Source organism: Bdellovibrio reynosensis, assembly GCF_022814725.1.
Taxonomy (GTDB): Bacteria; Bdellovibrionota; Bdellovibrionia; order Bdellovibrionales; family Bdellovibrionaceae; genus Bdellovibrio; species Bdellovibrio reynosensis.
In genome coordinates this window covers 518,327-575,997 of sequence record NZ_CP093442.1, presented here as the reverse complement: position 1 = coordinate 575,997, position 57,671 = coordinate 518,327, and the positions used below count along the sequence as shown (strand labels likewise).

Genomic DNA, 57,671 nt, shown 5'->3' with positions numbered 1-57,671 from the left:
GGCAGAGGTGTCGCAATCGTAGGCCTTCCCGTGGATAGATATTCTTTTAATTTTAACGGGTTTAAATTTTCTGTCAGTTCACTTCTTACATAAGGCAAGATGAACACATCCATCTCTTTGATCGCATCAGGAAGTGCCCTGTAGCCCACGGGACCATGGAAAATGATATTTTTAAATGCACGAAGTTTTTCTACGTCACACACGACATTACCAATAATGTGTATTTTCACCGCAGGTGACTGGGTGGCAATAGTCTGGATAATGCTTTGATCACTTCTTTCATCTAAAAGTCCAAAGTAGCAGATGTTTAAATTCTCTGAAAACGCCTTTGAACCGATGTTGAAGTGTTCAAAATCAACACCGTGGGTAAGAAGAATGGTTTCTTTTTTACCGTTCGATTTATTATTTTTCAACGACTCTGATGTGGCAAACACGACATCGGCTTTCGAAAGCAATTTAGCTTCCATTGTTTGCACCATTTTATAATCTAGACCCGGCCATAATGAAAACTCATCGACACACACATAAATCTTTAACTTTTCCGCAAACTCCCCGACATAATCACATGCGTTCGGGACCGAAGTCACTGTGATGGGATTTTTAAAACCTTGTTCGCGCAAAACTTTATTAACGGCTCTTTTCACACTCCAAGTATTAAAACTTCTAATTAACTTCCACTGATTAAACGGAATCATTAATGGTGCAACGATCCAAAAATCCTGAGGCACAAGGCGGACTTCGCTGGGTTTTTTAGGCCCAAACCATCCTTTTAACTTTCCATAAATACGCTTAAGATCATAAACCGAAAATCTTGGCGAGCGCAGTCCGATGGTTTCAACCCAGATAATTTTATTTATGCCAAATAAAGGACGTAAAAGATGTTCTAAAGAATGTGGATGGCGGGCGAAGTCCTCGCCAAAAACAATAAGGTCCTGCCCTGTTAAAAGATCGTTTTTCAAGTTCACCGTTGCGCCTTTTTCCAGATGTCCACCGTGGATCTTTGTTTTAAGAAAAATAAAAAACCTTTGGCCGCTGCGAAGTTTACATTGCAATAGTAATAAGGCAGATAAAAAGGTCCCGCTTTTTTTCCGTTTTTATCCAGGACATAACCTATAAGGGCCATAAAATAAAACGCGGTCTGAAGCAAAAAGAAAATCTCATAAAACCAATGCGCCGGGGTCAACATCGCACTGAAGGAATAAATACTTGCTAACAACAACCACATAAAATAGCGCAACGTCTTGTGAATGAAAAACTGAAATCCAAACCAACTGGCAAAAGGCGATAAAAGTTTTTTGTACGCCATGATCACTTGGATCCCACCATAAACCATGCGCGACTTCACATTAAAGTCATCTTTCAAAGTGATCGAAGCTTGTTCCTCTGTGATGGCTTCTTTATCGTAAATAACTCTTTTACCCTGTTCGATAATATTAAAAGTAATCACAAGGTCATCGTTGATAAATTCAGTCGGGACAGTTTGGTAAAGACTTCTTTTAAGCGCAAAGATTTCGCCATCCGCTGTCGGAATGGAACCTAAGTGCGATTCTGCCTGCTTTAAAGCCGATTCATAGTGCCAATATAAATTGTCCCCCAACGAAGCTTTACGGTCCCCATGGGTTAAAACACTTTTACGTCCACACACCCCGCCAACGGATTCGTCAGCAAAATGTCGAACTAATTTTTTAATGGCGTCCGGGCGAAACATTGAATTGGCATCTGAAAATATTAGAACCTCGCCTTGAGCTAAAGCCACAGCACGGTTTAACGCGGCGGTTTTGCCTTTGCGAGGAGCTTCATAAAGTCCAATTACACCCTGTTCAGCGAATTCTTTTACAACAAGCGGTGTGCTGTCAGAAGATCCATCAGAGACAACAATGATTTCTAGTTTATCCTTGGGATAGTCTAACTTTAAATCGTTGCGAATTTTTTCGCGAATGATTTTTTCTTCGTTATAGGCGGCAATAATGAACGAAACAGAAGGATAGATTTCAGCGGTCTTATGCTTTTTAGGAAAAAGTCTTGCCAGACCTAGAACTATCAATCCAAATCCAGCGTAATGAAGGCAAATCGCTGCAAATAACATCCAAAACAAAAACTCTATAAGTATCATCGCAAAACGTCCCTATATGATTTAGCCACAGCCGCTAGCACAAAAAAATGCAGAATAAAAAGGTCTTTGTAGGACATCCCTACACCAAAACCTGAAACAAGAAACACAACGTAAGAGGCAAACAAATAATGTCGAACAGGCCCTGCGCATTTCGAAATTTCCCAGAAACACCAAATAAAAAAACCAGCAAAAGCTGCGAAACCTATCACACCTAGTTCCGCTAAAACATTTAAATAGGTGTTATGAATTTCTAAGGGTCTGACTTCAGACTGAAAGTGCGGATAGTTGGTATTTTGGTAAAAGAAATTCTTTGCCTGATGCATTCCCGCACCGAAGACCGGATGATCCGAAAAAACCTTTAACCCGTTATCGTAGGTCAAAAGTCGATCTAGATTTGATTTGTCTTTGATTTCTGTGAAGCGTTTTGCAACGTCGGTGGCTAAGAAAGCAAATAGTAACGAAACGAAAACCAACGGTGCAACAAGAAGCTTAAACCGGCTTTCTTTAGGGTGATGTGTAATTCTTCGACAGAATAAAACTCCCAGCCCTAGCAACAAGGCTATCAATCCCATTCTAGATTGAGTAATTATAGCACATGCTCCAAGAAACAATGCCGCCGTTAAAAACATCACTCCTTGCGTTGACTTGTGGCGCGAAAAAGCCTGCCAAGCCTGCAATAAGGCTAACGGCAGAGTCATTGAAAAGAAAGTGCATAGAAAATTAGGGTCCCCATGGCGAATATTCAGCAAAGGCCTTAAGTCAAATTCCCTTGCTTCATGCAACACAAGATAACGATAAAGAAAATAAACCCCCAGAATAGAATAAGACAGAACCAGCGAATTCAAAATCAGGTTTCGATACCGCGGCTTAGAAAGAACCAGATAAATTGCCGGACCAAGAAATAAAATTTTAAGTAGGGTTTTATATTCAGGGTCATTAAGAATCAGCAGCTCGCCGCCAGAAAATACCGATGCGAAAAGGGGGGATAGCGCATAAAGGCCAATTAAAAAAACCGGGATGCTTAGACTGTGCGTAAAAGAAAAAGTCTCTTCGCGATTCAACACCTGTTGTAAAACCGTTAAACTTAATGCAGAAACAAATAAAAGTAGTTCTAAACGAATGGACACTAACAACGGCACTTCAAGATGAAGAGTGGTAATAGCAAGCCCCATGTATAGGAGCACCGCCCATACAGGTTTAAAGACTGCGCTGTTATGCAGGCTTAAGGCTTTCAGATTCATCTTTGGTTTTTAAAATAAAATAAAAGAAATTCTAAAAGATACCCAAAGACCACTCCTGCAAGCAGCGCCACGACTACTAATGCTAGTGGCTTAGGCCACACAGGGCGATCACTGACAGCGGGTTCGGAAATAGTCTGAAAAAGGTTTTCCTTTTGTGCCTGATTTACCAGGTGCTCAAATTTTAACTTAACAAGTTTATCTTGGAAGTAAGCTTTTTCGCCGGCATTATTACCAGAGGCTTCGGCCTGCACCTTTGCTAACAATGCTTCATAGTCTTTTTGATCTTTTTCAATGACCAAGAAACGAAGGTTATTGAAAACGTACTTATTCAAGTCTAACGCTAATTCTTGATTCGACGACTTCACTTCGATGATATAGTTGTTTTCATCGCCCCCAGTGTATTGGATCTTGACCATACGTCTAAGAAAATTCATTTGCGAACCGAGCGACTTAAAGCCTTGAACGGCCGCTTTAGCAGGTTCATTTTCTTCAAGAAATTTTTTAAGCATTTCATCAGAAACTAAAGCACTTGAAATGCTAAGACCATCGCGAACCCAAATCCACCGGTTGCGGGATTCCTCAGTTGCGCCATCAGGACTTTCTAATTTCATACGAAAGACAACCGCGCGACTGGACGACTGGTATACCTTTGGCGTTACCAATGAATAAATCAAAGCTACTAGCACGAATGCCAAAGTCGTAAGTACTGTGGTTTTATGTTTCACAAAAAACTGCTTCATAATTTCAATCCTGTCATCTGCAAGGCTTTCATCATATCAATTCGATTTTCATTCTGATTGAACGCGTTCAGCGTCAGTTGTTGGCGCCTCTCTACGGATAAGCACGTAACATTTCTAATTGCCTCTAAAAGATTCTGGCGCTCAAATGTAAAAACACTTTCGCCGTGGGTAAGATCTAAACCTCTGCACCCAAAAGATGTGGATACTAAAGGTAATCCCGCAGCCATATATTCAATCATCTTCACATTCATTCCAGACCCTTCAGTGACTGGATTTAAACCAAAATCACTGGCGGCAAAATAAGGAATTAGATCTTCCACCCGTCCAAGAACTTTGAAATGATCCTCTTCTATTTTTTCTATGCTAACTGTTCCCGCAACAAGAACAAGGACATTTAACTCTTTCAATGCATTTCTATTTTCGGCGCAAAACCTTTTTAGAAACGCGAAGGCTTCACGGTTAGGTTCATAACTTGAACCGGTGAACAAAAATACTTTTTTATTTTCAGCATTCCATTGTTGGCGAACTTGAATACGTAAGGCCGGATCCGTTTGGTATTTAGCTAGGTTTACACCGTTACTAACAATGCTGCTTTTGCTTTTTATTTCTGGAGTTAGATTAAGAAAAACCTCTAAATCCTTTTCGCTACAAAAAAGAACTTTATCTGCTTGAGCTAGTGCTGAAAGCTCTACCCGCTTTACCCAAGATGCTACAAAGGGTGACTTCCAAAGCTCAAATTCAGCGTTATGGGTGTTCAACCATTTTTCTGCTTTTATTTTTTTGAACAGCGGATGAAGAAATGGAAAGTCCAGAACAACAAGTTCTGAATCAGACAAAAGTTTTCTTAATTCCATGGGAATCAAAACTTTTAAAATCCATGTCACCCAAAGAGGCGGCAGATTCAAGCGATAAAATAAAAATTGAACGAATCCAAACAAGGGATTCATGTTCACAAACTCAGTAACACCCGGTTCAACATCTTGCTGAAAACTTTGAGTTTGGTTTAAGTACTGCTCTTTACGGCCCGTCAAAGAATAGATTGAAACATCATAACCAAGCTTCGCCAACGCACGACAAAGATTCGCGCTTCGCAACTGCCCCCCCGACATTGGGGGAAATACTTGAATGGATGATACGAAAACCAGCTTTTTCATTGTGAAAGAGAGGTTTAGTAGAAATCCGAAACACTTGCAAAAAGGTTTGCAGGAAAAGTAAACATTCCTTGGCGAAACACGACGCCATAGAACAACTACAATTACAGGCTTTTTATTTCTAAATAACCAGTTCGTTTGGTAGGTTTGCCGCCTTATGAAAACTTCAAAAAAAGTGTTACATCTCGTCGAATACTTGTATCTAGGAGGCATCGAACGCCTTCTTGAACAGCTCGCATTAAACACGGGTGATGAAGCACAGTTGCACTTTTTTACTTACGAAACTGAAACCCTGGGTGGAATTGGCAAAGCGATCAGCGACAGAGACTTTCCTGTTTTTACTTTCAAAAAAAAATCTGGCCGCGATTGGAATTTAGTCCGCGAACTTATTCGTGTCGTAAAAGAACATCAGATCGACACTATTCACACGCACGATTTCGGCCCCATGGAGTATGCGACTTTATTAAAAGTGCGCTTTCCTCATCTTCGACTCATTCATACTCAGCATACAGTCCACCATTTTCTTGCACGTAAAAGCTATCGCTACTTTTTTCAGGCTGCGAGCTACCTTTACAAATGTATTATTTGTGTTTCTGGACACGTTAAAGATTCTATCATTGGGGGCTGTCCTGCAGTTAATAAAAAGGCGTTAAGGGTTATTCCAAACGGTGTTGATACGAATTTGTTTACTCCAGACAAATCTAAAACTATCACCTTTTCTCCTCTGAAATTAGTCAGTGTCTGCCGAATTTCTTATGAAAAAAATTTGGACTATCTGTTGAACACATGTCGTCTTTTAAAAGAACATCAGATCCCATTTGAATTTCATCACGCGGGCACATCCAAATTACCTTCGACAAAAGCAAACCTTGAAAAGTACGTCACGGACCACGGGCTTGAATCTGAAGTGACCTTCTATGGTTTCATGGAAGATCCGCGCGCTGTATTAGCAAAAGGTGATTTCTTTGTAAGCTCTTCACTGCAAGAAGGTCATCCGGTAGCGGTACTTGAGGCCATGGCGCTTGAAAAGATTTGCATTTGCAGTGATATCGCTCCTCACAAAGAAACAAGTCACGGTGTGATCGAACTTTTCAATTTAGCTAATGAACGTGCGCTGTTTGAACTCTTAAAAAACTTTTCGCAACAAAAACCGGATTTGAATATTTTAATGGGACAAACACGCGATGTCGTCTTAAAAAACTATTCTCTCAAAAAGATGGTGGATGAATATGTTGAACTTTACTTCTAAACCGAAAAATCCGATCGCGCTTAGTTTTGATATTGAAGACTGGTTTACCGTCAGAAATATGCGGGAACTTATTAATGAAAACGAATGGCACAACCAAGAAAATCGCCTGAATATCGGGGTGGATTTCATTCTAGAAGAGCTTGCAAAAAAGAATATTAAAGCCACGTTCTTCGTCTTAGGTTGGATTGCTGATAATTACCCAGAAGTCGTTAGAAGGATCAGTGATCAAGGGCATGAAATTGCTTGTCATGGGTACAATCACACTCCTATCGACTTGTTAACGCCAGAAAGTTTCAAAGAAGACTTAACCAAAGCCCTGACCCACCTTGAAAATGTGACGGGTAAGAAAATCAAAGGATTTCGTGCACCTAGCTTTTCTGTAACTCAAAAAACTTCATGGGCTTTGCCTATCATGAAAGAGTGTGGCTTAGAATACGACAGCAGTATTTTCGTCACTTCCCACCCTGATTATGGGATCCAAGACTTTCCGACAATACAAACAGAAGTGAATGGAATGACTGTTCTTCCGTTAAAAAAGAGTCCTCTATTATTAGGAGCAAATATTCCTGTCTGCGGAGGCGGATACTTTAGAATGCTGCCATATGCGCTGACGAAAGCGGCTCTTAGAAAAGATCTCGAAAAAGGTCCGGCCCTTATGTACTTCCATCCATGGGAGTTCGACCCAGGTCAACCACGAGTGAAACTGCCACCTTTAAAGCGCTTCCGTCATTATGTGGGTTTAAATAGCAATCGTGAAAAGTTCGTTCAATTATTGAATGATTTCGAATTCACAACGATGGAAAATCTGTTGAGATTAAACAGAACTCGCACAGTGGCAGAATACCGTTTCGCGAACACACCAGCTCTAGTTCCTGTCTAGAGCTTCCATCAGGACTTCATCATCTTTAGGAATATCGTGATAACTTTGAGTAAGGTAAGGGCTCTGCGGATCCCTTCTTTTCTCATTGGGAAAAAGTGCGATTGTGAAGGATTTATACAACGGTGCGCCTGAATCATGTGGTTTGAATTGTTTATTTAAACCTTTGTAAAAAGACGCGCACAAATCCTGGGCGCATAAATCAGAATCAAAATGAACAGTGGGGACCGGGCGCGGATTAAGTTCAATCACATAGGCCTCTCCGGTTTTTTGTTCAACTATAAAATCCAAAGATCCAAAACCTGTATAACTTAAATTCTTTGCCACAGTTAGAATGGCCTGGTGAATCTCTTGATTATCAACGCCCACAACAACACTAGATGGACCCGTAGCCCCAGGGTAGGTCTTATGCTTCAGCATCGGATTTGCGGCAAAAACAGCACCATTCTGGGCGCAAAACGGAGCTAAACCCACCTGACCTGAGATGTATTGTTGCAACGACAGACCGTTTTCATCGTCCTTGGGCACGACAAATAGAAGAGTTTTGATGACTCTTTTTATTTTTGTGACAAGCGATACCTTCTGCGTTGATGACAGTGATTTTATAAGTTGTTCTTCGTTATGGACCACTTCCACGCCCGAAGCGCCATAACCAAAGTCATACTTGACCACCAGAGGAAACCCTAAACGTGGTGCTGCGGTTAAAGCTTCCTGCAAATTTTTAACTTCGATATTTTTAGGGACGCGTACGCCCCATTTTGCACACTTTGCAACGAACTTGGATTTACTTAAAAGCACCGAGGGATCTGTATAACCAGGTAAAGAAGAAGTGATTTTCTTTCCTATCAATGGGAATTTCGCTAATGCTTGTAGCGCTAGAAGAGCATCTTCATCGCCGGGGACGACCAAGTCAGGACGTAACCGAAGGATCGATAGGATTATGCCCAGATAGACGACTTTTGAACGAGCATAAGTAAATGTCGGATAAAGCATTCTTCCATTTAGAAAACTTGTTTTAGCAAGATAGCTGTTTTTAGGCGCATAGGCATAGACATCAAATCCCGCGCGCTTCAACCCCCCAGGCAAGCGACTGATGCCAGTCCATTTTTCAGCAAGAGCTACAATCAGAATTTTTTTAACCATTGTAGGCCCTTCCTTTGAGAGGATTTAATTTGTGAACTATCTTAAATACAAACTTTTGCACGTATTCAACTTCTTGGGTCTTAATCAAATTTGTTTTTACCCCTGAAACAAACATCCCTAAGAAATAAAGACTGAAGGAAGCTGCAAGTATCCAGAATGGGTACCATTGATATTCCAAGAAAATATACTTGATCAAAGCTGACAGCACTGTTGATAAAGCCAGCGCCAAAGCCAGATCACGCCATACAAATAAGTTTCTAGCTTTGCTTTGAATAAATCTCGCTCCGATAATAAGTCCCGAGATATTTATAAATGCCACGGCGATGATTTTACCAACCAGTACGGCCATGGGCCCAAACCAATAAGCACCACCGATAATTAATATTAAGCCCATAACCACTCCAAAGACTTTAATCTTAAGAGCGGTGCCGGTATTGGAGGTGGCTCTAAATAAAGGCTCTGGATTTAAACAGGTTACGACCACGTACAGATTAAACAGCATAAAGAACGGAACACTGGCTAGATACTTATCCGAAAAGATGAAGACGATGATTTCTTTAGCAAAGAAGGTCATATAAACCGTGAACGGAATTACGATTAAAAAAAGAGTGCGATTCATCTGGCGCCACGTCTGTGCCGCTTTATCAAAGTCCTTTGATTTCACATTATCAACCAGATCAATATTCACTAATTCGTATAGCGAGGCCCTTACGGAGTTGATCAGGGGATTTTCAAAGCAACCTACTGAATAGTAAGTAAATTGGACGACACTAAAGAACGATGAGACAAATAGATTTTCCATATTCAGAATGTTCTGAATAATGCGAGAGATCCCTAGAGGCACACCAAACCTGGCTTGGGCCTTAAAGAACCCGCCCGCGTCCTTGTAACGCAGGCCTTGCTCTACTTTATGGCTGTGTAGGATAGACAACATCCAAACAAAGCGAAGGACCATTAAGAACACTAGGAAGATCAAAGCCACTGTGATGGAATGAAAGAATAAAAAACCCGACAGGATGGCGACGGACTTTAGAAACTCTGTACCCGCGTCAAGATACAATCTTGCTTTAAAGCGGTTTAAGTTAATTAAAAATCCTTCGACTTGGGCTGAGGAAATAGAAACAACGATTAATAAACCCAGAAGCGGTATGTATTGGGCAAGATCAGGGTTGTTTAGCAGACCAGCAATTTCAACACGATAAATGGAAAGACCTAATGCTAACAGCGAAGTCACGACGAAGTTAAAGATCAGTGCATTGAAGGCATATAAGGAAAAGTTCTTACGATCCCAACGAAGGAAGTAGTTCACCGAATCGTCGAACCCGAAGTTAAGGGCAACCTGCGAAAACCAGAAAATCAGCATCACTTGCTTATAGGTCCCGTAGGTTTCTACTTCTAAGTGGCGCCCCAAATACATGGGAATAAGGAAAGAAAAAATCAAACCAAAGATTCTTGCACCCGCCAAGAATATTAATCTTTCTGGGGATTTACCTTCGTTCTGAATCACGGGCAATCCTTTAGGGTGACTCCACCAATATGGACAGAGTCATTAAGCCCCACATAATGACGACACAATTCAGTGATTTGGTTTTCGTAAAAAGAAATCTCCTCTAAGTTTGGAAGACCTAAAAAAGAATCACGCTCAATCGCAGAGATCTTATTATTATCCAAGGCTAAAGTTTTTAAATTTTCTGTTCTTAAAAACCACGGCTGAACCTTAGAAATTTGATTAAAACGTAAATCCATAAAGATCAGTGAGGGAAGATCTTGAAACGCCCCTACTGCGATTCTTTGAATTTGATTGTGCGAAAGCTTCACTGACGCCAAGCTTGATAGCCTTTTTAAACTGCGAATCTGGGTTAATGAGTTACGCTCAAGGTTCAAACTTCTTAAAGAAGATAACCCCGACAGGCTAGGAATTTCTGAAATCTGATTTTGATTGGCTCGCAACTCAATCAAAGAATTTAATCCTGAAAAACCATCGTCTGAAATCCTGTGCAAACGATTAAAAGAAACATCAAGCACTTCCAAAGAAATTAATCTAGCAAAAACCGGAGCATCAATCGAAGTCAGATGATTGTGATCTAAACGCAGAACTTTTAATTGCGACAGTCCTTGAAAAGCATTTCTGTCGAGAATCTTGATCTGATTTGATTCTAAATTTAGTGACTTTAAAGAGTCTAATCCTGCAAAAACGCCTGGGGGTAATGTATCAATATTTTGATTAGCAACTACAAGACTTTCAAGCGCGCGCATTTTTTGAACGGAAACTTCTTTGCAATTCACCTCTGAAACAGCCTTTACAATAGCAGCGCCAATGACTCCACGATCGCAAATATCAATGCGCACTTCTGCCAACGCAGGAGACAAGATGATTAGAAAAATGAAATGAATAAGCAACTGCTTCAAAAAATTCCTCGGACGTTCAAGAATGGCAGATACTTACATAGCTCGGGCGAAATAGAAAGAGGCAGAATGCGCTTTAAGAAAAATGACTGAGGTGTCTAAACTCTGGACACAGTTTTTAAAAACTTTACAGCTTACATTCAGACCTCTATAAGTCCTCGCCCGAACAAGGTAAATTTCCACAATCAAATCGGATCCTTTGGAGAATGCAGTGAAATACTTAATCTCTCTCGCACTATTAATATTTTCAGTTTCCGCCTCAGCTTCTGTAAACACATCCGCGTTGTCGGCATCCCTGACCAGTGATTTTTCCACTGATAAAATCGCTCTTAGCTACTTCGGATACATCTCAAGTCAGGCTTCAGATGTTAAAGAAGGTGAAGCTAGCATTTATTCTTACAACTTGATTGCCTTAGGATACCGTCTTGATTCCCGCTTCACAGCAGCCCTGCGCCCCACTTTCACTTACGACTCAAAAGGTCTGCGGTACGGCGCGATGATGCCAGCGCAGACGCGTTGGGGCGATTCAAGTATTGACCTTGTGGATCGAAAACCCTTTGATTTCGAATCGGTAAGATCCAAGGCAGTTTATCGTTTTTTATTACACACAGATCCTGCGTGGATAAAAGAAAACACGGTTGGTGGACTTGGCGCGAGCTATGAATTTACAAAACAACTCAGCCCCCATTTTTCTTTCGGATACTTTCCAAAGGCCTTTGTTTTGGTTCAAAGTAAAACATCATATGAAAGCAAACCGACTCAACTTGCACAGCTTGAACAGTGGCTTCGTTTGAATAAATATTTTGGTGATAAGGTTTCGATATCTCAAGGTTTAGGTTTAAAGAACATGTTCTATAATGCGCAGACTTCTGAACAAGAAAAGCGCACCGATTTTTCGACTCTTGAAACTCTTGTGAACTTAGATATTGGAGACCATGGAACCGTATCGTTGGGAATCACCCAAGAGCATCCTTTTGCAAAATCATTGCAGCTCTATAAGGATTCCGAATCAGCTTACGTCTTAACAACTTGTTTTTGGTTGTAATTAATTAGCTCACTGCAGTTTCACGGACTTTTAATAGGGGCCGTGAAATTTCTTCATACATTGTTTATCAATTGTTAATTTTTTGTAAATTCTTTTTCGTCCTTGCCCTTCTCTTCGGCCCCCTCTATTAATCCGGCGCTAATTGTAAAAAAATTTTTACCAAAATTTTATCTAGGACGTTTTTGTGAAAAGTACTTTTGCGCTCAAAGGGTCGATCTTTGCCTGCATTCTTTTATCCTCAACTCTAGCGTGTTGCGCTGGGGTCGATCGCACGCAACAACCCTACAATACGACTGAAAATAAAGCCGTCACTGGGAAAGTGACCATCGACCTAGGAACAAAAGGGCAGACAATCGACCGCTCTTTCTATGGATCTCACTTAGACTCTTTTTCAAAACTTCCCTCACCGGCATTGGTTTCTGAATTAGGTATCGGGGCCATCCGTATCGGCGGAAACGAGTACGATGTATTCAACTGGAAAAACAATCTTACTTACACAAAACACGGCGTAAAAAACATCCTAGGAATTCCAGCAATCGTCACTGCCTTGAACACTTACAAAGTGACAGGCATCTATCAAATCAACCTTCATGGCTATCAGCCAGAAATTTCAAACGACTCAGTCAGCATTAAGTCCGTTGGCTTGAAAAAATCTTTCACGGCAGAATCTGCCTACGAATTAATTAAAACCCTGAATGGCGACTTGAATCTGGGCCTAGTGAACTTCAGCTTAGGCAATGAGTTTGAACAGTGGCATGAAACCCACGCTCACACTAAAGAGTTCCCTGAAGATAGTGGGATTTCTGCTGATGAATACATCGCAAGGTATATTGAATATGCTGTTGCTATTCGCCAGGCTCAGGAAGAAGTAAATGGCAATCCAAACAGCATTAAAATCTGGGGCCCTGAAATTTCCGCTTCTTGGTTAGACTGGAATACCGGCAACTTCACAACCGACTGCGAATATCACCATACCATCAGAGGCCAAGTGACTTGTTCGTATGGCGATGGCGCATTTACTCATTTCATCCCTTATTTCTTAAATCGCCTTGCAAAGGCTGAAAAAGATAAATCGATCAATCCGAAGGGCTATAAACTTTTAGATTATTTCGCTTTCCATTACTACCCGATGTTCAGACAAGATAATAAAAACCTTGATTCCATCATCAAAGAAGCTGACGGTCTTCAAGCTGTTACAAAAATGCTAGAGGCAACACGCGTTCTGCATGACCCGAACTATGTAAACACCATCGACAGAAGTTCCTATAGAAATGTAAGCCCTAACATCATCCCAAGAATGAAGAGTTGGCTTAAGTCGTATTATCCAAATGCGAAACTTGCGATCAATGAATTCGCAGTGGATTCTGATTACAGAACGACTCACTATCATCCTATCGTTCGTCCACTGTATATTGCGGACTCTGTTGCAATCGCAGCTAAAGAGGGCGTTGCCTTCTTTAATAACTTTATTCTAAATAGCGCTGGTGGAAGCAACATTCCTTGGTCCATGATCGAAGGTGGAAACAAAACGACGATCTTTCACACCTATTCTTTAATCAGCAATAACTTCAAAGGAACGGTTGTGGCTGCTGAAGATAACTTGGCAGACAAAGTCAATTCTTACGCTACAGAAACCGCTACAGATGTGAACTTGCTTTTGATCAACAAAACGCCGGTAACGCAAACAGTGCAAATCTATCTCAAAAACGGAACAGCTAAAAAGCTTGCTTCTTATGATGTGCCAGGCTGGTCTACTTCCATTCTTAAGCTGAAAAAATCCCCAGGATTTTTGGATCGCAATTTCGAAGTGATCACATACGGCGCTAAAGAAATGGGAATCGCACTAGATAAGAACTATCTGAAATAGTGCTGCATTAATTTTTAATTTTATTTTGAACAACAACAACGAAAGACTGGAACATTTATGAAAATAACATCGATCCTGTTCCTTTGCTTAGGAATGATTTCATTCTCTAAAGCACATGCGAACGACAGCTACTCTAACGGTTACGGCTGGAGTTTGAACTACGACTGGCTTAATCAAATCGTAAACAGAACCCCAGTTGCTGCGGGTCACTGCCCTACTTTAGGTGTTGACGTTTACGGCGGCGGCTACAAAGTCTCTGTACAAACGAGCTTCTACGGAAGCGTTTCTGGATCCATTTCAAAATGGTTCCCTAAAGAAGAAATCTGGTCTTCTTTAGCGATCGGTCCGATGGTGAATAAATTCGGTATCATTTCAAGTACTGTGAATAAACGTGCTGAAATTGCAAAAATTGAAGCAAGAAAATTACCTCTGACTGCGGCACGTTTGGCTGAGTGGGCTGTGAAGGATTCCGCTTATTGGGAGTCCCAAGGTGGAGTTTCTTTCTATCTTGGTTCTGGTATTGACCCCGTTCACGTGGGCGCGTTTGGTGTGGTTTCTGGTGGTTGGGCTAACTACCTAGAAAAAACGGGTGCAAACGCTGTTTATGTTGAAAGATCAAAAAAATATATCAAAAGCATCAGTTTGGGCGCCGGAATCTTCTACGCTTCTGCTGCTATCGAAGCTGCCTATGAATCTGGCAACGGTTTCAACTATGAATTCAAATTAGATACGCCTGAAAACCAAGAAGCTTTCGAACGCTTCATGGCGGGTGATACGACTCTTGCTTACCAACTTTCTAAAACCCCAAATTCGGGTGTTACGAAATACGCTGACACTTCTATGTACAAGTTTAGTAAGTCTGCGGGCTTAAGCATTTCTACTCCGTACATTCCGGTTATTTCTTTAAAAACTTCTACGGGTAAAGACTATAACCACGAAGAAGAAATTTCTGTGTGGGATGAATCCATCGTTAAAGACTATGGCGTTTACACTAAGAAAAGCTCTAGCCGTTTATTGGGACTTCACGCAAACAAAGCGACTTCATTCAAAGGTGGCATTACTAAGACTGAAATCGGCGCGACAAACCAAGTTGAAAATAAACTGTATGGTCAATTCAAATTCGCTTACCAATCTGACTGGGGTCAAGAAGGTCGTCTAGGTTCGCAAGTTGAACATGCTCTGCGTATTTCGGGCTTGGCCAACGAACCTGAAACGTGCGTTTACGTGCCGAAACTTAAAAAGACTCTTGGTTATAACCAGGTTATTCTTGCAGTTAACTATGACGACAAATTCATGCGCGAAATCTTAGGCATGGGCGCTACAGGCAGCTATCTTTTAAGAGACATCGAAACAAGAGCTCATGCATTGAACAACCAACTTGGTTGCGACGGCGTTTGTTCTTCGGTTGACGGTGCTTTTGATACAATCAGAAAAAACGTTCGTTTGATGAGAGATTCAATGGGCGTTAACGGAAGTGACTTCTCTCGCGGTATGGCGAACTTCGGTAAAGCTGTTTGGTCTAATCCAAACGTCTTCAGAGCTTTCTTTGAGCGCGGAAAACGTTGCGGTGTTGAATTAAGCTTTGAAGTTTCCGGCCAACGTCTGACTCGTTTCCATAAGGCAAAAAAATACAACTATAACGACTCTTGTGTTCTCAACTAAGCTCTCAACTAAGAAAGGCAAATAGAAATGAAACATACAATTGCATTATTGATTTCTTTGTTCGCAGTTCTATCATCAGCTCATGCTCAAGTTTCGGTCGCTTTAGATGGGCAAATCACAGTTGATGCAACAGCTACTAATGGCGTTGTGATTAAAAAGGAATTTTACGGCGCGGATACAAACGGTTTTGCCAAACTTCCAGCTTCTGAACACGTAACACCTCTTCACTTAGGTTACGTAAAATTCGGCGGGAATCTTCACTCTGTATTCAACTGGAAATTGAATCGTTATATCGACTCTAAAGGTCGTATTCACGAAATCGAATCTCCGTTTGATTCACGTATTTCATTTGCTAAGAATTCATACAACGCAACACCAATGGTTCAAGTTAATATGTTGGGCTGGCAGCCGGACTATGACTCTAACGGCAATCTTGTTGGTATGGAAACAGCGACTGCTGCCCACGCAGCGGCGGAACTTCAGTTCCTTAATGCAACACGCGGCTTAGGCATCAAACACATCGTTATGGGCAATGAGCCTTTCGATGCGGATTTGACTCACAAAGTGGCAATTCCATCTGCGGATGAATATATCGCTAAATACATCGAGTACGCGGTGGCTTTGCGTGATGCTCAAAGCGCTATCAGTGGCAACCCGAACGATGTTAAATTGTGGGGTCCAGAGATCGCAACAGGTTGGACAGGTTGGCAAACCAATCATCCTTCAGACTGCGCTAAAGCTCCAGTCCCGGGTGGCGTGACTTGCTCTTACGGCAATGGTCAGTTCAGCGAATTTATTCCTTACTTCTTATTCAAAATCGCTTCATTTGAAAACGACAGAACTTTAAATCCAAAAGGTTATAAGCTTCTTGATGTTTTAACATGGCATTACTACCCACTTTTCAGAAATCAATTTAACGACAAGAAAAGCATCATCAATACACCTGCGGGCGTACAAAACGTGGCGGGCATGCTTGAGTCAGTTAATCTTTGGACAGATGTGAACTACATCAATAAGTATGACTCTGCCTCACCAAAAAATGTAGCTCCAAGCATCGTACCTAAATACCACGCTTGGAAAAACGCTTACTATCCAAATGTGAAATTAGCATGCACTGAATTTGGTATCGATTCCATCAATGATATCGGTTATCACCCTATCGTTCGTCCCTTGTATCTTGCGGATCTTATTGCTCGTATCGGTGAAACTGGCGTGAATACATTCGTGAATTCATTCCTTCAAGGTTTCCATAGCAATGACTCTTGGGCGATGATCAACGACGGAAAAAGAACAAATCTTTACCGCATCTTTAGCATGTTCTCTAATAACTATCTTGGACAGGTTATCCAATCTAACGATAATTATGGTGATCATGTGAATGTGTACTCTGTGAAAACAGCTCAAGGCACGAACGTGATGCTAGTTAATAAAGACGTTGTAGCTCATACTCCAGCGCTTACTTTGGTAACTCGCGCTGGTCAACGTGGCTTGGCTCTGAATCTGCCGGCTTGGTCTTTGACTGTGGCAAGTATTCCTGACAACGGTGGCGCACCGACTATTCAAACTTTCGGCGCTGCTGAAATGAATATTCCCGTATCGCCTGAATACGGGAATTAATAACCGACCCTTATTGGGCGAGTAGATCTCTGACGAACTCGCCCATTCCTCCGGGCCCTGATTTTAATGTCCAATCGGAGTTAAACATTCGGGGTCCCCATTGGATATCGAAGCTCCATACTGTCCAACTTAATCCACGGTTTTTCATCCATGTTTCGAAGTTTTGACCGTAAGTGATGTCGCCACCTTCTGTACCGCCTGATTCAAATCCCCACTCTGTGATGAATAAAGGATATTTATCAGCAACCGCGCCGTAACGCGATTCCCACATAGACACTGTTTGATTTGAATATACGTGGGCTACGTAAACGATGTTCTTACCAAGAACTGGATCTGTTGCAGCACCAGCAATATGTGATGACCAGTACGGACCCCCAACAAGAAGCAGGTTGTTTGGAGCATAGCTGCGGATCAAATTTGCGATGGGTTGTGCAATAGTCGTACGCCAAGTAGACCAGTTGTCTGGATAGATGGGCTCATTGAACATTTCATAAATCACGTATGGATTGTTCGCAAACTTCGGCGCCATGTATTTCCAGAAGGATTCCACTTTAGAATAAAGCGTGTCGTAATTGCTGACGTAGTGAAGATCAATAATGACGTAAATGCCTTTGTTTGTAAGTTCAGTTACAAGCGGAGCGATATGATTGTTAAAATATTTATCCCAACCATTCGTAGCACTGAAGAAACCCTCGTTCGGATAGGCTGGATCCCCTGGAAGAATCGGCAGGCGAATCACTTTAGCTTTGAAAGTATCAGTCGCTAAGTTCGCAACACTGCGAGCAGAAACTCCGGGACGCTCCCACGTTTTTAAATTTAAATGTTCTGGATCAGCAATATTTACACCTTTTAAAATCACTGTCTGCCCGTTGGCATTCACGATTTTATTACCGACAACATTCAACCATCCTGTTGCAGGAACAGGAGTTGGTGTCGGAGCAGGTGCAGGGGCAACCACTGGATTTAGACCATTGCCTGAAAGATTCACTGGGATTTCTTCCCAAGTCCAACCACTGCCAAGGAAATATCCGAGAACGAATTGACCCGAAACAGAACCCGCATATTTGGGGGCAAATTTAATTTGTACCGTACAAGTTTTACCAGACTTTAAAATCCATCCCGTGGTGGAATTAAAACCACAGGTTCCCCCGACCCGGCTAAAATCAGGCGAGCCCGAAAACCAGAAGCTATCTAGACGAATATTCAGCCTGCTGGTATTTTTTAAAGTGAGAGTATTGGTTTTAGATTGGCCAAGGGTGACGTCTCCGAATTGAGGAGTACCAGTGACCGATGTTGCTCCGGCGAAAGAAAGTGCAGGGGCTAGGATTAATATAGCGAGAAATGCTAGATGGCGAATCAAAGTAAACCCTCCGATAGATGATATCAACACATCGGTGCCACTCTGAATTTGTTGAGGGAATATACAGGAAAACCCTTGAGATTTAATGAATGCAGCGGTTGAATTATGTTCTTTCTTTAACAATCTGACCAAAACTGTTTAGGTTTTCGACAGGACCTCTGAAAAAACTTTCACGCTTCATGACGTCCCCTTCATGGTCCTGAAAAGATCTTGTCAAGATAAGGAGCCTGAATTTATATGGCTTTAACAAATTTCTTGCGCGTTTCGGGAGATTATCATGAGAACACTCGTCACGGGTTCTGCGGGCTATATCGGCTCACACGCAACCAATGCTCTGCTAAAATCAGGCTTTGACGTAGTGTCTTATGATAACCTCAGTACAGGATTCCGCAGCTCTATTCCAGAGCATGTTCAATTTATCGAAGGCGATGTTCGTGATACTGCAAAGTTAACGAAAGCCCTGCGCGACAATAAGATTGAAGCTGTGATTCATTTCGCGGCCAAACTTAAAGTTCCTGAATCTTTAACTCTGCCGCTTGATTACTACGACAATAATATCTCTGGAACGATCTCTCTGATTCAAGCGTGCCGCTCTGCTGGGGTGGATAAAGTTATTTTTTCTTCCACTGCAGCTGTCTATGGAACGTCTAATGGCGATAAGGGATTGGTTCACGAAGGTTCTATTATTTCACCGATCAATCCCTATGGTTCATCAAAATTAATGGCTGAAAAAATCTTGGCTGACGCTGAACCGGCCCATGGCATTAGATCTGTGGCGCTTAGATATTTCAACGTTGCTGGTGCAGCCTTAGATGGCAAAAACGGTCAGCGCACGGCTGATGCAAGTCACCTGATCAAAGTAGCCAGTGAAGCTGCTGTCGGCAAACGCCATTTCGTTCAAGTATTCGGGACTGATTATGCGACAAAAGATGGCTCCGCTGTGCGGGATTATATTCACGTCGAAGATCTTATTGATGCCCACCTTTTAGCTTTGGGCTACCTTCGTGATGGTGGCAGTTCCCAAGTGTTAAATTGCGGATATGGCAAGGGCTATACTGTTCTTGAAGTCCTTGAAACTATGAAACGCATCAGCGGCGCTTCATTTTCCATCAGCCATCAAAACCGCCGCACTGGGGATGCTCCTCACCTCGTTGCAGATGCGACCAAACTTAGAAATCTACTGGGGTGGACACCCCAGCGTGATGATCTAGAGCTGATTTGCCGCACGTCCTATGAATGGGAAAAAAGGCAATCAACGGCCCCAGCCTAGGGCGACAATTGCCTGAACGAACCTGTAAAAACCACAGGCCCCCCGTCCCCTTCTGCACCTAATACGAATCTAATCAGGCACGAAACTTGTTATTAAGACCCCCGAGATCAATATCTCGAGGTGGTTCATGAAAACGGTATTCGCATTCTTTTCAACTGTTCTATTCAGCGTCAGCGCTATCTCTCAAACATCGGCAGAAGTGACTTGCCGTGCGCAGGCAAAAGAAGCCGCAGTTCAAACTTATTCTTCTTGCATCACTACAGCTCGCGCTAACCAAGTAGAAGAAATTCGCAAAAGCTATAAAGAAGAATTAGCAGCCCTCAAAGCAAAGTACGATAAAGAGCTTAAAAAAATGAGTGGCGCCGCTAAAGCGGAAAAATCTGTAGTTAGAACGTCTCAAGCTTCACGACCAGTAAAAGGCATCGCTAAAAGTCTGCCTACAAAATCTGCGTCGACGGTAGACATTCAAGAAGTTGAGACTGTCCCTGAAGCCAACAAAGTTGTAGCTGTTGGAAATGAAGACGCTCAGCTTGAAAATGAAGCAGCCCAGGCCGAGCAAACAGAAATCGTTGAAATGCCGGTTGAATAAGGTAGAATAATGAACATTCGGGAGGCCGCGTGGGTAGCACCAGTTTTGTTCATATTTTAGTATTAATTATAATCGCATTAATCTTCTTTGGACCGCGTCGTCTTCCCAACCTTGGATCAAGTATCGGCAAGGCCATTCGCGGCTTTAAAGAAGGATTAAACGAAATTGAGGTGGATCCAAAAGACATCCACGATCAAGTGACCCACAAATCCAATAAAGATAAAAAATCTTAAAACCTCACAAAAATGCGTTCCAAAAAGAACGCATTTTTTTTAGGCTATGTCTGCAATTCAAAACGCCTTTTATTTTATACCTTATGCTTTCGCCACCCTTGCTGTCGCCGGAGGGTTTCTGGGCGGCCTTTATACGTTTTTAGGTTTTATCGGGATTTTTATTATTCATCCCCTATTAGATAACTTTCTTTTTAAAAAATATGAAGTGAACGACAAGCGCCCCTCGCAAAAGCTGGCTTTACTGATACTGCTATCAACTTTTCCTTTTCTGGTTTTATTTGGATTTTTAGGTGTCATCTTTTCATTGAAGGCTTCAAACATTGAACTGATGGGATTGATTTTATCTTTCGGCACCATCATGGGATTTATGGGAATAACAACAGCCCATGAACTGATACACCATAAAGACAAGCGCCTTCGCCTGACTGGCAATTTGCTTTTAAGCCTGGTGAACTTCACCCACTACAGCGTTGAGCATGTTTTCGCCCATCACAAAAACGTCGCAACCCCGGAAGACCCTGCCACGGCCAGAAAGAACGAGTGGATCTACACTTATTTTGTACGATCATATTTTATGGGCTTAAAAGAAGCTTTCTTATTAGAACGCAAAAGATTGAAAAGCCTTAGACAGTTTTTTCTGAAAAATCGTGTTATCGCAGGGATGGCCGCGCAAACCGCGGGGGATTTTTTAATTTATCTTATATTCGGCGAACGAGCATTGCTATTTTGGTTAGGACAAAGTCTTGTGGCCATTCTGCTTTTGCAAACCGCTGACTATATCGAACACTACGGTTTAGTGCGAAAAAGAAATGCCAACGGATTGTATGAACCAGCGAAAGCCTGCCATTCTTGGGATAGTTATCAAGGATTGACGAACTATTCACTGATCAACTTAGGATATCATTCTTATCATCATCTTAAGCCCGGCATTCCATTCACAGAATTGCACAAAACAGAACAGTCCCAAAAGCTTCCCCATGGGTATTCAGCCATGGCACTGTTGGCCTTCATTCCACCAATATATTTTAAGATTATGAATCCGCGACTTCCCCAAGAGTATCAGTGATTATACTTAATGCACCTTCTTGCAGGTAAAGTTCCGCTGTCTCTTTTTCATTCACTGTCCACAAGGCCACCGGCACACCGCGCTTTTTCCATTTATGTAAATCGTGAACACTGACATAACGATAATCTAGATGCAAAGCATGGATCCGAACGTAAGGGGCGAACCAAAGTTGACGCAAATAAATTTTATTCGCTGCTTCGGGTTCTTGTGTAGCTAACAGCGCGCGGGGAACTTGGGGCAAATGCCCCCCTAGACGCCACAACGACAAAGGATTAAAACTTGAAAACAACACGCGGCGGGTGAAATCGTATTTTTCAATCAACGTTGCGACTTTTTTTTCTAACTCGCCATCAAAAATCGCACCGGTTTTTAATTCCACGTTCAAAAATTTAGGCACGATTTGCGATGAAAGAACCTCTTCAAGACTTGGCACTTGTGCAAGCACTCTTAATTCTTCGGCCGTACATTCGTGAACAATGCGTTCTACATTCCCCAAGCGCTTTAAATCGCCGTCATGGAAAACCACGGGAATTTTATCTTTTGAAAGACGCACATCCATTTCAACCATGTGCAATCCCCTCTTCGCTGCCGCTTCAAAGGACGCCAGGGTGTTTTCTTGAAGACCTGACTTCCAATACCCGCGATGTCCTTGATAACTTGGCGGCACCATCGCTCCCGGTGGCCAAGGCAATGGCTTCCAGGTAAAGTGGCGATAGATAAGAAATAAAATTAAAAGAACTATAGCTGTTAGCATTTTTATTTTCTCATCACCGCAGACCGTTCTTCAGTAAACACCGGCAGCTCTCGACTGCCTTCAATACCCCAACGTCGGTTCAGCTTCCCATCGCGGATTTGCACCATTCCGTGCAGGCGGCCGAATTCATCCCACCCGCCATCGGTGATCATTTTACCGGACTTACCTATGGAGCCATGGAAGTTCTTCCATCCTAAGTGCTTAAGGTTTTTTAGTTTAAATTGTCCATTTAAGGATTCTAATTTTAATCCCTCTTGCTGCCACCAAGAAGGCTCAGTGACCTGTCTTAAAACAGGGGTGGCCCCAGATGTCGGACTGACTTCTACGGACTTCACCTGGGTATTAAGAACGATCTCCCCTTGAACCCAGTCAATGGTGGCTTTGGGTTTTTCTAGACTCATTCCTTCGATATCTAACGAGTCCAATCTTAATAAACCTTTAAGGAAACTGACTTGGCCTGCTTTTAACTTCAAATCACTGTCAAAACTTAAAGTTCCAATTTGCCCCCCGCCGGTCATTAAAGTTTGTACAGCGGGTGATAAAGAAAGTTCATCAATACTGGTTTTAATTTCAACTTCTTTAAAATCTTTATCCGCTTTGACTTTGACGTCTCCGATAAACACTCCCTCACGTGGTTCAATACGCTGAACTTCGAAAGTCCAAGTATTTCCATCTAATGCAATATCGCTGATCATTGTTTCGATAACCTGCGATTGACGCTGACCCTTGTTTGAAAAAACAAATTCAAGGCCCGAGCTTTTTCCTTTCAGATTTATTTTTTGATCAGAAAAAATAGTCGCCCGTCCCGTGAAACTTCCTAAAGAACCCAACATGCTTGTGTCCTTGGGACGATTTAATAAAACCAAAAGTTTATTAATATCCATGGTTTTAATATCCACCAAGATCGGCGAATACTTTACTGGATCAAGAGAGCTAAAGTCGATTTGTTCAACAGACATTTCGCCAAGATCCCCCTCTAAGCGAAGGTCCCGCACTTCTAACGGAGCTTTTCGTAAATCTTCTATCGGCGAAATCAATCTTGCTTTAGAAGACACCCACACCTGACGCCCATTTAATTCTTTTGAGGCAAGATCATACTTTTGCAGAACACCCAAAATCTGACTTAAGGGAATGTGTTTTAGATCGGTTTCTACAGAAAGCAAGCGTTCGTCTATGGTGTAGTTCGCAATGAAGCTATAATGACCTTCGCGCCAGTTTCCAAAAAAGTGAGTTTGCACGACTTCTTCTGGAGTGTCTTTGTATTGCACATATAAATTGGCGTGGGACATGTAATCCCCCACCTGATCTTTCAGTAAATGGGTCTTTGCCGTGATTTCAATAATTCTTGGTTCAAAAGATTTCACCTTCACCGCAAAGTTTAAAAACTCGGAAGCATACTGCGGGTATTTATCTGCATTGATCAGAAATCTTTGAATAGAAATACTGCGCACGTCGTTTTGATATTTCTGCGCTTTTTCCGTGGGGCTTAGGCTGACTAACGGCGCGGGTTCTTTATTTACTTTTTCTGCTGCCTTCTTGTCTTGTTCCGCGCACTCAGCAAGCCCTTCGCGAAAGGTCAGATCGACCGTGTTTGCTTCAACACTTTCCACAGGAACTTTTCCTTGAATAAGATTGAAGAACGATAATGGCAGTCGCAGTTCATCCACCTGCATGGTGGGGGCACCCCAACAACTTTGTTCGGCGGTCATTTTTACGTCCGAAATCACCACCGCGAAACGCGGCAGGATTCCATCGCTTAAACTTAAGTAAGCCGAAGAAAACTGCACCTTAATATCTTTGTGAATATGGCTGGCGGCCTTTTCGATATGAGCCGTGATTCGAGCCGGAGATAGAAGAACCTTCGTCGTATAGCCAATTAAAAAAGCTATTAGCAATCCTGCAACAACAACGGACATACCGGGCTGTTCAGTGACGAGATGTTTATCAGAGGAGTGTTTTTTGCGCGTGTCCATGACCCATTCTCACAGGGAAGGCCATGGACGGACAATGTCTTTTATTATTTGTATTTGAAAGCTAGAACTTCGAACTCTTTATCGCCCTTTGGACTTTGAACAGTCACTGTGTCGCCAACCTTTTTGCCGATCAATGCGCGGGCTAATGGCGACAAAATAGAAATCATACCGTTTTTAACATCAGATTCATCAACGCCTACGATTTGATAGCTGGCTTCTTCTTCTGATTCCGTGTCCACGATTTCAACATGGGCACCAAATACGATGCGATCTGCTTTGATTTGAGCTGTGTCGATCACTTCTGCACCAGCCAATTTGCCTTGAATTTCAGCAATACGGCCTTCGATCATAGCTTGACGCTCTTTAGCAGCTTCATATTCAGCATTTTCTGAAATATCACCTTGGGCACGGGCTTCTTCAATCGCATGGATTACGGAAGGTCTTTCCTCTAACAATAGCTTTTTAAGCTCTGATTCAAGCATAGCTTTTCCGCGAATTGTCATAGGAAGTTTATCTGTAGTTGGATTAGCCATTTCTGCTCCAATGTTTATTCAAAGGGGTTGTTTTACAGGAAGATGAACGACTTATCAATGCAATGTGACGCGCCGCACTTTGGGCGGGTCGATAGTAACATTTTTGGAAGCATGGCATTACACTTAATTCAATGGGCGCTAAACCGAAAACCGAAATCATCTGCCGCTGCAACAACGTTAGTCGCAAAACTATCGAGGAAGCTATTCGTGATGGTGCCCAAACCTTAAATGATATTTTCGATGCGACTTCTGCAGGGGTGGGACCTTGCGGAGGATCTTGCCGAAGAAAGCTGGGCCCCTTGTTAGAACACTACCTAAAGACAGGGCAGTTTCCGGAAACAATCACTGAAGACCTTACCGGAAAACTTCCTAAAAAAGATTAAGACGATTTTTTATCCAGACGGTAGTCTATGATTTTTTGAACTTCGGGGCGACAGGTACCGCAAGCGGTGCTTGCGTTGGTCTGTCTTGTCACGACCTCTGTTAAGTGGGCTCCTGCGATAATCGCTTGATCCACTGTTTCTGTGGCGACGGTTCTGCAGTGGCAGATTTCAGCATGGGGATACGGGAATTGCCATTCCCCGCGCAGCTTTAAAATCATTTCTTTTAGAAGAAGGCTAGAGTGATCTGTTCCCCCAGGTACGGGCCACTTGGCGATATCATTACCAAAAGATCGGCGCATCTTGCGCATCATCTCCATGAATTCACTACACCCCAAGACAGAAACCTTCTGGACTCTGCCGGGTTTTTGAAGGTCTTCACCTTCACAATCCACTTCAATATAATCGCGACCTGCAAGCTCTGCTTTTAATTTCATAAGAGAGTTTAGTTTAAAATAAGTTCTTAACGCCACCAAGGCTTGTTATTAATCAATACTCCCTAGGTCTTGTCGAATTTCATGTCTCAGGGGACAATATTTAAACATAGGTGCTTTATGAATCACAGAGTAGAACTTATACCTATTTTTGAAGACAACTATGTCTTTGCTTTGATCAACGAGCAAGGACATGTGGTGTTGGTGGACCCCGGTGAATCCACCCCTGTTGAAAAATTCCTTGAACATAACGACTATGATATTTGCGGCATTTTACTGACCCACCATCACAATGATCACATCGGTGGGGTTTTAGAATTAGTTAAAACCTTCCCTGCTCCGATTTATGCGCCACTGAAAAATAAAACCCAAATTCCTTTTGCTGATCACTACGTAAAAGATGGCGATGAATTTTCAATTTCTGATATGAACTTTAAAGTGATGGAACTTCCAGGTCACACCCTAGGTCACGTGGCTTTCTGGAATCCGGATAAAAAATGGCTCTTTTCCGGGGACGTGCTTTTTGGTTTAGGTTGTGGAAGATTGTTCGAGGGAACTTTTGAACAAATGTTTGAAAGTTTGCAAAAGATCAAAGCCCTTCCTAACGAAACCTTGATTTACTGCACCCATGAATACACCGAAATGAATCTGCAATTTTGTAAAATGCTTGGTAACTTTGATGATTCGCCCATCACTGGGGATGATGAAAACCTAGAGCTGTATGAAAACGAATTAGTGAACAAACGCAGCCTGGACCTACCCAGTGTTCCTTTAAAACTTTTCGTTGAAAAGAAAGTAAATCCATTTTTACTTGCAAGCACGGTGAAACAGTTCAGTGCTTTGCGAGAGCTGCGTAACAAACAATAACCTATCCCTTGCGTGGCACAGTCATGTTCGCGATATATTTTCTTCTGAAAGAAAAAATATTATCAATGTCCTTGCTTACTAATTTTGAAGCAAAAATCCAACCAACTTGACCTAACGGCAGTCGGTACTTCACTTTATCCACTAACAATGTACCGCCACAAAACGGTCTGAATTCGTGGGTGTGACGCCACAGACTGTAGGGACCTTTAAGCTGGTTATCTACGAATTTATACGGCGGTTGCCATTCGTCGATTTCGGTTTTCCATTTCGCCGGGATACCACGAATTTTTAAAGTATAATCAATCAAGGTTCCTTGCGTGATTTCAGATGTGGATACCTTTTCAATTTTAAAATTCAAGGTCGGCGGAGTGATCTCTTCAAGATTGTGAGCCTCTTTAAAGAAGGGAAAAACTTTTTCTGGAGGGTCTGGAATAAATTGTTCAGCATAGTAAAAGTCTTCGCCGTTTTGGTAAGGGGCACAGACGTCTTTTAAAGCCTCATTAACATCGTCATATTGAAATTTATAACCCAGGGTTTTTGATCTTTCTGCAGAACCGCGAATAGAAACGGTAAGCACATCCGAAACTTCACCAAAATAAAGCTTCAGAACAAACAGAGGCATGCTAGGACCCATGGACTTACCCAAAGCATTGGCTAAGCTTTTTGAAAACTCTTTATTTCTGACGGGGTTTGGCGCGCATCCATTGATAGGACCCGTGACATGGGTGTTTTCTAAAGCAAACACAAAAAGACCCACGATGTCTTTAATATGGATCCAGCTCATCCACTGCTGACCATCCCCTAGCGGACCGCCAATACCTAAGCGGAACGGATAGAGCATTTGATCCATGGCTCCACCGTGGGAAGAAAGCACAATACCAGTTCGAATGATGGCTTTACGCCCTGGCGCTTTACTGATTTCTTTTTCCCAATCGATACAGACTTTCGCTAGAAAATTATCGCCGGGTGGGTTTTCTTCGTGCTGAATGGTTTCATGGTCATTGCCGTAATATCCAATCGCTGTGCTTGAAACAAATACTTGTAAGTTTGATGGCAAACTAGCGATTAAATGCTTCGTACCTTCGACGCGAGAATTATAAATGGCCGCTTTTTTTTCTGAATCCCAACGACTGACGACGGGTTCACCCATAAGATTGATGACGCCTTCGATGCCTTCAAGTCTAGAATCATGAATCGGCCCTTTGCTTAAGTCCCCAAGAACAACTTCGCATGGAAAAGGCAACACTTCACGGGCCTTGGCTAAGCTGCGGCTGATCACGACGATCTCATGGCCGTGCTCTGCCAAAACTTTTCCGATTTCGCGACCAAGTAGACCTGTGGCTCCAGTGATTAAGACTTTCATGCTTTTTTCTCCTATTTTTTCAGGGCTTTGGTGAATGCTTGCAAACACCGACCGCGGGCTTCGGCATGATCAATAATAGGTGAAGGATACTTATTCGTATCTAATTCGGGTATCCATTTTTTTATATATTCATTCTCCGGATCAAATTTTTCTGCTTGGGTTTCAGGATTAAAAATACGAAAATACGGAGCTGCATCGCAACCCGATCCGGCTGCCCACTGCCAATTACCATTATTGGCAGCTAAATCGAAATCCAATAATTTTTTTGCAAAGTAGCGTTCCCCAGAATGCCAATGAATCAGCAAGTGTTTTGTAAGAAAGCTTGCTGTCACCATTCGCACACGATTGTGCATAGTCCCTGTGGCGTTGAGTTCCCTCATACCAGCGTCGACCAGGGGATACCCCGTCATTCCTTCACACCACCGATTGAAATCGGTTTTCGAATTGCGCCACTGAATCTTATCATATTCGGGACGGAAACTGCGGGTTTCCACTTCAGGAAAATGCCATAGAATCTGCATAAAAAAGTCCCGCCAGATTAATTCACTCAGCCAGGTTTCAGAATATTTTTTCCCCGTGCGAGCCAAATCCCGCACACTGACCGTTCCAAAACGCAGGTGAACGCCCAAGTGAGTTGTGCCATTTTCAAGAGCAGGGAAATTTCTAGTTTCCGCATAATTTTTTATGACCTTAATAGGAACTTCGGAAGAGGGAAATTGTAGGTTCGACTTGGTAAATCCCAGCTCTTTTAAGGAAATTATTTTTTCTGGATTCGGTTTTTTTGCGAAAGAAGATTCATAGGTTTCTACGGGGTATGATTTTAAATAAAAAGAATCCAAATTCGCCAGAACCTTCCGTTTGTAGGGCGTATAAACGGTGTAAGGCTTGCGAGCTTCGGTTAGAATTTCATCTTTTTCAAAAAGGGTTTGATCTTTAAATGTTTTAAACTCTATCCCCTGCTTCTTTGCCCAAGCTAAGACTTGATCATCGCGTTGACGGGCGTAGGGCTCATAGTCGTGATTGGTGTAAATAGCGGAAAATTTTAATTTGCCGTGAAGCTCTTTAAAAATCTCTAAAGGTTTTCCGTGCCGAACAACAAGATCGCTGCCTTTTTTTTGCAGACTCTGTTTGAGGTCCGTGACAGTTTCATGAATAAAAGTCACCCTAGCATCGGCTTCATCATCCAGTTTTGACAAAATATCTGAATCAAACACAAAAACCGGAAGAACATTTTCATTTTCTTTGAGAGCATAAAAAAGACCGGCGTTATCATGAAGACGCAGATCGCGACGGAACCAGAAGAGAGTCATAGACATAGAAAATTAATTTAACATTTGGCAAAGTTAAGGTAAATTGACAAGGAATGGACGACAAAAAATCTGCCAAAAAACAAAAAAGCTTGGATAAGATCAAATCCTCGATGTTTTCACGCAGCTTGTCTTTAGCAAAGATAACTTTGCAGGCAGGGGCTTCTATTGCCCAACATGGCGTCAGTTCAGCTCTTAAAAATAAAGAAGCTAAAGAAGAAAACTGGAAAAGGCTTTTACAGAATCAGGCCTCTGTCATCAGTTCTGAGTTAGGTGAATTAAAGGGAAGCCTCATGAAAGCAGGACAAATGCTTTCTATGTATGGCGAACATTTTTTCCCTCCTGAAGCCAATGAACTTTTAAAATCTCTGCAATCTGATTCAGCGCCCCTTTCTTGGGATGCCATTGAACCGACGTTGAAAAAAAATCTGCCGGCAGAAAAACTGGCACTTTTAGACGTAGAAAAAGAGGCCTTGGCGTCGGCATCGATGGGTCAAGTTCACCGGGCCCGCATCAAAGCCACCGGCGAAACCATCGTTCTAAAAATTCAGTATCCGAATGTAGATCGCGCCATAGATAGCGACTTAAAGGCCATTCGCACACTGTTGAATACATTAAAGTTGTTACCGCGGGATATTAATATGGATCCTGTGTTTGCCGAAGTGCGGGAAATGTTGGTTCAAGAGACGAACTATGAACTGGAAGCTCAATTGACGGAAGACTTTTACGAGCGCCTTAAAAATGACAGTCGTTATGTGGTGCCGAAGGTCCTTCGAGAATTTTCAGGTCCGAAAATTTTAGCGACAAGTTTTGAGCGAGGTTTAAGAGCCGATGACCCTTTGATTCAAAGTTTACCCCAAGAAAGACGCAACAAGCTGGCTTTGAACTTTTTAGATCTTTATTTCCGCGAGGTATTTGAATGGGGGGTGGTGCAGACCGACCCCCACAGCGGAAATTATCGCATTCGCATCAATCCCCAAGGCCATGATCAAATTGTTCTTTATGATTTTGGTGCCACCCGCGCCTATGAAAAGGATTTTTTAATTCCGTACCGTCGCATGGTGAAGGGCACGCTTTTTAATGATCGCGAGATGTTTATGAAGGCGGCTCTAGAACTGAAGTTTATCGACGAAAAAGACACCGATGACCTTAAGGACCTTTTTCAACAGTTCTGCTTAGAAACCGTAGAACCATTTATTTCTTACGAGGACCCTCGCAACAATGCGGGACAAATCGATAAAGACGGCAATTACGATTGGAAAAATACGGATTTACCACAGCGTCTGTCAAAAAAAGTGTTTCAGATTATTCGCAAGCATTCTTGGCGAACGCCTCCGCGGGAAATCATTTTCTTAGATCGTAAAACGGGTGGCGTCTTTATATTCTTATCTATGCTTCGGGCAAAATGTCGTGGCCGAGATTTACTTTTAAAATATATCGAGAAAATAAAATAAAAAAGGGAGCGTTTGCTCCCTTTTTTATGATGATCACTTTTTAGTAGGTATTAGTTTTGACTCAATTTAACTGGTGCCGGCGACAACCAGATATCGACGATATCCCCTGTCTTCACTTTGCCATTATCTTTATACCAAAACTTAGAGCGCTCTCGAGCTTCGGCGTAGTGTCCCATCGGTGTGATAACGCCTTTTTCATAGTCTAAAGAAATCTTCATTACTTTTTCTGCAAGTTTTAGCATTTCTTCTTTTTGCGAAATACCATCACCATTTTTATCATTCCATAGAACTAGCTTTTTGAAGGTCTTATCTTTCTTATCGATGAAACCATCTTTATTGCTATCTAATTTTTTTAAAACTTCAAAGCCATTTTCAGTAGAAACTGTGTCACCGAAAAGCTCTTCTTTTTTATCGATAAGACCTGATTTATCTCGATCGTAAGCCACAAACCAACCCGGCGCATTTGCTTCCGGCCACATCGTTTTGTTCATTGGGTTTAAAGGAAAATCACTTGAGTTATCAAAGCGCGGACGGCTGTCATCAAAGAACACCATCAGTGGCGACCAGTAACCACCGCAGAATCCTGTTTGACCTGGAAAAGCCACGTTCACTTCGATACTTGTTTTATCAGATGCTACAGAGATTCCACCAAATGAAGCTGATACAGGACCCGACTTACCCATGTAATCGCCGCAAGCGACTGTTGGAATTTCAGACGAGTATCCATAGCTGCCATAAACAGGCTTTTTGTCATTACAATCATCCACCTCTTGTTCGAAGGAATAGGATTTTAGATAAATTGAACCTTTATCGCTGATGGTAATTTTACCTGAGCTGTCGACTGTGACCCCTGCAGGAATCGGTGTGTTTAATAAAACTGTATTACCAAAAATAGCTGCAGATCCGCCGCCATCTTTTCCGATTTTATAGTTGCTTGAAGACATCGGTTGAATCTTTGGCGCCACCATTCCCATTGGAGTGACCAACTGAGATGGATACTTCACCATAATTTCATATTCTTTTCCACCAATCACCATATTCAAGTTGGCAGTGATCGTGGCTCTTGGCGCTAAGGGATTACCGACACCGCGAAGGTTGGTACCAAAGCAAGAGTTGTTGATTTTAATAATCGTATTATCTTTTCCGGTGCGGGTGACTAATCCCGAAGCCGGAGCTGAGATTACAGACTCCCCCGACGTCGCAGAACTCACCGCCATAGGGAAATCTTTATCCCCGGCTTGAGCACCTTCGGATAAGGCAACCAGGGCAACCAGCATCGCTAGTTTGTTTGTATTTGTTTTCATCATTTCCCCCCAGAAACTTTTACTTACTTTGTGCCGAATTTGAAGTCAGTGCCTGATCTTTAAACTCAGCTTTTTTAATATTAAAATAAATCATTCTTTTTAAAACAGATTCACGTCGCAGCGAAAATTCCGCAACACCGTCGGAAAGAAGAAATGGCTCGCTCCACACACCGCTTCCTACGTATTCAGATTTATATAGATACGCGGGTGTTGTTTTATAACGACCGTCTTCATATTTTTTCAAAGAGTATTTAATAATTTTCACGCCCTTTAAGCGAATGATAGATTGACCACCACCAATTGAAGGAACGTTTCTTAAAAACTGGTCTGCATTAGCGATAACGACGCCCGTTTCAGGATGTTTTAAATTCAATACTTTTTGAATCATCGAATCACTTAATAAGTTCACACCTTGCACAGAACCCACAAAAATAGGACTGCGCGGAGCAATCTTCATGTTAACAGTTCCATTGACCAGCGGGCGAATACGCGCTGGCGTATCAAGCATAAGAATTTTACCACTTTGCCACATCGCTGAACGATTGGACTGCCCCGGATCCGTTAAAAAATTATTTTTATTCAAAGACACGAATTGCAAGCTTGCAGCTTGATTAAAATCAGCCGGTGCTGCGCCCACATTGTACGCTTTCACCGGATCATAATTTAATAGCGGACCTGCTTTAAGATCAGATACGACAATATAAATCTCTTGGGTCCCAGTGACCTTCAGGGTGATTTTTCGTTCTAATCCATCCGTAATAACGTTGGCAGGGACATCCGGATAGTAATCAAAGAAGTAACGGCCGCTATCATCTTTTTGCAGAACATTGTTGTAAGAAGGATCAATCCCGTTAAGATCCGAGAAAACAATCCGTTCTGCCATGTTTTTATCAATGCTTTGTTCAAGATCTTTCGACATTTTCACTTGATCACGGGAAACCATCAGCTGAGTCGACACAATCGCTGTGGTTAGAACAGCCGCGAGGCCGATCCCAATCATTAGTTCTACTGCAGTGAACCCTTTATTATTTCTTATAATCATTTTGCACTCACCACGAAAATATAGTCTCTGTATTTTTCGCCCTTTTCAGCCCAGCTTTTATGGGTCATACGAAGAGTCACTTTGTATAAACCGCGATAAGCTTCATAGGGTTGAATTGTGTAACCGTAGGTTCCTTGCCATGTCGTTGTCTCTGCTGATTTAGGCGCCACCTTGCCGTTATCCCAAGCCATTGGAAGATTGTCCAAAGCTAAAACCGTTGATGTTCCTTCGTCATAACGGAAGTTCACCTGATAGTTTTCAACGCCGGATTTGATATTTTCTGCGATGTCACTGACTTGTTTTTCAGTCGATGAAGTGACAAGTGTGCCTTTAGTAGTTTCTTTTAACGACATCATCCCACCGATGAAGGTAAATCCGATGGCAGAGATCATCCCCAAACCAACCAGAACCTCAATGATGGATTGACCTTTGTTATTACTTGGGAAGGTTCTCATAACGATCCCTCTCTTGATTGTTCGACGACGTAGAAGCGAACCAGACGGCGTTTACATGTCGTGTTCGATGATTTTTTATTAGGATTAATACCGCAATCAGGATCCACTGCAGTCCATTGGAATGGATCTGCTTTGGCGCGAAGACTGATGGTATTGCAAGTCATACGATCCGCCACCGTTTGCACAGACGGAATTGGGTGCCAAATAGGCTCGTTGTTCGCGGCATTGCAATCGCGACCGCTCATAGAGCGTAAAACACCATTGGCACCGCGAAGTTCCTTGTAGGCTTGTGGATGATAAATCGAACTCCAGCTGATACCCGCTTTGATGGCGGTCGGATGGATTCTCATTTTACCAACGATGAAGGTACCAATAATTCTTAGTGGAGTCGAACGCTCTTCAATTTCTAAACTGTCGCAGGCAAAAAAGCCTGTGATAAAGTCAGAAGTTTTCGTAATCACGCAAGCCCCGACAATCGAACGAACTTGGAATGTTGCATTCGCGCGGGTTTGATTTTCAAAGGACATTTTATCAATGCCTGGATCTTTACCAATCTTTTGACCACCGGCGAAGTTCCATGATGTGCGAGTTCCTGAAGCGAAACTCACGTCCCAACCCGCACCACCAAAGGATTGGGATGTTTGGGCATTACGAGCTTCTTGACATTCCTGTTCAAAAGCCGCCCAGTCCTGTTCACCTTCGTTCAGTGCGATGGCAGAAGAATCTGCCTTACGGGACACTGAGTAAGGAGCTACAAGATTGGTCTTAGAACCGTCAAACTCGAAATTCAAATATCCTACTAGGTTTTGATTCGGAGTTTTTGATGTCGACATACTATTATAGTAAGTACTGTCATAAGCCTGGATGCGCACAACAGGCGCCACTAAATTCCCATTTTTATCTAATAGGTTCTTAGGATTTTTGACATTTACATCCAAATTTAATTTATCGTAAGCAGTAAAGCCGTAATACGAATTCACTTTTGAAGTTGCGATTTCGATCACTGGAGGATTTGCAACGATTAGTTCATATTTATTAAGATCCGACTTCGCTGAATCATAGGCCTTAGATGCTTGGTCGATCAATGATTGCTGACTTGGCATTTTATTGTTTTTAAGGTCAGCAATATTTTTATTAAGGCCGTCGATTTCTTTTTCAAGCTGCGCGATCACTTTAGGATTTTGATAATCGACTTTTTCTTCTTCTTCCTCTACGACGACGTCTTTTCCTTTACCTTTAGAGGAGCTGGATGAGCCACCCGAATCATCAACCGCAGCTGATTCTTCAACCGTCGCTGATTTTTGCGTAGAAGTGCCTTGTGCAGTCATTGTTGTTGTTGTTGTTGTTGAAGATTTCTTTGGTTCTACTGGTTTTGCTTCTTCTTCAGCCAGTTTTTCTTTAGCTATTTTTAAACTTTTATTTAACGATGAAAGCTGTGATTCATAGTCACTGTATTTTGTTTTCGCAGCATCATAAGTCGATTTTGTTGAATTGACTGCACCCTTATAAGAGGCTAGCAATTCAGGGGATCCCACTTGAACTACGAACTTACCTTTAGCTTCCCGTGGGAATTGAGCTTCAACCGCGCGTTCCCCCACAACGATTTTTAGACTTACCACCGCATCATTATAATCATTGGAAGACACAACGGCCGTGCCGGTGCCCCATGCGGATTTATCTAGGATCAAGGCATTACTTTGCTTTTTAAAATAGTTTCCTGATGAAAGAAACAAACGATAATCAAAATCGTTGGTTGTACTTTCGCGCAAACGAGCACCCATTTCAGTACTTAATAAGAATTTAGCACTGGCTTTGTTTTGCTCATACTCGGTACATTTGCTCATAAGTTCAGTGTTAGGTTGAGTTCCCGTTACCATTTTTGCAAAGTATTGAAGACCGGCATCAGCGCCACCGTCATTTTCAATACCTTTTAAAAATCCACCGAAAGTTCTAGCATCCGCCCAATAACGGTCTGTAGTTCCACCGGCAGAGCGCGGAGAGTACTCTTTGTTTGCAGAACGAACCCAACCGTTACCAAGATAAACGCGGTCAGCAAAAGTCACCGCCGAGTATGGTATGGAGGTATCAGTAGCATCCCCCGTGCCAGAGTCATAAGGAACATAAAGGTGGCGATTTACAAAGACAGGACTTTGAAATACCAATCCCTGGCTAGCGCCAAGATCTTTGCGGCTTCCAAATTTATGAATCGCCACATCCCCTTTATCCATGATTGCATCCCAAGATGTATCTAGATGCAAATCGTTTGGAACTAATAATGCAAAGGAACCCACTTCGCGGGGATAAATAACAATTTGAGAAACCAGCTCTGCGGTTTTATTACCTAAAGAGATAGCTTCATTTTCTGCCTTATTGGCGACAAGATAAACACGCGCTGTAAGATAAACTTCACGGCCCGAGCGCGGAAGGTATTCACTGTTATCGCGAGTCAGCTCTATCCAAATACCGCTGACGGCAATAGCTTGACCGTCGGGTCCTTTGACCATTCTGAGTGATTTTAAGACTGGAAATAGTGGATGTTCTGTTGTCGCCGCATCTGATGAGATATAGGCGCGCATTGAATCTAAATGGATTTGATTTGCATTCACCGGCCCCACGTTCTGACCTGAAGCAATCAAGTTACGGATAAAGTTTTCTTGTTCAGTGGACATGATCAGGCGTTCAACGCTGCCTGGATGAGTCAGGTTACATTTAGATACGTTACTACCACTTTGCGTGATGTTGGCATCATTCAAAAGCTTATCATCATTGGTAAAACAATATTTTTGGCGTACACCAAAAATAACGTAGTCCATTGCACTGTTTAAAGCAAATTTGAGGTTCACCAAATTCGCCGTTTTACTTACTTGTTCTTTCTGTCCAATTACTTGATTCGTAAGGACATAAAAAGAAGTACTCATCACGGCGGTGGCGGCCAAGATTTGCAATAAAACATTACCTGCTGAGTTACGTACCGTTTTAAGCATAAATGTTTTTCCTTACTTTTACCCAGACCTCTTATCGGCGTTCCGTAGGAAAAACTTGTACAACAATTTAAATTTACTAAATTGAAATAGATTTGCTGTCTCACTTTGAGATAAATCAGTGTGAGATCGGACTCAATTGATTTCATATTATTTGAGGACCAATAGGATCTATTCGTGGGATGGGTCCACGCACGCGCCACCGACGATTTCAGTTTCAATGGTCGCTTCGATGATGCCAAAATCACGAACACGCTTTTTAATGGCAAGCTTCACATTTTCCATATCCTGGATGGTAGAATTTTCTGCTACCACCACGTGAACAGTGTAAATATGATTTTCTCCGTCCAAAGACCACAGGTGACCGTGATGCAAATCGATGACTTTTGGAATTTTTAAAATTTCTTTTTCTACACTATGAATTTTGATATTCGGCGAAGCCATCAAGAAAACTTTTAAAGCTTCGCGCACATTTCTAAAGACGTTATACAAAATCCACAACGCCAATGCGATGGCCAGTCCCGCATCCAGCTGAGGAATATCATAAAACTTCATGACGATGGCACCGACTAAAACTAGAACCCAACCCAGCACATCTTCAATCATGTGCCACATCAGCATCTTTTCATTCAGTGATTCCCCTTTAGATACCCGATAGGCGGCAAATCCATTGACGGCCACACCCAGAAACGCCAAAAGTATCATCCCATCGGCATGGGGCTGTTGGGGCTGCAACAATCGCGGAATCGATTCAATAAGAATGAAGATTGAACCAAGAATTAGAATAATTCCTGTGATCAAGGCACCCAGGGTTGAAAATCGACGGTAACCATAAGAAAAATCCCCATCACTTTTTTTATGAGAAAGTTTTTCTAGGAAGATGGCCAACCCCACCGCCAATGCGTCGCCAAAATCATGAAGAGCATCACTTAAAATCGCAACTGAATTGGTCCACAAACCACCGACCAGTTCAATACAAGCGAAAGCGAAATTTAAAGCCAAAGCCCATTTCATTCTTCCTAAGGCACCGCCATGGGAATGATGATGGTGATGACCGTGCGCATGGCTATGGGAATGGCTGTGGGAATGACGTGGCATTTGTTCAGACATGGCTCATTAGAAAATTTCCGAGATTGAAAGTCAACCTGCCCCATGATACCTCCATGGAACTATGAATTTGACTCGCTTCAAAAACTTCGCATTCGCACTTTTGGCCTATACTGTTCTGGTGATTTTATGGGGCGCTTGGGTGCGCATTTCCCATTCAGGCGATGGGTGCGGAGACACCTGGCCCCTTTGTCATGGACAATTGATTCCGGAAGCACAACGCGGAAAAACCTGGGTCGAATATGGGCACCGCCTGATGTCAGGCCTTTATGGTTTCGCTGTGATCTATTTCTGGTGGATGGCAAGAAAGCTTTATCCAACAGGTCACTTTGCAAGAAAAGCCGCTTTAGCGACCTTGATCTTTACAATCACTGAGGCTTTGTTAGGAGCAAAGTTAGTTCTATTTAAACTTGTGACGACTAACGATACCCCCTACCGCGCTTTCGTGATGGCGCTGCACCAATTGAATTCTTTTTTGCTGACGGGAGCTGTCGCATTGACGTTTGCAGCGGCGCTAGCTTCCCATGAACTTCCTAAGGAAAATTCTAAAGACAAAGTTTATAAGTTTTTACCTTTAGTGATTATCGTTATTGGCATTACCGGTGCTTGGGCGTCCCTTTCAAACTCGCTTTTCCCAACTCACAATCTTTGGGAAGGTTTGATGGCAGACTTTGCTTCCGAATCGCACTTCTTAGTTCGCTTGCGTGGATTGCATCCATTGCTTGCTACGTTGGGTGGCGGATCTTTGGCTTTGTATTTCTGGTTGAAAGCACAAAGCAATGATACAAAACTGATTCAAGAGCGCTCTGTGCAAATGAGTTTAGCACTGATCGGAGCGATGATCTTTGGCGTGGCCACTTTGGTGCTGCATGCTCCGGTATGGATGAAGATCGGTCACTTGGCCATTGCTCACACTATTTGGGTGTTACTACTACAATGGGTGTTTTTTATGCGCACATTCCGCGCACAAAATTAAGTCGTAAGCTCGCCCGATTCTAAAAGACGATAAAGGAATCGGACCTTTTCATTGATGTCTTTAAATTCTAAAACCATGTGCTGCATGTCGTAATCACGCACTAGATATGAAGCAAAGCTGCCGACGATTTCTTCGGGTTCAACTAAGTTGCGCAGTAAAATATCACGCTGGGTGGGATCTGGAATGTGGGTTTCAATCCAGCGATACAAACTGCGAAACAAAGCATCAAGCTCGGTTTGCAATTGCGGCAAGAGTTCATTTTCTTCAGGAATAATTTCTGCTTCGCACACAATATAAGGGCGACCCTTATCAAGGACCTTTCCCAAGCGTAACTTGCCTTCACCTTTTAAGAAGACCAAAAGTGTACCGTTCACCCGTTCTTCGATGATTTGCGCCTGGCCAAAACCTGCAATTTCACGAACAAAAGAAACTTTTTCGCCGGGCTGGACCGCAGTGACTTTAGAAGGATCTTCTATAAATCCTAGAGCTATCGGAGTCTGGCTACGGACGGCTTCACGCACCATCGCTAGATAACGGGGCTCAAAGACATTTAAAGGTTTTGTTGTTCTAGGAAACAAGGTCACATTGACGAGCGGAAATAAAAAGACTTCCATATGAACAAGACTCCTCACCTTGTCTGATTAGTATAAAGTTAGTAGAATGGAATTACTATGGAAAATATGGAAACCACGAATCTAAAAAATCAGGACAGCCTAAAAGCGAAAAACTTAGTTTTTTTCGATGGAGTTTGTCATCTTTGTAACGGATTTGTGGACGCTGTTATCAGTCGCGATAAAAATCATAAACTTTTATTCGCCCCACTTCAGGGTGACACAGCAATAGGGTTGCTCGCTCCCCATGACAGAGAGTCACTGGAAACCGTTGTTTTTTACGAAAAAGGTAAAACCTATCACCGCTCTTCAGCGGTCATTCGTATTCTTGCGACCTTAGGTGGAATTTTTAAATTATTCCTTTTAGCTTTGATCATTCCAGGACCTATCCGCGATGTGCTTTATAAGCTTGTCGCTCGCAATCGCTATTCCTGGTTTGGTAAACGTGAGTTCTGTCGTTTACCGACGCCGCAAGAGCGTTCTTACTTACTGCCTTGAAGAATCATTTCGACAAAAGGCCTATCTGCTTCAGAAAGCTCCGTGACTTGAATTTCTTCAGGCTTAAGCCACTTAAAGGCGTCGTGTTCAACTAACTGCAGATCGGAACTTAACGACTCTGACCAATGCACTCGCAGTTTTATGACTTTCGATGGATAGGCGTAAACAGCTTCGCCCAAAAGAGCACCGACTTTGATTTCAATTCCCAGTTCTTCGTGAATTTCCCTCACTAAAGCTTGCTCTGGGGATTCGCCTTTTTCTACTTTTCCTCCGGGAAACTCCCAGGCGCCTGCGCCGGTTTGACCTGGTCCGCGGCGAACAATCAGGATTTTTTTCTCTGGATCGCCGTAACGTCGAATCAGAGCCGCGACCACTAAAACTGGTTGGGAATTTTGCGCCATCTTTTACTACCTCTTAAAGACCTGATTATATAAGTCCTTTTTGTATTTTTAAAAGCGATGTTTTAATCTTAATTCATCATGTTTTCCTATCGACAGACTCTGGCTCACTTCAGTAAATCCAATGTCATCATTTGGCTTTCTTTAGCCTTTCAAGCGGGATCTATAAATACCGGTGGATATCTTTCTTGCCATCGCTTTGTTTCTCACATCACGGGGTTTGGTACTTTGGTGGGAACTGAATCAGCACAAGGAAGATGGACTGCAGCATTGGGCATGTTGGCGGTGCCCGTGTTTTTCATAATTGGCGCTATGCTATCAGCTGTGTTGGTTGATAAACGAATTCAAATTGGCAAGAAGCCTTTATACCCTATCGTTATGTTACTCATTTTTTCTTTAACATTAGCAGTAACGACGGCAGGAAATTTGGGAGTGTTTGGAAACTTTGGCGCCGAGATCGCGCGCAACGACCATTTTCTTTTGGCAGCCCTTTGTTTGGCCTGCGGTTTACAAAATGCAACCATCACTTCGGCGTTTGGCGCCATCATTCGTACCACTCACTTAACTGGTGTGACCACGGATTTGGGAATTGGAATGGTTCGCGTGATCAGTGGCTCCCATCACATTCAACCACGGGAAAACGAAATACTTGCAAATTGGATGAGAGTGGGAATCATCGTTTCATTCATTCTTGGCTCTTTAATTTCTGCTTACGCATTCATGCATGTTCAATATTGGGGCTTCCTAATTCCCACAAGCATTGCTACAATTTTGTTTGGCTGGAGCCTTGTTAATTTCAATTCAGATTTGGATACCTCATCATGATAGACACCCATAACTCCTATTTTATTATTCTGATCAGCGGTGTAGCCCTGTTTCTTTACGGCATGGGCTTGGCTTCGTCTTCTTTAGAAAAACTGATGGCGGGAAAAATCACGGTTCTTTTAAACCGTTTGTCCCAAAGTAAGTTCTTAGCAATTTTGACGGGTGTGGTACTTACGACTTTAATGCAAAGTTCGGGTGCTGTGACTTCAATGCTTGTGGGGTTGGGATCAGCCCGCGTGATCAATCTTCGTCAAGTGATGGGCGTTATCATCGGTACTGCGATCGGTACGACGTTAACTGTTCAATTCATCTCTTTGGATTTGGGTAGTTATGCCCTGCCAGTTTTTGCCATCGCTTTTGCTTTTTATTTTAAATCTAAAAAGACCGTCTTTAAAAACCTATCCATGGTGTTCATGGGTTTTGGTTTATTGTTCTTTGGCTTGAATTTGATTTCGGTTGCCTCCCATCACTTCGCTGAAAATCCGCTGTTGACGGGATTATTTCAAAGCATCCGTGACAACCCTGGATATTCACTTCTAATTTCCATCGTATTCTGCGCCTTTGTACAAAGCAGTGCTGTGACTATCGGTCTTGCGATGAGTTTAGCTGCGGTGAAAGCCATCACTTTCTACGATGCGATGTTATGGGTTTACGGTGCCAATATCGGTACGACTTCTGTGGCACTTATTGCAGCAGCGGGTGGCAACTATATCGGCCGTCAGGTTGCTTGGGCCCATTTCTTTTATAAGACAATCAGTGTGGTGATTTTCTATCCGTTCACGCAGTTGTTCATCGACTATCTGATGACTTTTGATACGACCACCCCCCGTTCAATTGCCAATGCACATTTGATATTCAACGTTTTATCAGCGGTGATGTTCTTCCCATTCATTAATAAGGGTGCAGAGTTGATTGAAAAAATGTTCCCGAAAGCGGCTTCCGAAGAATTCGGGACTGAATTTGTGAACTTAAATAACTATCAAAGCTCTGCCTTGGCGATTTCCTATGCCAATCGCGAAATTCAGCGCACGGCGGATATCGTTTTAGGTATGACCAAAGATTCGATTCGTCTTTTTGAAACGAATGACCCCAAGGACTTTGATTCCATCAAGGATCGCGATAACAAGGTCGACTTCCTTTATCGTGAAACGAAAATGTTCTTATTGGATCACGCCAATAAATCAACCACGGTAGTTCATCAAAACGTCATGAATATGATCATGTTCCTAAGTGACGTCGAAAGAGCGGCGGATGCGATTGACATCAACATCTTGGCCCTGGCGATTAAAAAGAACGCCTTAAAGCTTGAGTTCTCGGAAGAAGGTTGGTCTGAAATCCGCCACATGCACGAAAAAGTGGTTAAAGTGGCAGCCATGGCTATTAATGCCTATTCAAACAAAGACCTTTGCGAAGAAGCGATTCAGTTGAAACGTGATTTAGCGAAAACAGAGATATCTTTGCGCGAAAACCACATCAGTCGCCTGAACCGTGGTCTAGCTACTTCGATTAACACCAGCTCTATTCACTTGGATTTACTAAGTGAGTACCGTCGTATTGCAAGCTTGCTTTGCAATCACGCCTATAATCAAAGGTCCTCAAACCCATGAATTCAGCCATCACACCCATAAGCCTTTTGATTCTTTCCAATGTATTTATGACTTTCGCGTGGTACGGCCACTTGAAATCATTTAAGGATTCAGCACTGTGGGTGGCGATCTTGGTAAGCTGGGGAATTGCATTTTTTGAATATGTCTTGCAAGTCCCTGCCAACCGTATCGGCTACACTCAGTTTAGTTTGCCTCAGCTAAAGATCATTCAAGAAGTCATAACCATGGCTGTGTTTGCGGGGTTTTCTATTCTCTATATGAAACAACCTTTGAAGCTTGATTTCCTGTGGGCGGGCCTATGCTTAATCGGCGCCGTTTACTTTATTTTCAGGACTCCTTAAGATTTTTCTAACAAATGTATCTCATTCCAAGATATACTTAAAAGTATATGAAGTTCATATACATCCTCGAAGATGATGAACGCACCCAGGCCGATCTTTACGAATCTTTAAAGAGTATTGATCCGAAGCTTTCTATTCGCTTTTTTCTCAGTCTTGAACAATTTCACGAATGGCTCAAATTGGCCATGCACGAAGGCACACTTGCCTTAGCAAAAGGCGGTCAGAAATATAAAACTGACGAAAGCGAAGCCATCGAACCTTCCGACGCTCATCAGTTGCGCTTAGTTATCGCCAAGAATGAATTTCTGGGAATTAAAAATCTTGATCTATTAAAGCGCGCCCGCGACTTTTTCGTTCGTAAAAAGTTATGTCCTGCGGAGGAGGTCACTTCACTAGTTATCACCGCTTTTGATAGCGCTGATTTTGATATTTCCTTAGCTGAAGAACGCATCATCAACAACGTGATCTTTAAGCCGTTTGATAAATTGATGCTTAAGATGCATTTGGAATACGCTTTGGTTGGCCACAAGCCACTAAGTACGGAAACTGTTTCTGCTATGCAAATGCAGTCAACTATCGAAATGCTGAAAGAAGTTTCTTTAAATAGCGTTTCTGAAGTGGGCTTTACGACATTTAATAATCACCCTATCAAACCTGGTGCTTTGACAAAATATTATAGCGACGCTTTCTTAACTGACGATAAACGAAGCGTTCTTGCTGTTTGTAAATCAAGCACAGAGATGACCCCGGGCAATTTCTTAAGTGAATTTTTGTTCTTTGGTATGGACAATAAACAGGTCAGCCAGATTCGCAGAAACATTTTGCAGAATAAAAACCATCAAAGTCAGGAATTAAAAAACAGTCTGATTCCAGCGTCGAGCTTTGCTTTAGGTAAAAAGCCTGAAATGCCAGTTCCTTTAAAAATTATTATCGTGGATGAAGAGACAACGAATCCGCTTGGATCAGAACTAAGGCAATTGCTTATTGATAAAATGAGCAATATCGAAATTTATTCTTACGAAAGCTTCACCCAATTACTGTCGGATCTGGCAGATAAAGAAACCGCCCACCGCCAAACGATTCCTGCTCAAGTTGACCTCATCTTTGCTAACTTTGATATCTTCGGCACTGAAAAAGATAAACGCTGGCAAACTGTAACTCAATATCTCAGTGATCGCGGTACCAAACATGAGGTGAAAACTCCGATTGTACCGGAGCTATATTTATTTTCGCGCAGATCTGTAGCATTAGAAGAAGTGCGGACTTTTGGTGAGTTCGTAAAAGATATGTTCTTTGCTCCGCTGGATCGCACTTATATTGTGAAAAAACTTGTAAGCTTTCACAGCAGAATGGTGAATCGCGAGGCCGCCACCTTAGCCCGCGTGGATGAAGAACGTGTATTGAAAGTGGCAAACCCAGTTCAAATCACGCAGATTTCTGAAGCAGGACTGATTTTAAAATACCATCGTTCGATGAGCATTGGTGCATTTAGAGAATTCATTTTATGGCGGCCCCAGGAGCTTGAAACCCCTGAGATCGTGGGCACAGTGAATTACACTGAAGAAGATAAAGGTGAAGACGGCGGAAGCCTCAACCACTTCGTCTTCTTTGGTATGAAGGATTACTTCTTAAAGCACATCCGTTTATGGCTGCGCGAATCCTATATCAAAACCAAAGACAAAGCCTCTTAATCTATTTTCCTCTATGGGATCGGGCGGACTTTTTGCGTCGCTTCGATGATTTTCGTATATTCTGAACGGAATAAATTCATCACATCTTCGGCCACTGTTTTTGTTTCCAATTTTAGATCTTGAAGACTTAGCGTGCTTACTGGAGTTCCCTGATTCGTGATATTCATCGCAAAATGAATCATTACTGACACAGGGGACTTGGTTGCAATGCTGATGCTAAGCTTTTTATCATCAAGGTAAATATCATCGCCATCACGATAAAGGCTTTTTCCATTCAAAGCTTTTGTATGAGTTTGCAAATAGTCCTTACAGATAGAAGCAAAAAGTCTTTGCAAAGCCACACCAGAAAATAAATCACGATCAAAAACCTCGATGATAAAATGAACCATTTCATCGCCTTGAATCACGGCTTTCGCTAATAAGTCTTCACCGTCCACCATGTGGGTGAAAGGAATATTGCAACCACCTTCCCACGCGACGATCGAAGGACCAAGAAGGCCATGATCAAGGTAAGCAAAAAGGGAACGGAGCTGAGAACCATCGTAGGCAAATTTTTTATCAATGAACAAAGTTTCCATTTTTATCCTTTAAAAAGACTGCTGACATCCACTTTTGCTGACTCAAAGGCGCGTTTGGAACGAAGACAGGATTCACACTCCCCGCACCATTTTTCCCCGGCAAAATAGCATGGCCAAATTAGTTCCCAGGGAACTTTCAAGCCTTGGCCTAAGCGAACAATGTCAGGCTTTTTTAAATGCACCGTAAAACAGCCAACAGTGACGTGATTGGAAGTTGAGTACCAAAGTGCTTGCGTAGCTCTATCTAAAAATTCTTTGGAATTATCAGGGAACGTCGCGGCTTCTTCGGCGTTGAAACCTGGAATGACGACTTCTGCACCCGCCGCTTCAGCATAAGCTGCAGCGATGTTTAAAAAGATCCCGTTGCGATTAGGGACCCATACCGACCTTGCTGTTTCTTCCGATTTTTCTAAACTATCAATTTCTACAGCGCTTCCCGTGGGAACAGTTTGGGATTCCACTAACAAGGAAGATTTGTTGAAGTCCTTAAACCAAGGAAGTTCAACAACTTTATGGGGTACACCCAAGTGTGCCGCGATCTTAGCTGCGTGTTCGATTTCTTTTTTTGCAGCTCTTTGGCCGTAATTAAAAGTTAAAGCTAGAACCACTTCATGCTGATGTTTGATCGCTTCATAGGCATTCACTGTGGAGTCTAACCCCGCAGATAAAAGCACTACGACTTTTTTTGTAGACTTCATGAGATTGCCTTTAGATCACGAATAAGAATTTGCACGGTTTTTTGTCCTGCAAAATAGTTCCACTGCAGCTCACCTAGAATGTGATACTGACCAGGAATGTTTTCAAGGGTCTGAAGCTGACGAGGTGTCGGTGTGAATAACAAGGCTTCAGAGGTTTGGCCTGACTCATCGGCTACTTTCAGACGTAAATGCCCGCCTTTGAGTTCGCGTTTTGAGATGACCTGAATGCTTGAAAAATGAATCAATGGAATAGAAAAACCGGCACCAAAAGGTCCGACGAAGTCATACCACTTCATCAAGCCCGCACTGACTTCTGAAAGCTTGGCTTCAACGTCATAAAAGATTTCAAGCGGCTTTGGTTTTTCACGTAGGTCAGAAAAGTGACCTGAAAGTTTATCAATAAAATTAGACACGCGAGTTTCAGCGATTTCAAAACCGGCGGCAGCAGAATGTCCACCAAAACGGCTTAATAAGTCTTGAGCTGATCCCATGGCTTGCACCAGACATGCTTCTTGCCCTTGCGGCAAGCGAGCACTGCCGACGATCATACCGTCATCACCCAATGAACCAACAAAAGCGGGCTTGTTGTAAACTTGTGTGAGCTTCGTTGCGATAAGCCCCACGACCCCGCGATGGAAGCTTTTAGAAGCTACGAAAACAAAATCTTTATGGGGCCACTCTTTAAGTAATTCTTGAGCTTCGATTTCAGCGTCGTTTTGCAGTTGCACGCGGGTGGAGTTATTTTTCATCACTTCACGAACCATAGAACGAGCTTTCGTAGTTTCGTCTAACAGAAAGATATCAATGGGTAAAACGCCAGATTCCATGCGCGAAAGAGCATTTAACTTTGGCGCAAATCGAATCGCAACATCTTGGCTTGTTAAAGGACGATCTACTAAATCCAACTCTTCAAGTAATGCTCGAAGTCCGGCTCTTTTAGTTTCAGCAAGCTTTACCAGCCCGTGCTTTACTAAAACGCGGTTGTCATCCACCAGCGGAACCATGTCAGTTAAAGTACCAATGACAAAATAATCTAAGACTTCTTTTAAATCCCAATTATTTTTAGGAAGTTGCGGGTGATCCTGGAAGTAACGTTTCAATCCACGTAAAAGATAAAACGCAACACCAGCGCCGCACAGATAACCCAATTCTGAAGGGCAATTCCCTTGGTTAGGGTTGATCACGACAAATGCAGGGGGCAAAGTTTCAGATGGCAAATGGTGATCGGTTAAGATCACATCAATTCCCAAGTCTTGCGCGCGAGCCACAGCGGGATGTGCCGTGATACCCACGTCGACAGTGATGATTAAAGTCACACCTTGCTTATGCAGTTCTTCGACCGCAGCAACGTGGAAACCATAACCTTCAGACAAACGCTTGGGCTGATAGTGCTGAACTTCAGGAAAACCCAAAGCCAACATACCGGTTTTTAATAGCGCTAAGCCGGAAGTTCCATCCAGGTCAAAGTCAGCATAGATACAGATTTTTTCGTTTTTAAGAAAAGCCTGACCCAGGCGATCTAAAGCTTGGGTCATACCTTTAAGAACTGTGGGATCTTTAAGATCCGCTAGTTTTGGAAAAAGAAGTTTATCAACTTCTTTAGGATCTTCAAACCCACGGGCCGCAAGAATTTTTCCGATAAGCGAAGGCCACTGCCCGTCTACTTTGGCGGGCGTCTGCACTTCACTTAACAATTCACGCGGTTTCCATAATGGGTTCATGCCATCCTTAAGCTTTTTTTGCGTTCAATTTTTCCATCAATAGTACCAGCGGAGCTGCTACGTAAATGGAAGAATACGTGCCGAAGAAGATACCCACACAAATTGCGAAGGCAATATCAGCCACAGTACCGTCAGCAAAGATATACAAGCACAATGCTGATACGAACGTTGTACCAGAAGTGATGATGGTACGAACCAACATCTCATTGATAGAACGATTGATAATAAAGCCATAGCCCTTTTCGTGATAGTGACCTTCAGTTTCACGGATACGGTCAAACACCACGATGGTGTCATTCAGCGAAAAACCGATAAGAGTCATGATCGCAGCCAAGATAGCCACGTTCACTTCCTTACCAACAGCTACGAACACCGCCAAAGTGATGATCGCATCATGGGCCAAACACAGCACCGCGCCTGGAGCAAATTTATAGTCAAAGCGAAGAGCAACGTAGATCAAGATTACCAGTAAGCAGTAGAAAACTGCTAGCAAACCGTTACGTTTTAATTCAGCACCCACTTGCGGACCCACGGTATCAACACGACGAATGTCAGGTTGAGCCGCTGCAAATTGAGTCGTGATCGTATCTTTGATCTTCGTAAGATCTGCATTTAGAATTTCATTCGTTTCTTTATCAGTAGCACCTTGGCGACCTTGGAAACGAACGATGTATTCATTGCCTTCACCGAAAGACTGAACACCTACTTCACCCAGTTTTAAATCATCCACAGATTTACGGATTTCATCGATTTGAACCCCGCCTGCGAATTTAACCTGGATTTCAGTACCACCCTTAAAGTCGATACCGTAGTTGATTCCGTTTACTGCTAGGTAAACTAAAGAAGCGACTACCAATAAAAGGGAAATGCCCCCGAACAACCAGGCTTTTCCAACGAAATCAAAACGGCCAAAAGAATCATTTTTAATAGTCATGTTCAGCACCTACTACACTGACAATTTTTTCAGATTGAATTTATACACAAGTGTATCAACGATCACTTTTGAAACGAATACATTCGCGAACATTGAAGTCACGATACCGATCAAAAGAGTCACGGCGAAACCACGCACTGGGCCCGTACCGAAGTACAATAGAACCACCGCAGTTGCTGCCACCGTTACGTTGGAATCGATAATCGCAGACATCGCACGGTGATAACCTTCTTTAACCGCGACACGAATGCCGTGGCCTAAACGAAGTTCTTCACGAATACGTTCGTTGATTAGTACGTTCGCATCGACCGCAAAACCTACAGTCAACGCGATACCCGCGATACCCGGAAGAGTTAAAGTCGCACCGAAGCTAGTTAACAATGCAAAGATACCCAAAACGTTCAGACCCAATGCCACGCTCGCCACTGCCCCCATAGAGCGGTAGTACACGATCATGAATAGGACGATGATAAGCGCACCTACGTAAGAGCCCATTTTTGCTTTATCAATGGCATCCGCACCCAAAGTAGGACCTACACGGCGCTCTTCAAGTTGCTCTAAAGATGCAGGCAAAGCACCGGCACGAAGTGCCGTTGAAATCATCTTTGCTTCATCCATGCCAGAGTTACGATCACGGGCACTGCCCAGTGTGATCACCGCTTCACCACCCGCGATACGGTCACGGATGCTTGGAGCTGATTTTACGATTTTATCTAGCACGATCGCCATTTGTCTGTTCACGTTGTTACCTGTGATATCAGCAAATTTTGCTGCACCCGCAGAGTTGAAACGCAAAGAAACTTGAGGCGCACCGTATTGGTCGTAACCTACGAAAGCGTCATCAAGAGCGTCACCGCCCAAGTTAGTATCTGTTTTAAGAAGGTAAGGAATGGCTCCTGCTTCCATAGTTGTCGCGTTTGCAGACTTTTCGAAATAAACAGTCGTCTTTTCAGGAATTTTTCCTTTAAGGTCTTCGTTCACTTTCGCTACGTAGTCCGTGTACTTCATTGAAGCCATTGTGTAGTTGCCGGCTTTTTCAGCGTCAGCAATCATGGCTTGCAATGCTTGCGGTTGAACTTCATCAGACACGATCATGAAATCAAGTTTTGCCGTTGTATTAATAAGCTGTTTTGCTCTTTCAGCATCAGCCATCCCAGGCAATTGAATCAAGATACGGTTTGCGCCCTGTTGAGTGATTGAAGGCTCTGCCACACCGAATTCGTCGATACGGTTGCGGATAGTTTCAATCGCCTGTTGGATCACGCGATTTTTATAGTCATTTAAGTAAGCGTCAAAATAACGAGCTGTTACTGTAGTGTCAGTAGAACTGATCACCTGCAAAACCGTGCTGTATTTTTCGCTCAAGAATTTTTCAACTCCCGCGCGGTCTTCAGCTTTTGCTACCACGAATTGAACTTCACCTTGCTCTGGCTTTTCAGATTTTACATCTGCCACAGCAACGTTCTCTTTTTGCATTTCTGCTTTCATAGAACCGATCAAGCGTGTCGTGCTTTCTTTAACAACGCCATCCACGTCAACGCCCATAACTAAGTGCAAACCACCTTGGATATCCAAGCCATAGTTTAGTTTTTGCTTAGATGGCCACCATGATTTTTCGCCAAAGTTAACGACATTTGGCAATACCCAAACGATTGAGGCTGCCACACCTAATGCTGCGAGAATGGTTCTCCAACGAAGTCCTTCCATTATTTTTTGTCCTCTGCTGTTGCTGCTTTCTGAGATGTTGCGATCTGGCTGCGAAGCATCTTAACACGCACGCCAGGAGCGATTTCCAAAGTAACGAATTGGTCTGTGATACCTTCCACAGTGCCAAGGATGCCTGATGAAGTTACGACTTCGTCACCACGTTTTACCTCAGACAAAAACTTCTGATGATCTTTTTGTCTTTTGGCTTGTGGGCGAATGATAAGGAAGTAGAAAATAACGAAGATAAAGATAAACGGTACGAACATTTCAAAGGCTGAAGGCTGACCACCCGCTGGGGCAGTTTGAGCATAAGCTGTCGATACAAGAAGTCCAAATAACATGATTCCTCCAAAGTTAAAGCCCATTCCCATTTCGACAGTTAAAGCGATTGTCGATGAACATGGTTCTTTTAGCTGACGTTAAAATTCAGCATCTTTCTTAGGAAGAATCAATAGTTAACTCTAGCGCTCTTTCTTTACAAAACGCGTCAGGCAGTCATCACGGAAGGCTTCCCAACGGCCTTCTTCGATGGCTTTGCGGGCAAGTTCCATCAACTTCATATAGAAATGAATGTTGTGAATAGTATTTAAGCGCGAACCCAAAATCTCCCCTGAAAGGAACAGGTGACGCAAGTAGGCTTTTGAATAGTTCGTGCACGTATAACAATCACATTCTGGATCTAGAGGAGAACTGTCCTCACGGTATTCACTGCGCTTGATACTGACCTTACCTTGCCAAGTAAAAATAGTTCCGTTGCGTGCCACACGAGTAGGCATGACGCAATCAAACATGTCGATTCCTGAATCAATTGCAATGATCAAGTCCGTTGGAGTTCCCACGCCCATCAAATATCTCGGCTTATTTGCTGGCATTTTAGGCGCCACATGCGGAAGCAATTCATGCATAAGATGAATCGGCTCACCTACACTGAAGCCACCTAAAGCATAACCTGGGAGCTCTACAGAACAGATTTGCTCCATGCTTTTTAAGCGATGCTTAAGACTTAAGCCCCCTTGCACGATCCCGAATAACAAACTTTCCTTACGAGTCATCGCGGCTTTTGAGCGCAACAACCAACGGTAAGTTAAAGCCATGGATTTATCGATTTCCTCTTCAGTCGCCGGGTATTGCAAGCATTCATCAAAAGCCATGATGATGTCTGAACCCAGGTCCATTTGAATTTCCATGCTCTTTTCTGGAGAGATAAAGTGTTTGGCACCATCTAAGTGCGAGCGGAATTCAACACCTTCTTCAGACATGTTTCTAAGTTGCGATAACGAGAAAACTTGGAAACCACCAGAGTCCGTCAGTATCGGGCCATGCCAGTTCATAAATTTATGCAAGCCACCCATTTTTGCGATGGTTTTTTCGCCAGGGCGAAGATGAAGATGGTACGTGTTACCCAGAACAACTTGGGTGCCGCAGTCTTTTAATTCTTCCGGGGTCATCGCTTTAACAGTCGCTTTCGTACCTACTGCCATGAACACTGGAGTTTGCACCGGACCGTGAGCTGTCATCAAGGTTGCGCGACGGGCATTGCCCGCAGTTGCGTGAACTTTAAATTCACCTAAGCCCATTTCAGAAGTCATCGTAGTTTTACCACCGTCTAACATAGTCACACCTTTTTATCTAAACCGGATACTGCTTCAGCCTGCGCCCTGGGCGCTTCGACTCTGCTGGCGTCCGCCGCCCAGACAGATAAATCGCCGTAAGAAAAGAGACGGAACTTTCTCTCAACCGCCCATAAGTAGCAAGCTTTTAGTCTTTCAAGGCTTGAAAAACCTGCCACTAATGCAAGTAGCGTGGATTGCGGTTGGTGAAAATTCGTCAGCAAACGATCGACGATTTTAAATTCGTAGCCGGGTTGGATTAATAATTTAGTAAACCCCTGGTATCCCTCTTGCGGGGAACCTTTCAGTATGCCTTGTCCTGCACTTTCCAAAGAGCGCGTAGAGGTCGTGCCCAGGGCCCAGATTTTACGGCCTTGCTTTTTGGCGTCAGAAATCTGCTTCCACGCTTCGGCAGTGATCTCGACGTATTCTTCATGCATGTCATGATCATCAAGATCATCAGCCGTCACTGGCAAGAAAGTGCCAAGACCCACGTGCAAAGTCACTTCGACGATATTCACGCCGCGAGATTTAAGATTTGTAAGATCACTTTGAGTAAAATGAAGACTTGCTGTGGGAGCTGCAAAACTTCCCGGCTCTTTGGCCCAAGCCGTTTGATACCAAGATTCATCCGCATCCACAGTGTGGCGTTGATCGCGGGCTTTTTGAATGTAGGGCGGAAGAGGCAGTTCTGCCACTTGCTGGAAATAGTCTTCGCTGACTTCCTTATCCAAACGGACTTTTTGTGGGCGACCTTTTTCGAATAAGGTCATCGTCACTCCTAAAGGAAGTGCAAGTGTTGCGCCGACTTTGAATTTCTTTGATGGAAATAAAACTTCCCAGTCCGTGGCGTTGAGCTGTTTTAGAAATAAAATTTCGATGTCATCAGAAAAAACCCGGCGCTTTAAAACGCGGGTGTTATTAAGAACCAACACATCACCGGCAGGGATTCTAGAGATAAGATCGGCGATGGTGATTTCCTCTGGGTGTCCAGATGTATTCACCCACATCACGCGGGATGGGCGTGCGGGAGTAGTCGCAATAAGCTCCTCTGGGAATTGGAAATCTAAGTCGGAAATTTTCATGGACACTGCATATCATGAAAGCCCCCTTTGAAGGCACATTTTTCTGGCTCTTTAAGCCTAAAAAAACTACAACTTACGATATGAGTTTAGGCCCCCTTTTACTTCTCTTCTCTGCCCTATTGCATGCTGCCTGGAATGCCCTGGCAAAATCCACGAAAGACAAGGAAAGCTTTCTTTTTTTAACCATCCTTTTAAGCGGACTTATCACCCTGGTTTTGGTTTTAACAGGCACCGGGTTCCAACTTCCAAATGCGACGGCAACCAAGATTGCTATCTTTTCCGGTGTGCTTGAGGGCCTGTATTTTTTAACTCTTAGTAAAGCTTTGAATGCCTCTACCCTTGGCGCCTCCTATGCGATTATGCGTGGCGGAGCCATGGTTGTTGTTTGGATTATTTCTTCGATTTTTTTGGGTGAAGCCTTTCACGGTCAGCATTTAGCCGGCGCGTTTTTAATTCTTTCAGGAATCTTGGTGATGAATGGAGGCAACTCCGGATTGTTATTGAATTTAGGATGGCAGGAAAATAAATGGTCTTATCTGAGCGCCATTTTTATCGCCGGCTATCATCTTTGTTATCACCAGGCCTTGGTTCATAAGGCAGAAACAAAATCCTTGTTCTGTGTAGCGATGCTTGTGTCATTGCCATTTTTAGCGTGGGGCTTAAGAAAAAATCCGGTCACAAGAATTAAATTCACTTTGCAAAATCATGGCAAAAGAGTCGCGGCCACAGGTGCAGCCGCCACCGCGAGCTTTTTAATATTTCTTTATGGGCTTGAAGTCACAGCGCCGGGCCTTGCGATTTCACTGCGCAATAGCTCCATTTTCTTTGCTGTGTTGTTTTCGTTATTGTTGAAGGAGGCGATCACCCGATATCAAATAATCGGTGCGACGACGGTGGGCCTGGGCGCCCTGCTTTTAAGCCTATAGACACCCAAACCACTTATTTTTTGGAACTTATAAAGTGAACGGAAAGCTAAAACTTAAAGTCGTCATCTTATGGGTCATCTCATCTTCTGCTTCGCCCAATGTGTCTTCAGTCACTTCAGCTTTATCGTATTTTAAATCTGAATACTCTAGATTCACACTGAACATCAAGATGCGAAACCCAACGCCAACCTTAGGTCCTTTTGCGCCCGAAAATTTAGCATCCACGGTGCCACTCTTATCGGGATCCATCTCGCCACCAAGGACGTAACCACCCCATAAACGCAAGCCCACGATGGGCATTTGCGCTCCACCCACGACCCCGTATAAAAACGATGTCGCATTGGCATCGTAATTTGAGACCGAGTTTTCAAAGTTGGGTTTGGAATAGGATACATCCAAAGCTGCAAAAAAAGATTCCAAAGCATGCACGCCGACTTTGATATTTGCGCCAAGCCCTGTTGTATTCCCTGTGGAATTTGTAAACGGCGTCGGCCAATCAATTTCGTCTGTGCTTTGCTCATAGGTGACGGCCGGCTCGATGAAAAAATTCGCCTGAGCCGGAAGCATATAAATCCAGGTGACTAATAGAAAGCAGATTGAAAACTGCTTCATGATATCCTCCGTGGTTTATTCATAATAAATCATGATTAAGGCTTTAGAAGCTTTGCCTTTAGTACCAAAGAATCCAGTTTCATCTTTAGTTCTTGGCGCGGCACCGCTGGCTTCTAAAGTGTTTTTAACTTTAGCTTCTTTTGTGCGCAGAAACTTTTCCAATGGATTTGGACGTTCTGACATATTAAAGACTCTGACGCTGCTAACAGCTTTCATCTCATCTTTAATGAATGTCTTCACATTCTCGCCGCGTTTTTTCGCTAGCTCCACATCCCCCTTAGAAGGCTTCACGTCTTTGGTTGGATATTCTTTATCAGGCCAACTTGCCACCTGAAGGCTATCAATTTTTTTGCCTTCTTTAGCTTCAGCAATTTGTTCGCGGATTTCTTTTTTTGCATCTTCAGAAAGATCCGCTTTGCCTTCTTCAAACTCAATTTCCATAACCTTTGCGGCACCTAGTCCCTTGACGCTGTCTTCGGTTTCGGAATTAACACCGGCGAAGGCATTAATGGATATAAAAGATAACACCACTAACATCGAACCTAGAATTCTTGTTGTCATAAGATTACTCCTCATTTTGGCTGCCAAAGTTGCCTTGGTTTTCGGAACTTCGGGATGTTCTTGAACTTCCGGTTTCTGGGGAACCGCTGGATTCTTGATTTCGGGTTTTTCCACTTGCTTGGGATTGCGCTGAACTTCCGGCTGATTGCGAACTTTGCGCGGATCCACGGGAACTTCCGGCTTGTTCGCTGCTTGCGCTGACATTCTTAGCTCCAGAAGGGCCTGGTAAACCAAAGGATTCGGTGTCTGAGGAATCCTGTTCATAGTCTTCATTTAACCCCCAACTTGGACTGCCGGCGGCAGTTCCGCATCGGGCAATCACATCTTCTACTTTTTGTTCTGCATCGTCGGTGTCTAGGCCGTATCTATCGTGTACGAGTTCGGCGATTTCATGAACGTCGCCGTGGGTTTGCTCTAACTCGTCGGCACTTAAACCTTCCCAGGTTTTTTGGATTTCAGCCTTCACCATAGTCCAATCATTTTGGGAAATATTTGAACTAGCCATGGTGTCCTCCTTTAAACATCTCTAAAGATGCACGGACAGGGCCAACTTCGTCTTAGCGAATTCGTTTTCATTGGTTTTAAAGAATAACAATTCACAAAACGGGGAATAATGCCCTCAAGTCTTGGGGCAAAGTAGAAAAAAGCAAAAGCCGAACCTTGTCTTGGTTCGGCTTTTTTTAGTACTTAAGAGCAATTTATTTTTACTCTGTAATTACCATGATGATTGATTTAGAAGCTTTCGATGGAGTTTTCACTGCAGTATCTGTTGTTGGAATACCCGCAACTTCCAAAGATTTTTTTACTTTCGCATCTTCTGTGTTCAAAAGATTTGTGATCGTGCCAGGACGCTCCGCCATGCTGTGAGAGTCTACATCCGTGTTACTGAATTCTTTTACAAAATCTTTAATAGCTTTGTTACGTTTTTTAACTAAATCGATTTCCGCTTTTGAAAGTTTCTTTGTATGAACAGATGGGTATTCTGAATCGCCCCAAGTGATCACTTTGATTTCATCAATATCACCATTTCTTTTAGCATTGGAAATCACTCTGCGGACATCGGCCTTAGCTTGCTCGGTAAGTTCTGCAGATCCTTTCGGGAAAGCAAACTCGGTCACAAAGGACGTTTCTTGTTCAGCGGCCACTTGTTTTGCTTCGATACTTGGTCCTGCCTTCGCTGCTGCTTTTTTTGCTTCAGCCTCTTCACGCTCTTCGCGAGTGGCGCATGAAACAAGCGTTGCAGAAACCATCAAACCCAATAAAAGTTTTGCCAGTTGCATTTCTAAGTCCTTTCGTTATTCCAATCTGTATTTGTTTTCTAAGCCAGCCGGGATTTCTTGGCGGTAACCGTGTTCCAAGGCATTTGCCATCACGTCGCCAGCACTCCAATCAAGCTTACCTTTTTCATAATTAAAATCTACTTTGGTTGCGAGAGTTTTGTTTTCTTTATTGCTAAAGATCAGCTTTGCCAGGTCACTAGAAACTTCGATACCGAAGTGTTTTAGTCCTTTAAAATCTTTTTGATCCCCGACAAATTCCATATCTGACATAAATGGCTTTAGATACCCTTTGACCGCGTTGTTTTCACCTTTTACCTCCGCATACAAATCCAAACTGCCCTTTCTAAAAGACAAAGGCACATACTTTTCAGTCAACGGATTTACGGCTTTTAAATCAAATTTTCTTAGTTCGACGGCAAGAAGCCAATCATTGGGGATTTTCTTCTGATTTACTTCCGCCACTCCGTAAATAGTGGCCGAATCTTGTAATACTCCTTTGATGTTAGCGACAGTTTTACCGCTTTCTTCCGTCGGGGTGGCATTGGAAACACGACCTTGAATTTGGTTGATTTTAAAAGTCAGATCTTTAATAGCTCCAGGCATTTTTGAAATTTCAATGCTTGAGTTTTTTATATCCACGCGGGAAATGTTCACTGGAAAAACTTTTTCCCCGGCTTTTTCAGCATCCTTTTTTGATTCCGCCGCATTTTTTTTAATTCCCTCAAGCAGCTCTTCGTTCAACTTTAGATCGAGGCCTTCGATGACAATATCAGTTCTTAAGTCACCTCTAAAAAGATCCCGCCAAGCCATGGAAATATCAATGGACTCGGTTTGCAGAAATACGCGGTCCTTTTCTTTCAATTTTCCCTCAAGGCCTTCTAGGCGGTAGGCTCCTCGCAGGATACCCAAATCCACATCTTCCAGATGAACGGCAAAAACTTTAGAAAAATCCCCCATGAAGGAATTAAAAGCCGTCTTGATAGCAAATGGAAGTGCGACGCGAATGGCCCCTAGGACAAGAACCACTATAAGAATAACTCGGACCTTTTTACTTTTAAGATTTATGTTTTTCCAGTTGAACATTGATTATTTACCTTGCATACACCCTGACTTCGCCAGAGCACGATAGATAAAAAAAAGCCCCTCATGAAGAGGGGCATTTTTTAATTTTTTATTAAAAACGTGTTGTTTTTTGATCGCTAGAAGATTGACGGAATTCTTTTTGGCTGACTTCTGTAGAATTCGAAATATCTTTCGCTCCAGAAGCCTCAAGAATTCTTTCAGCCTTGTCTTCCCAGTCATTGTCATCGACGTGAACGGAAATCAGGATACCGCCGTCTTTAACATATTTTTCATAGCGTTTTGCTTCGTATTCAGGAATGCCTAGACCCGCTAAGGCTCCAGCCAATCCACCTACTGCGGTACCAAC

General features: G+C 42.9%; 56 protein-coding genes (2 of these 56 running past the window's edge). 20 read left to right on the top strand and 36 right to left on the bottom strand.

Annotated features, from left to right (window positions below):
• The 5 genes in view from MNR06_RS02625 to MNR06_RS02605 are tightly spaced (each overlapping or abutting the next) and all read right to left on the bottom strand, a layout consistent with a single transcriptional unit that may run on beyond the window.
• A protein-coding gene (locus MNR06_RS02625; protein ID WP_243538467.1) for a glycosyltransferase crosses the window boundary here: on the bottom strand, positions 1–965 show its 5' portion. 196 nt of this gene lie to the left of the window's left edge; 965 of the gene's 1,161 nt are visible here — the first part of the coding sequence; it begins with the start codon at positions 963–965; its stop codon lies beyond the left edge, outside the window.
• Positions 962–2,113, bottom strand: coding sequence for a glycosyltransferase family 2 protein (locus MNR06_RS02620; protein ID WP_243538466.1), 1,152 nt, complete (start codon positions 2,111–2,113; stop codon positions 962–964). The genes MNR06_RS02625 and MNR06_RS02620 overlap by 4 nt, the downstream gene beginning before the upstream one ends.
• On the bottom strand, positions 2,110–3,354 hold the full coding sequence (locus MNR06_RS02615) for an O-antigen ligase family protein (protein ID WP_243538465.1): 1,245 nt from the start codon (positions 3,352–3,354) through the stop codon (positions 2,110–2,112). The genes MNR06_RS02620 and MNR06_RS02615 overlap by 4 nt, the downstream gene beginning before the upstream one ends.
• Entirely contained in the window at positions 3,351–4,094 is a 744-nt protein-coding gene (locus MNR06_RS02610) for a hypothetical protein (protein WP_243538464.1), read from the bottom strand. The genes MNR06_RS02615 and MNR06_RS02610 overlap by 4 nt, the downstream gene beginning before the upstream one ends.
• On the bottom strand, positions 4,091–5,458 hold the full coding sequence (locus tag MNR06_RS02605; RefSeq protein ID WP_243538463.1) for a glycosyltransferase family 4 protein: 1,368 nt from the start codon (positions 5,456–5,458) through the stop codon (positions 4,091–4,093). Before MNR06_RS02605 ends, MNR06_RS02610 begins: the two co-directional genes overlap by 4 nt.
• Here MNR06_RS02605 and MNR06_RS02600 point away from each other — a divergent pair.
• Positions 5,403–6,494 carry a glycosyltransferase family 4 protein gene (locus MNR06_RS02600; protein ID WP_243538462.1) on the top strand — a complete coding sequence of 364 codons (1,092 nt, stop codon included), beginning with the start codon at positions 5,403–5,405 and terminating at the stop codon, positions 6,492–6,494. The genes MNR06_RS02605 and MNR06_RS02600 overlap by 56 nt on opposite strands.
• A complete protein-coding gene (locus tag MNR06_RS02595; protein WP_243538461.1) occupies positions 6,469–7,374 on the top strand; it encodes an XrtA system polysaccharide deacetylase in 906 nt (301 codons plus the stop codon). The genes MNR06_RS02600 and MNR06_RS02595 overlap by 26 nt, the downstream gene beginning before the upstream one ends.
• On the opposite strand, the gene MNR06_RS02590 is transcribed toward MNR06_RS02595, so the two are convergent.
• Genes MNR06_RS02590 through MNR06_RS02580 form a run of 3 tightly spaced genes read right to left on the bottom strand, consistent with a single transcriptional unit; the run spans position 7,360 to position 10,923 of the window.
• The gene (locus MNR06_RS02590) at positions 7,360–8,514 is read right to left on the bottom strand and encodes an ATP-binding protein (protein WP_243538460.1); all 1,155 of its coding nucleotides are present in this window, start codon (positions 8,512–8,514) and stop codon (positions 7,360–7,362) included. The genes MNR06_RS02595 and MNR06_RS02590 overlap by 15 nt on opposite strands.
• Positions 8,507–10,021 (bottom strand): lipopolysaccharide biosynthesis protein, encoded by a 1,515-nt coding sequence (locus MNR06_RS02585; RefSeq protein WP_243538458.1) that lies wholly within the window; start codon positions 10,019–10,021, stop codon positions 8,507–8,509. The genes MNR06_RS02590 and MNR06_RS02585 overlap by 8 nt, the downstream gene beginning before the upstream one ends.
• A complete protein-coding gene (locus MNR06_RS02580; RefSeq protein WP_243538457.1) occupies positions 10,018–10,923 on the bottom strand; it encodes a leucine-rich repeat domain-containing protein in 906 nt (301 codons plus the stop codon). Before MNR06_RS02580 ends, MNR06_RS02585 begins: the two co-directional genes overlap by 4 nt.
• A 208-nt stretch (positions 10,924–11,131) precedes the next feature.
• On the opposite strand from MNR06_RS02580, the gene MNR06_RS02575 reads away from it, so the two are divergent.
• The 4 genes from MNR06_RS02575 (at position 11,132) to MNR06_RS02560 (ending at position 17,111) form a co-directional block, all read left to right on the top strand.
• Positions 11,132–11,965, top strand: a complete 834-nt coding sequence (locus MNR06_RS02575) for a hypothetical protein (RefSeq protein WP_243538456.1) — start codon at positions 11,132–11,134, stop codon at positions 11,963–11,965.
• A gap of 184 nt (positions 11,966–12,149) precedes the next feature.
• Positions 12,150–13,832 (top strand): glycoside hydrolase family 44 protein, encoded by a 1,683-nt coding sequence (locus MNR06_RS02570; RefSeq protein WP_243538455.1) that lies wholly within the window; start codon positions 12,150–12,152, stop codon positions 13,830–13,832.
• A 57-nt stretch (positions 13,833–13,889) separates the two neighbouring features.
• On the top strand, positions 13,890–15,494 hold the full coding sequence (locus MNR06_RS02565) for a hypothetical protein (protein ID WP_243538454.1): 1,605 nt from the start codon (positions 13,890–13,892) through the stop codon (positions 15,492–15,494).
• A gap of 27 nt (positions 15,495–15,521) precedes the next feature.
• Entirely contained in the window at positions 15,522–17,111 is a 1,590-nt protein-coding gene (locus tag MNR06_RS02560) for a glycoside hydrolase family 44 protein (RefSeq protein ID WP_243538453.1), read from the top strand.
• 10 nt (positions 17,112–17,121) lie between these two features.
• Here MNR06_RS02560 and MNR06_RS02555 read toward each other — a convergent pair whose 3' ends face one another.
• Positions 17,122–18,471 (bottom strand): cellulase family glycosylhydrolase, encoded by a 1,350-nt coding sequence (locus MNR06_RS02555; RefSeq protein ID WP_243538451.1) that lies wholly within the window; start codon positions 18,469–18,471, stop codon positions 17,122–17,124.
• Positions 18,472–18,748: 277 nt separating this feature from the next.
• On the opposite strand from MNR06_RS02555, the gene galE reads away from it, so the two are divergent.
• The 4 genes from galE to MNR06_RS02535 all read left to right on the top strand — a co-directional run bounded on the left by galE (position 18,749) and on the right by MNR06_RS02535 (position 21,629).
• Positions 18,749–19,741 carry a UDP-glucose 4-epimerase GalE gene (gene galE, locus MNR06_RS02550; protein ID WP_243538450.1) on the top strand — a complete coding sequence of 331 codons (993 nt, stop codon included), beginning with the start codon at positions 18,749–18,751 and terminating at the stop codon, positions 19,739–19,741.
• 127 nt (positions 19,742–19,868) lie between these two features.
• Complete coding sequence (locus tag MNR06_RS02545; RefSeq protein WP_243538449.1) at positions 19,869–20,330, top strand: hypothetical protein; 462 nt, start codon at positions 19,869–19,871, stop codon at positions 20,328–20,330.
• Between the two features lie 29 nt (positions 20,331–20,359).
• Positions 20,360–20,563 carry a twin-arginine translocase TatA/TatE family subunit gene (gene tatA, locus MNR06_RS02540; RefSeq protein WP_243538448.1) on the top strand — a complete coding sequence of 68 codons (204 nt, stop codon included), beginning with the start codon at positions 20,360–20,362 and terminating at the stop codon, positions 20,561–20,563.
• A gap of 46 nt (positions 20,564–20,609) precedes the next feature.
• Positions 20,610–21,629, top strand: coding sequence for an alkane 1-monooxygenase (locus MNR06_RS02535; RefSeq protein WP_243538447.1), 1,020 nt, complete (start codon positions 20,610–20,612; stop codon positions 21,627–21,629).
• Here the strand turns inward: MNR06_RS02535 and MNR06_RS02530 are convergent.
• From MNR06_RS02530 to greA, 3 genes are read right to left on the bottom strand one after another with little or no spacing between them, the layout of a single operon-like run.
• Positions 21,595–22,383, bottom strand: a complete 789-nt coding sequence (locus MNR06_RS02530; protein ID WP_243538446.1) for a glycerophosphodiester phosphodiesterase — start codon at positions 22,381–22,383, stop codon at positions 21,595–21,597. The genes MNR06_RS02535 and MNR06_RS02530 overlap by 35 nt on opposite strands.
• 2 nt (positions 22,384–22,385) lie before the next feature.
• Positions 22,386–24,356: an AsmA family protein gene (locus tag MNR06_RS02525; protein ID WP_243538444.1), complete on the bottom strand. Its 1,971-nt coding sequence runs from the start codon at positions 24,354–24,356 to the stop codon at positions 22,386–22,388.
• Between the two features lie 44 nt (positions 24,357–24,400).
• Positions 24,401–24,889, bottom strand: a complete 489-nt coding sequence (gene greA / locus MNR06_RS02520; RefSeq protein ID WP_243538442.1) for a transcription elongation factor GreA — start codon at positions 24,887–24,889, stop codon at positions 24,401–24,403.
• Between the two features lie 131 nt (positions 24,890–25,020).
• On the opposite strand from greA, the gene MNR06_RS02515 reads away from it, so the two are divergent.
• A complete protein-coding gene (locus MNR06_RS02515; protein ID WP_243538441.1) occupies positions 25,021–25,272 on the top strand; it encodes a (2Fe-2S)-binding protein in 252 nt (83 codons plus the stop codon).
• Here MNR06_RS02515 and MNR06_RS02510 read toward each other — a convergent pair.
• Positions 25,269–25,706 (bottom strand): (2Fe-2S)-binding protein, encoded by a 438-nt coding sequence (locus tag MNR06_RS02510; protein WP_243538439.1) that lies wholly within the window; start codon positions 25,704–25,706, stop codon positions 25,269–25,271. The genes MNR06_RS02515 and MNR06_RS02510 overlap by 4 nt on opposite strands.
• A 117-nt stretch (positions 25,707–25,823) precedes the next feature.
• Here MNR06_RS02510 and gloB point away from each other — a divergent pair, with 117 nt between their 5' ends.
• Positions 25,824–26,570, top strand: coding sequence for a hydroxyacylglutathione hydrolase (gene gloB / locus MNR06_RS02505; protein ID WP_243538437.1), 747 nt, complete (start codon positions 25,824–25,826; stop codon positions 26,568–26,570).
• 1 nt (position 26,571) lies between these two features.
• Here the strand turns inward: gloB and MNR06_RS02500 are convergent, their stop codons facing one another.
• Positions 26,572–27,933: a TIGR01777 family oxidoreductase gene (locus tag MNR06_RS02500; RefSeq protein ID WP_243538435.1), complete on the bottom strand. Its 1,362-nt coding sequence runs from the start codon at positions 27,931–27,933 to the stop codon at positions 26,572–26,574.
• Between the two features lie 11 nt (positions 27,934–27,944).
• Complete coding sequence (locus MNR06_RS02495; RefSeq protein ID WP_243538434.1) at positions 27,945–29,249, bottom strand: cryptochrome/photolyase family protein; 1,305 nt, start codon at positions 29,247–29,249, stop codon at positions 27,945–27,947.
• A 47-nt stretch (positions 29,250–29,296) separates the two neighbouring features.
• On the opposite strand from MNR06_RS02495, the gene MNR06_RS02490 reads away from it, so the two are divergent.
• Positions 29,297–30,694 (top strand): ABC1 kinase family protein, encoded by a 1,398-nt coding sequence (locus MNR06_RS02490; RefSeq protein WP_243538433.1) that lies wholly within the window; start codon positions 29,297–29,299, stop codon positions 30,692–30,694.
• Between the two features lie 50 nt (positions 30,695–30,744).
• On the opposite strand, the gene MNR06_RS02485 is transcribed toward MNR06_RS02490, so the two are convergent.
• The 5 genes from MNR06_RS02485 to MNR06_RS02465 form a co-directional block, all read right to left on the bottom strand.
• The gene (locus tag MNR06_RS02485; RefSeq protein ID WP_243538432.1) at positions 30,745–31,998 is read right to left on the bottom strand and encodes an EF-hand domain-containing protein; all 1,254 of its coding nucleotides are present in this window, start codon (positions 31,996–31,998) and stop codon (positions 30,745–30,747) included.
• Positions 31,999–32,017: 19 nt separating this feature from the next.
• Positions 32,018–33,040, bottom strand: a complete 1,023-nt coding sequence (locus MNR06_RS02480) for a type II secretion system protein (RefSeq protein WP_243538430.1) — start codon at positions 33,038–33,040, stop codon at positions 32,018–32,020.
• A complete protein-coding gene (locus MNR06_RS02475; RefSeq protein WP_243538429.1) occupies positions 33,037–33,495 on the bottom strand; it encodes a hypothetical protein in 459 nt (152 codons plus the stop codon). The genes MNR06_RS02480 and MNR06_RS02475 overlap by 4 nt, the downstream gene beginning before the upstream one ends.
• Entirely contained in the window at positions 33,492–36,479 is a 2,988-nt protein-coding gene (locus tag MNR06_RS02470) for a hypothetical protein (protein ID WP_243538427.1), read from the bottom strand. Before MNR06_RS02470 ends, MNR06_RS02475 begins: the two co-directional genes overlap by 4 nt.
• A gap of 168 nt (positions 36,480–36,647) precedes the next feature.
• Complete coding sequence (locus MNR06_RS02465) at positions 36,648–37,586, bottom strand: cation diffusion facilitator family transporter (protein WP_243538425.1); 939 nt, start codon at positions 37,584–37,586, stop codon at positions 36,648–36,650.
• A 61-nt stretch (positions 37,587–37,647) separates the two neighbouring features.
• On the opposite strand from MNR06_RS02465, the gene MNR06_RS02460 reads away from it, so the two are divergent.
• The gene (locus tag MNR06_RS02460) at positions 37,648–38,559 is read left to right on the top strand and encodes a COX15/CtaA family protein (protein WP_243538424.1); all 912 of its coding nucleotides are present in this window, start codon (positions 37,648–37,650) and stop codon (positions 38,557–38,559) included.
• Here MNR06_RS02460 and MNR06_RS02455 read toward each other — a convergent pair.
• Entirely contained in the window at positions 38,556–39,173 is a 618-nt protein-coding gene (locus tag MNR06_RS02455; protein WP_243538423.1) for an LON peptidase substrate-binding domain-containing protein, read from the bottom strand. The genes MNR06_RS02460 and MNR06_RS02455 overlap by 4 nt on opposite strands.
• A 57-nt stretch (positions 39,174–39,230) precedes the next feature.
• Between MNR06_RS02455 and MNR06_RS02450 the strand changes: the two genes are divergently transcribed.
• Positions 39,231–39,668: a thiol-disulfide oxidoreductase DCC family protein gene (locus tag MNR06_RS02450; RefSeq protein WP_243538422.1), complete on the top strand. Its 438-nt coding sequence runs from the start codon at positions 39,231–39,233 to the stop codon at positions 39,666–39,668.
• On the opposite strand, the gene MNR06_RS02445 is transcribed toward MNR06_RS02450, so the two are convergent.
• Positions 39,653–40,069 (bottom strand): (deoxy)nucleoside triphosphate pyrophosphohydrolase, encoded by a 417-nt coding sequence (locus MNR06_RS02445; RefSeq protein WP_243538418.1) that lies wholly within the window; start codon positions 40,067–40,069, stop codon positions 39,653–39,655. The two genes, MNR06_RS02450 and MNR06_RS02445, sit on opposite strands and share 16 nt — an antisense overlap.
• A 78-nt stretch (positions 40,070–40,147) precedes the next feature.
• On the opposite strand from MNR06_RS02445, the gene MNR06_RS02440 reads away from it, so the two are divergent.
• The 4 genes from MNR06_RS02440 to MNR06_RS02425 are packed head-to-tail and all read left to right on the top strand — an operon-like array spanning position 40,148 to position 44,530.
• Positions 40,148–40,891 (top strand): YoaK family protein, encoded by a 744-nt coding sequence (locus MNR06_RS02440; RefSeq protein ID WP_243538417.1) that lies wholly within the window; start codon positions 40,148–40,150, stop codon positions 40,889–40,891.
• Positions 40,888–42,498, top strand: a complete 1,611-nt coding sequence (locus tag MNR06_RS02435) for a Na/Pi cotransporter family protein (protein ID WP_243538415.1) — start codon at positions 40,888–40,890, stop codon at positions 42,496–42,498. The genes MNR06_RS02440 and MNR06_RS02435 overlap by 4 nt, the downstream gene beginning before the upstream one ends.
• Entirely contained in the window at positions 42,495–42,839 is a 345-nt protein-coding gene (locus MNR06_RS02430) for a DMT family protein (protein ID WP_243538414.1), read from the top strand. The genes MNR06_RS02435 and MNR06_RS02430 overlap by 4 nt, the downstream gene beginning before the upstream one ends.
• Before the next feature lie 47 nt (positions 42,840–42,886).
• The gene (locus MNR06_RS02425) at positions 42,887–44,530 is read left to right on the top strand and encodes a hypothetical protein (RefSeq protein WP_243538412.1); all 1,644 of its coding nucleotides are present in this window, start codon (positions 42,887–42,889) and stop codon (positions 44,528–44,530) included.
• Positions 44,531–44,541: 11 nt separating this feature from the next.
• Here MNR06_RS02425 and MNR06_RS02420 read toward each other — a convergent pair whose 3' ends face one another.
• The 8 genes from MNR06_RS02420 to queA form a co-directional block, all read right to left on the bottom strand.
• The gene (locus MNR06_RS02420) at positions 44,542–45,108 is read right to left on the bottom strand and encodes a DUF366 family protein (RefSeq protein ID WP_243538411.1); all 567 of its coding nucleotides are present in this window, start codon (positions 45,106–45,108) and stop codon (positions 44,542–44,544) included.
• Positions 45,109–45,110: 2 nt separating this feature from the next.
• Positions 45,111–45,806 carry a 7-cyano-7-deazaguanine synthase QueC gene (gene queC / locus MNR06_RS02415; protein WP_243538410.1) on the bottom strand — a complete coding sequence of 232 codons (696 nt, stop codon included), beginning with the start codon at positions 45,804–45,806 and terminating at the stop codon, positions 45,111–45,113.
• A complete protein-coding gene (gene recJ / locus MNR06_RS02410) occupies positions 45,803–47,527 on the bottom strand; it encodes a single-stranded-DNA-specific exonuclease RecJ (RefSeq protein ID WP_243538408.1) in 1,725 nt (574 codons plus the stop codon). Before recJ ends, queC begins: the two co-directional genes overlap by 4 nt.
• Positions 47,528–47,534: 7 nt before the next feature.
• Entirely contained in the window at positions 47,535–48,461 is a 927-nt protein-coding gene (gene secF, locus MNR06_RS02405) for a protein translocase subunit SecF (protein WP_243538407.1), read from the bottom strand.
• Between the two features lie 12 nt (positions 48,462–48,473).
• A complete protein-coding gene (secD, locus tag MNR06_RS02400) occupies positions 48,474–50,168 on the bottom strand; it encodes a protein translocase subunit SecD (RefSeq protein WP_243538406.1) in 1,695 nt (564 codons plus the stop codon).
• Positions 50,168–50,509 carry a preprotein translocase subunit YajC gene (yajC, locus tag MNR06_RS02395; RefSeq protein ID WP_243538405.1) on the bottom strand — a complete coding sequence of 114 codons (342 nt, stop codon included), beginning with the start codon at positions 50,507–50,509 and terminating at the stop codon, positions 50,168–50,170. The genes secD and yajC overlap by 1 nt, the downstream gene beginning before the upstream one ends.
• A gap of 120 nt (positions 50,510–50,629) precedes the next feature.
• The gene (tgt, locus tag MNR06_RS02390; protein WP_243540802.1) at positions 50,630–51,781 is read right to left on the bottom strand and encodes a tRNA guanosine(34) transglycosylase Tgt; all 1,152 of its coding nucleotides are present in this window, start codon (positions 51,779–51,781) and stop codon (positions 50,630–50,632) included.
• 2 nt (positions 51,782–51,783) lie between these two features.
• On the bottom strand, positions 51,784–52,863 hold the full coding sequence (gene queA, locus MNR06_RS02385) for a tRNA preQ1(34) S-adenosylmethionine ribosyltransferase-isomerase QueA (protein WP_243538404.1): 1,080 nt from the start codon (positions 52,861–52,863) through the stop codon (positions 51,784–51,786).
• A gap of 14 nt (positions 52,864–52,877) precedes the next feature.
• Between queA and MNR06_RS02380 the strand changes: the two genes are divergently transcribed.
• Complete coding sequence (locus MNR06_RS02380; RefSeq protein WP_243538403.1) at positions 52,878–53,789, top strand: DMT family transporter; 912 nt, start codon at positions 52,878–52,880, stop codon at positions 53,787–53,789.
• 27 nt (positions 53,790–53,816) lie between these two features.
• On the opposite strand, the gene MNR06_RS02375 is transcribed toward MNR06_RS02380, so the two are convergent.
• The 6 genes from MNR06_RS02375 to MNR06_RS02350 form a co-directional block, all read right to left on the bottom strand.
• Positions 53,817–54,401, bottom strand: a complete 585-nt coding sequence (locus MNR06_RS02375) for a hypothetical protein (protein ID WP_243538402.1) — start codon at positions 54,399–54,401, stop codon at positions 53,817–53,819.
• 15 nt (positions 54,402–54,416) lie between these two features.
• The gene (locus MNR06_RS02370; protein WP_243538401.1) at positions 54,417–54,962 is read right to left on the bottom strand and encodes a hypothetical protein; all 546 of its coding nucleotides are present in this window, start codon (positions 54,960–54,962) and stop codon (positions 54,417–54,419) included.
• 4 nt (positions 54,963–54,966) lie between these two features.
• Positions 54,967–55,467, bottom strand: coding sequence for a hypothetical protein (locus tag MNR06_RS02365; protein WP_243538400.1), 501 nt, complete (start codon positions 55,465–55,467; stop codon positions 54,967–54,969).
• A gap of 199 nt (positions 55,468–55,666) precedes the next feature.
• Positions 55,667–56,242 (bottom strand): hypothetical protein, encoded by a 576-nt coding sequence (locus tag MNR06_RS02360; RefSeq protein ID WP_243538399.1) that lies wholly within the window; start codon positions 56,240–56,242, stop codon positions 55,667–55,669.
• Positions 56,243–56,257: 15 nt separating this feature from the next.
• Positions 56,258–57,325, bottom strand: a complete 1,068-nt coding sequence (locus MNR06_RS02355) for a DUF748 domain-containing protein (protein ID WP_243538398.1) — start codon at positions 57,323–57,325, stop codon at positions 56,258–56,260.
• A 91-nt stretch (positions 57,326–57,416) separates the two neighbouring features.
• Positions 57,417–57,671, bottom strand: the end of a protein-coding gene (locus MNR06_RS02350; protein ID WP_243538397.1) for a quinol:electron acceptor oxidoreductase subunit ActD. Its footprint extends 321 nt past the window's final position; 255 of the gene's 576 nt are visible here — the last part of the coding sequence; its start codon lies beyond the right edge, outside the window; its stop codon occupies positions 57,417–57,419.

Excerpts from the sequence above, each read along its gene's own strand:
- MNR06_RS02545 (WP_243538449.1), top strand. The coding sequence starts at position 19,869 with ATGAAAACGGTATTCGCATTCTTTTCAACTGTTCTATTCAGCGTCAGC.
- MNR06_RS02490 (WP_243538433.1), top strand. The coding sequence starts at position 29,297 with ATGGACGACAAAAAATCTGCCAAAAAACAAAAAAGCTTGGATAAGATC.
- MNR06_RS02475 (WP_243538429.1), bottom strand. The coding sequence starts at position 33,495 with ATGAGAACCTTCCCAAGTAATAACAAAGGTCAATCCATCATTGAGGTT.
- MNR06_RS02485 (WP_243538432.1), bottom strand. The coding sequence starts at position 31,998 with ATGAAAACAAATACAAACAAACTAGCGATGCTGGTTGCCCTGGTTGCC.
- MNR06_RS02435 (WP_243538415.1), top strand. The coding sequence starts at position 40,888 with ATGATAGACACCCATAACTCCTATTTTATTATTCTGATCAGCGGTGTA.
- MNR06_RS02375 (WP_243538402.1), bottom strand. The coding sequence starts at position 54,401 with ATGAAGCAGTTTTCAATCTGCTTTCTATTAGTCACCTGGATTTATATG.
- MNR06_RS02430 (WP_243538414.1), top strand. The coding sequence starts at position 42,495 with ATGAATTCAGCCATCACACCCATAAGCCTTTTGATTCTTTCCAATGTA.
- MNR06_RS02445 (WP_243538418.1), bottom strand. The coding sequence starts at position 40,069 with ATGGCGCAAAATTCCCAACCAGTTTTAGTGGTCGCGGCTCTGATTCGA.
- queC (WP_243538410.1), bottom strand. The coding sequence starts at position 45,806 with ATGAAGTCTACAAAAAAAGTCGTAGTGCTTTTATCTGCGGGGTTAGAC.
- MNR06_RS02440 (WP_243538417.1), top strand. The coding sequence starts at position 40,148 with ATGTTTTCCTATCGACAGACTCTGGCTCACTTCAGTAAATCCAATGTC.
- MNR06_RS02380 (WP_243538403.1), top strand. The coding sequence starts at position 52,878 with ATGAAAGCCCCCTTTGAAGGCACATTTTTCTGGCTCTTTAAGCCTAAA.
- MNR06_RS02370 (WP_243538401.1), bottom strand. The coding sequence starts at position 54,962 with ATGACAACAAGAATTCTAGGTTCGATGTTAGTGGTGTTATCTTTTATA.
- MNR06_RS02470 (WP_243538427.1), bottom strand. The coding sequence starts at position 36,479 with ATGCTTAAAACGGTACGTAACTCAGCAGGTAATGTTTTATTGCAAATC.
- MNR06_RS02360 (WP_243538399.1), bottom strand. The coding sequence starts at position 56,242 with ATGCAACTGGCAAAACTTTTATTGGGTTTGATGGTTTCTGCAACGCTT.
- MNR06_RS02355 (WP_243538398.1), bottom strand. The coding sequence starts at position 57,325 with ATGTTCAACTGGAAAAACATAAATCTTAAAAGTAAAAAGGTCCGAGTT.
- tgt (WP_243540802.1), bottom strand. The coding sequence starts at position 51,781 with ATGTTAGACGGTGGTAAAACTACGATGACTTCTGAAATGGGCTTAGGT.
- MNR06_RS02510 (WP_243538439.1), bottom strand. The coding sequence starts at position 25,706 with ATGAAATTAAAAGCAGAGCTTGCAGGTCGCGATTATATTGAAGTGGAT.
- MNR06_RS02565 (WP_243538454.1), top strand. The coding sequence starts at position 13,890 with ATGAAAATAACATCGATCCTGTTCCTTTGCTTAGGAATGATTTCATTC.
- MNR06_RS02450 (WP_243538422.1), top strand. The coding sequence starts at position 39,231 with ATGGAAAATATGGAAACCACGAATCTAAAAAATCAGGACAGCCTAAAA.
- MNR06_RS02560 (WP_243538453.1), top strand. The coding sequence starts at position 15,522 with ATGAAACATACAATTGCATTATTGATTTCTTTGTTCGCAGTTCTATCA.
- secD (WP_243538406.1), bottom strand. The coding sequence starts at position 50,168 with ATGGAAGGACTTCGTTGGAGAACCATTCTCGCAGCATTAGGTGTGGCA.
- secF (WP_243538407.1), bottom strand. The coding sequence starts at position 48,461 with ATGACTATTAAAAATGATTCTTTTGGCCGTTTTGATTTCGTTGGAAAA.
- MNR06_RS02460 (WP_243538424.1), top strand. The coding sequence starts at position 37,648 with ATGAATTTGACTCGCTTCAAAAACTTCGCATTCGCACTTTTGGCCTAT.
- gloB (WP_243538437.1), top strand. The coding sequence starts at position 25,824 with ATGAATCACAGAGTAGAACTTATACCTATTTTTGAAGACAACTATGTC.
- MNR06_RS02620 (WP_243538466.1), bottom strand. The coding sequence starts at position 2,113 with ATGATACTTATAGAGTTTTTGTTTTGGATGTTATTTGCAGCGATTTGC.
- MNR06_RS02420 (WP_243538411.1), bottom strand. The coding sequence starts at position 45,108 with ATGGAAACTTTGTTCATTGATAAAAAATTTGCCTACGATGGTTCTCAG.
- yajC (WP_243538405.1), bottom strand. The coding sequence starts at position 50,509 with ATGTTATTTGGACTTCTTGTATCGACAGCTTATGCTCAAACTGCCCCA.
- MNR06_RS02425 (WP_243538412.1), top strand. The coding sequence starts at position 42,887 with ATGAAGTTCATATACATCCTCGAAGATGATGAACGCACCCAGGCCGAT.
- MNR06_RS02480 (WP_243538430.1), bottom strand. The coding sequence starts at position 33,040 with ATGATTATAAGAAATAATAAAGGGTTCACTGCAGTAGAACTAATGATT.
- MNR06_RS02610 (WP_243538464.1), bottom strand. The coding sequence starts at position 4,094 with ATGAAGCAGTTTTTTGTGAAACATAAAACCACAGTACTTACGACTTTG.
- MNR06_RS02615 (WP_243538465.1), bottom strand. The coding sequence starts at position 3,354 with ATGAATCTGAAAGCCTTAAGCCTGCATAACAGCGCAGTCTTTAAACCT.
- MNR06_RS02605 (WP_243538463.1), bottom strand. The coding sequence starts at position 5,458 with ATGCCTCCTAGATACAAGTATTCGACGAGATGTAACACTTTTTTTGAA.
- MNR06_RS02530 (WP_243538446.1), bottom strand. The coding sequence starts at position 22,383 with ATGCTAACAGCTATAGTTCTTTTAATTTTATTTCTTATCTATCGCCAC.
- MNR06_RS02465 (WP_243538425.1), bottom strand. The coding sequence starts at position 37,586 with ATGTCTGAACAAATGCCACGTCATTCCCACAGCCATTCCCATAGCCAT.
- MNR06_RS02525 (WP_243538444.1), bottom strand. The coding sequence starts at position 24,356 with ATGGACACGCGCAAAAAACACTCCTCTGATAAACATCTCGTCACTGAA.
- MNR06_RS02600 (WP_243538462.1), top strand. The coding sequence starts at position 5,403 with ATGAAAACTTCAAAAAAAGTGTTACATCTCGTCGAATACTTGTATCTA.
- MNR06_RS02590 (WP_243538460.1), bottom strand. The coding sequence starts at position 8,514 with ATGGTTAAAAAAATTCTGATTGTAGCTCTTGCTGAAAAATGGACTGGC.
- MNR06_RS02495 (WP_243538434.1), bottom strand. The coding sequence starts at position 29,249 with ATGTCTATGACTCTCTTCTGGTTCCGTCGCGATCTGCGTCTTCATGAT.
- recJ (WP_243538408.1), bottom strand. The coding sequence starts at position 47,527 with ATGAACCCATTATGGAAACCGCGTGAATTGTTAAGTGAAGTGCAGACG.
- greA (WP_243538442.1), bottom strand. The coding sequence starts at position 24,889 with ATGGCTAATCCAACTACAGATAAACTTCCTATGACAATTCGCGGAAAA.
- MNR06_RS02535 (WP_243538447.1), top strand. The coding sequence starts at position 20,610 with ATGTCTGCAATTCAAAACGCCTTTTATTTTATACCTTATGCTTTCGCC.
- MNR06_RS02455 (WP_243538423.1), bottom strand. The coding sequence starts at position 39,173 with ATGGAAGTCTTTTTATTTCCGCTCGTCAATGTGACCTTGTTTCCTAGA.
- queA (WP_243538404.1), bottom strand. The coding sequence starts at position 52,863 with ATGAAAATTTCCGACTTAGATTTCCAATTCCCAGAGGAGCTTATTGCG.
- MNR06_RS02595 (WP_243538461.1), top strand. The coding sequence starts at position 6,469 with ATGAATATGTTGAACTTTACTTCTAAACCGAAAAATCCGATCGCGCTT.
- MNR06_RS02365 (WP_243538400.1), bottom strand. The coding sequence starts at position 55,467 with ATGGCTAGTTCAAATATTTCCCAAAATGATTGGACTATGGTGAAGGCT.
- galE (WP_243538450.1), top strand. The coding sequence starts at position 18,749 with ATGAGAACACTCGTCACGGGTTCTGCGGGCTATATCGGCTCACACGCA.
- MNR06_RS02515 (WP_243538441.1), top strand. The coding sequence starts at position 25,021 with ATGGGCGCTAAACCGAAAACCGAAATCATCTGCCGCTGCAACAACGTT.
- MNR06_RS02500 (WP_243538435.1), bottom strand. The coding sequence starts at position 27,933 with ATGAAAGTCTTAATCACTGGAGCCACAGGTCTACTTGGTCGCGAAATC.